Genomic DNA, 55,359 nt, shown 5'->3' on the forward strand with positions numbered 1-55,359 from the left:
CTGAGAATCGCTCTAACGTAATCAAGAACTTTAAAATCAAGAAAACAACGGTCTCAGTCGGTTACCGAACATACAAAAATCGGCTATCTCTGATAGCGTGCAGACAATGGAAATTTATTAATTACGTCGAATATCGAGGCAATTTTTTGATTTCTATACCCTGACACGATGTATGCAAGCGTGTTTGACGGGTCAGATTAACCCCGAATCTTGACGGCTTAGGAACTACGTTGGGAGCTGACGATACATCGCGGCGGAGGCCTATCGCTATGAAGCTGACCCACTTTATCCAGACGGAAATGGAGCAGCTGCTCGGAAGCTGGGAAGAAGCCGCGCCCAAAGCCGAACCGAAATTGAAAGGCAAAGGTCGCTGCACCCTCAAGGATCAAGCCCGTGAGGTGCTGGAGCGAGTAACACAAGACCTCGACACTTTCCCGCTCAAAGACGAGCCAGAACGAAACCCCCTGGGCAACGGCAAATCTCCAGCTTTAGGCTTCGATAGTGGTCATGGAGCACGCCGTTTTCAACAAAGTTTTTTTATACTTCAGATGATACGGGAACTTCGGGCCCGGGTTACCAGGGCCTGGGGTTGTGAACAGAGGGGGCTCACCGAAAAAGACATTGATGAATTGGTACGGTTCAACGAGGCCATCGACGGGCTGATTGGCCACCTGGTGCCCAGTTTCTCACCCCATAGAGGACAAGATACGCGGCTGATAGAAACCATGTTAAAAGCCAATATTGACCCCGCCGCCCTATTTGACACCAATGGCAAGCACCTGTTTATTGAAACGGGGATAGCGGATCTCGTGAATGCGCCACAACGGGATGTTATTGGTGAAACCCCACTTGAGCTGTTTCTGGACTTGGCCACCGAGTTGCTTGATGCCATTACTACAACCGTTGCCACCGGCGAGACTCAGCACAGGGAGTTTCATCATGGTGTGCCCTTCAATTTTAACTGCCAATTTGTCCCCGTTTTTAACGACCGCAACGAAGTGGAAGCGGTCGTCAAGACGTCACGGAAGATCACTGAGCGCAAACAGACGGAATTTCAGGTCTGGCGAAACGCCAATTTTGATTCGCTCACCGGCCTTCCCAATCGGCGACTCTTCCTCGACCGGCTTAAGCAGACCTTTCTTGAGGCTCAACGAGAGAGCAGCTCCTTTGCCTTGCTAGTGATTGATTTTGACCGCTTCAACCAAACCAAAAACCAGCTCGGACAGGAGACCGGCGACCGGCTCCTGGAGCAAGTGGCCGAACGTATCAGTGCCAAAGTCAGGGCCATGGACACCTTAGCCCGACTGGAGGGAGAAGAGTTCACCCTGATCTTGACGAAAACCGACAGTGGTGGGGCGAAGAAAGCTGCCAAGCGACTTCTGACCAGCTTGGAACAGGCGTTTGAAGTTGATTCTCAACGGGTACACCTTTCTGCCAGTATGGGCCTAACGCTTTTTCCCGATGACGGCAAGAATAACGACCAGATGATGCACAATGCCCATAGGGCTAAAGACACTGCTAAAGCGCATGGAGGCCACCAGGTTCGATTCTACGAGCCCTGGATGTCGTAGGACGAACCAGACATCTGCCGTTGAACAGGGAACTGGATCGTGACCTCAGGGAGGACCAACTAGAGCTTATTCAAGGTCTGTTCTCCAGACGCTTACCGAAGATATCCGCTGACAGACAACAAGAGACCCCACAATGACCAACATACCAAATCTTACCGATGCACTGCTTACCCTGGAAAAGCGGGTAGCCACCCTGACCCTGAACCGTCACGACCTGCGCAACGCACTGACAGGCTCCAGCCTTATCGAGGACATCGTGACCACTGCCGACTGGGTGAACCAGTGCGACGAGGTATCGGTACTGGTGATCACTGGTGCCGGCTCCGCCTTCAGCGCCGGCGGTAACATTCGTGACATGGCCAATCGCAGCGGAGATTTCGCAGGTGATGTGGCCGAATGCGCAGACCGCTATCGCAAGGGTATCCAGCGAATTCCCCTGGCCCTTCAGGACGTGGAAGTGCCGATCATCGCCGCCGTAAACGGCCCCGCCATCGGCGCAGGATTTGATCTGGCGAACATGGCCGATATCCGCATCGCCTCGGAAAACGCCAGATTCGGCGAAACCTTCCTTAACCTCGGCATCATTCCCGGAGACGGGGGCGCCTGGTTCATGCAACGCCTGATCGGCTACCAGCGTGCCTTTGAGCTGACACTCACCGGCCGCATCATTGACGCAAAGGAAGCCAAAGAGCTGGGCATTGTCCTGGAAGTGGTGCCGGCTGACGAGCTGCTCAACGCAGCAAATGCTATGGCGGACCGCATCGCCAGCCAGCCCCCGAAGGCCACACGATTAACCAAACGGCTGATGACAATGGCACCGCGTATGGAGCTGAAAGATTTTCTGGATGTGTGCGCGAATTTTCAGGGCATGTGCCACAACGAGCCGGAGCATCTGGAGGCGGTTAACCGGATGTTGGAGGCTATGGCGAAGAAGTGAGCGTGTCTAGAGCCGGCACCCGGAAATCACCCGATTCAACTCAAATCTGTTGAGTCATTAACGGGTACCGTTGTTTACAATTTAGAAATGTTATCAGGTATATCCGATTACCTTGTACCGGCAAAATAGAAAGCGATTTTGCCATTGCTTGCGGCAAATTCAATACTCCCCTCCCCCTCACTACTTGCGGGAGTGAAAGTACCGATGCCAAGGTAATCCCCATCTCTTTCCTCGCCTGTAGCTTCATCCAGGTTCGTGCAACCCGAAGCTTTGTAGGAGAGTTCATAAACATTGACTGCAGCAACTGGAATCGTGATCTGGCCCTCGATAATACACCCCCTGTCGACTCCGTTTATCCCACCGTCACCGTCTATGATTATTTGGGGGTCTGGACCGGCGGTGCTCTCGTATATGCCTTGAATTTGTGCAAAACTAAGGCTCAGATCACTGACGGGGTCTCGATTAATCGCGATTTCCTCTACACGGGTCCCGGTATCAAGAAATGCAGAATCATTATCATCTGAAGGCACAACACCAACGATAGTCGCCTTCTTGTCGGAAGTCTCCGGCGTGCGAAACCATTCGTCAAAGAGTTCGTACTCAACCACAGGGCCCTCTATGTCATAGAACCCTGAGTCAGAAATGCCGTCGGAAGTTAAAGTGCCTTGAACAATGTTGGCTTTAAAAGAAGTATTCCAGTCGGTATCCATGATAAACGTATAGTTGCCCGTAGGGCTTAATAACATGACGCCATCGACCGGAGGCGGGTTATCATTTACGTAAGTCACCATAGCTGAAAAAACTCCAGCTTTGAGTATTGCAGTATCTCCTACGAAGTAGTCTTGAACTTCTGTTCCAGAAAAGTCGTCACTACCACTTGAAGTATCCACAGGCGTGTCGCCGCCGGGGTTGCTCTCACTTACGACAGTGGTGCTACCAGAGCCACCACCTCCACAGGCGGCCAACGAAAGCGTGGCGATGACCAAGGAAAATCTTGTTAACGTGTTTTCGGGGAGCTTTAACATCCTGTTTCCTTATGATTGGACTATTGGCTTTGGCCAATACCCCGTTCCGTAAAAGTAATGCGGTTGCCTTTCACTTATTGCTATATCAAAGACTCAAAGAGGCTAGGCTCACTGGTTTCCGAGTTCTGTACGCTATCGAACATAGCCGGAAATGGATGGTCGTAATCCGGCCCTCCAATATCGGGATACGTCCAATTGCAGAACGCCAGAGTGCGCAAACGCACAGACCTTAATCAGATATGAGTACAGGGTATTGGGGAAATTCTGCCGGTCCATGGAAGGGAAACTTGAACGGCCGGAATGCCGCAGGGAGGCCATTACGATGACCGAGGGATGTAAAGAGGACAGAAACGCCATAATCGAGGCGCTACCGGAAGAGGAAGGCCGACGGTTTACAGCCCTGTGTCACAGAACCGAGCTCAGACAGGGAGACGTTCTGTGGGAGCCGAATCAGGACTTGCAAGCGGCCTATTTTCCGACGTCCGGGGTCATTTCACTGGCTATGACACTTGATAACCGCTCGCCGCTCGAGTTGGGCCTGGTCGGTCGCGACGGCATGCTCGGATCTACAGTGTCACTGGGCATCCTGACGGCGCCTATGCGCGCGGAGGTGCAGGTGGCCGGCACTGCCCTGATGATGGCGACGGCGCAATTGCAACAGGAACTGCGTTCGAACTCGCATCTGCTGGAGTCAGTGCATCACTACGAGTTCCGGCTGATGATGCAAACCCTCCAGACCGCTGCCTGCATGCATTTCCACGAGATCGAGCCCCGCCTGGCCCGGTGGCTGCTGATGACCCGGGACCTGAGCCTCACCGATACGGTCCATCTGACCCACTCCCAGCTTGCCCATGCGTTGGGAGTGCGCCGAAGCGGCATAACCCACGCGGTCGGCTCCCTGCATCGGCGAGGCCTGATCAGTCACTCCCGTGGTGAGATCCGCATTCTTGATCATGCCGGTCTTGAGAGAGCAGCCTGCCGCTGCCATGCCACCCTCACCAACAGGTACCGCGTGGTGTTCGGGACGGATATTGAGCAACGGACGTCGGCACCCTGGCACCCTGGCACCCCAATCGTCAGCCCGCAGACACCAGGTGAATAATATTTGACGGACTCGATACCCAGAACGCCTGGAAGCCCTCCGGCAAGGGTTCGATTTCATCGCGACGATCGCAGCCCTGCTCAGCAAGGTATTCCGATGCAAGCTCGATATTATCGGTGACTATCTCCAGCCATATCTCCGCCTGGCTGATCCGTGCTTCACAATCCAGCCACAACACCTTGTCCCCGAACTCGAACCGGGGCGTGGTGTCGCTGCCGATGGCGGTAAGCTCTCTTAGTTCTACAACATCGCGATAGAAACCAACGGTGCTTTCGTACTCATGTGCTGGTATTTTCATGGCAATATTCTTGCCGGGTCTGAATTCGGGTTTCATGGCGGGCACCTGCTCTTTTGAATGGATCAGGGGAAGCGCTTGAGGTTGTTCCATTCACTTATTTTAGACCATTCGGAGGTGGCCGGAGGGACAGAGTGGCGCAGGCTGAGGGACTGTTACGTCAAGATATGGTGCCCGGAGCCGGAATCGAACCGGCACGACCTAACGGTCGAGAGATTTTAAGTCTCTTGTGTCTACCTATTCCACCATCCGGGCATTCGGAGGGAGTTTTGACGGGCAGGATTGTATAAGGCCGCGTACGGTAACGCAATTCAGATTCTGCTTCGCCGTGAATCCTTGAGTCAGGCATCCACAGGTTTCACCGCCCTGCCCTTATAAATGTAACCGGCGATTTTCGGCGCTTTGGGAATGTAAAGGTTTTCCAGCTCCAGGATCTCGAAACCGGCGTGCCGGATCAGGTCGGCGATGTGCCGGTTCAGGTGGCAGCCACCGGCAAGCTTCTTCCAACCCGGAGTAATCCGGTGCTGCCATTTGCGGATGTTGTCATGGGGAGATTCTCCGTGCTCCAGGAACAGGAGTTCACCACCGGGTTTCAGCACTCGCCACATCTGCTGCAAAGCGGTGTGCCAGTCCGGAATGGTGCACAGGGTGAAAGTGAGCAGGACGGTATCCACGGAATGATCTTCCAGGGGGATTTTTTCTCCGGGCAGGTCCAGCCACTCCACTTTGATGGGAGATCGGGCGAGATTGGGCTTGGCCTTGCGGCGCATCCCGTCTGAAGGCTCAAGGCCGTACACCATGTCGACATGGTCGGGGTTATAGAACTCCATGTTGATGGCAGAGCCCATGCCCACCTCCAGTACCCGGCCTTTGGCGTGTGGAACTACCTGACTGCGCAGTTTCATCACCTGGCCCATGGAGCAGGCGCGGTCTATGATGTGTGGCAGTATCCGGTTCTCGTAAAAGCTCATTGGCTTCACCATACTTGTGCTATATCAAGAGGTGCGACAATCTGACCTATCGGTTTCGTCGCCATGTTTAGTAGCATGACAATGATCTGCCGGTAATAACAACATAACAATTTGAGCTAAGGCAGCGGCTGAACGGGTTCGCTGGGCCCGTTCGTTATGATGTAAACGTTACCGGAGGGTTCCCATGGAACTAGATCCTCTTATCCTATCGCGAATCCAGTTCGCGTTTGTGGTGTCATTTCACGCCATTTTCCCAGTGTTTACCATCGGGCTTGCGTCTTACATTGCTGTCCTTGAGGGCCTGGCCTTCAAGACAAAAAATCCTTCCTGGGTGAAGCTCTCTGCCTTCTGGACCAGGGTATTTGCGGTGGTCTTCGGCATGGGCGTGGTGTCGGGCATTGTGATGTCTTTCCAGTTCGGCACCAACTGGAGCAATTTTGCCCAGGCCACTGCCAATTTCCTGGGACCTATGCTGAGTTATGAGGTGGTAACGGCCTTCTTCCTGGAAGCGGCGTTCCTTGGTGTGTTGCTGTTCGGCCGTGACAAGGTACCCCCCGGCGTTCATCTGTTCGCGGCAGTCATGGTAGCAACGGGCACCTTTATTTCTTCGTTCTGGATTCTCTCCGCCAACAGCTGGATGCATACTCCGGCCGGCACCGAATTCCGGGATGGTGTGTTCTTTGTGACTTCCTGGAGCGAGGCGATTTTCAACCCCTCCTTCCCTTACCGCTTTACCCACATGGTGCTGGCGTCCTTCCTGACCGGAGGCTTTGTGGTGGCAGGCGTGAGTGCGTGGTACCTGCTTAAAGGCCGCGAAGTTGAAGCAAACCGCAAAGCGCTGTCCATGTGCCTTTGGCTGCTGTTGGTTATTGCTCCGACCCAGGCAGTTGTAGGCGACTTTCATGGCCTCAACACCATGGAGCACCAGCCCATGAAGGTGGCGGCCATGGAAGGTAACTGGGAAACCTCCCGCAATGTGCCGCTGCTGCTGTTTGCCATTCCGGATCAGGCAAACCAGACCAACCGGTTCGAGATTGGAATCCCCGGTATGGCCAGCTTCATTCTTACCCACGAATGGGATGGGGAAGTGCCCGGGTTGAATGAAGTGGCGGCAGAGGAGCAGCCGCCGGTGGCTATTGTGTTCTGGGCGTTCCGGGTGATGGTTGGCCTGGGCCTGTTGATGATTGTGTTTGCCTTTGCCGGCCTGGTACTTCGCGCTGGTGGACGTTACTGGCAAACACCATGGTTCCTGCAGGGTTTGAGGCTCATGAGCCTGACACCCTTTGTCGCGGTGCTGGCGGGCTGGTTTGTGACGGAGATTGGCCGTGCGCCCTGGCTGGTTCAGGGGCTGATGAACCACAGTGAGGCTGTTACTCCCTCACTGACGGGCGGTATGGCGCTGTTTTCACTGATTGGGTACTTCGTGGTCTATGCTCTGGTGTTCAGTGCCGGTGTCTATTATCTGATGCGGGTGTTGTATGTGGGAATGGAAGACAGCGATATCGATAAGGAGTACGAGTCCGACCGGCCAAAGCGCCCCTTCTCTGCCGCTCATGTGCCGTTCGAGATCGATGATAATGACACGCACAAGCCACTGAACCAGGGAGGTCACTGATTATGGGCATGCTTGATCTGGTTCTGATCTGGGCATTTATTATCGGGTTCGGCATCATCATGTATGTGGTGATGGATGGCTTTGATCTTGGCATGGGCATTCTCTTTCCTTTCGCACCGACGGAAGAGGACAGGGACACCATGATGAACAGCGTAGCGCCGGTCTGGGATGGTAACGAAACATGGTTGGTGCTGGGCGGTGCCGGGCTTTTGGCTGCATTTCCCCTGGTTTACACCACTATTTTGCCGGCACTGTACATCGGTGTGTTCCTTTTGTTGGCCGGCCTGATCTTCCGGGGCATCGCGTTCGAGTTCCGCTTCAAGGCCAGTACCTCCCGCTATCTCTGGAACTGGGCCTTTGCGGGTGGCTCAACCCTGGCGGCGTTTGCCCAGGGTGCGGTGGTTGGTGCCTATATTCAGGGGTTTGAAGTCACCGACGGGGTTTACACCGGTGGTGCGCTGGACTGGCTGAGCCCGTTCACTGTTTTGACCGGTTTCGGCCTGCTCGCCGGTTATGCCCTTCTGGGCTCCACCTGGCTGATCATGAAAACCGAAGGTCGGCTTCAGGAATGGGCCTACAGGATCACCGTCCCGTTGTTGCTCGGCGTGTTGGGCGTGTTCGTCATCATCAGTATCTGGACACCGTTCGTGGACGAGATGGTCAAAGACCGCTGGTTCTCCAATATCACCATTATCTGGATACTGCCGGCACTGACTCTGATCTGCGCCTTCCAGATTTTCCGGTCAGTGCGTAACCGCTTTGAGGGTATGCCCTTTGTGGCAACTTTGGGGCTGTTCATATTCACCTACCTGGGGTTGATTGTCAGTCGCTGGCCTTACGTGGTGCCGCCGGACATTACCCTTTGGGATGCGGCTTCCGCCTACGATTCCCAGCTGTTCCTGTTGATTGGTCTGGTGTTTGTCATTCCGGTTGTGCTTGTCTACACCGCTTGGACCTACTGGGTGTTCCGCGGCAAGGTTCGTGCCGGCGAGGGTTACCACTAAGTGGCAGAACAGGCCACGGCCCGAAGCTGGCTTGGCGGGCTTGCTGCCCATGGCCGCCCGCTGATACTGGCGACGGTATCAGCGGGCGTGGTAGTAGGGCTTGCTACCATTGCGCAGATGGCTTTCCTCGCAGGAATAGTCCACCAGGGCATCGTTGCGGAGGTGCCCGTTGAAGAGCTCTCCCTGCTATTCACTGGCGCTGTGGCCGCAATCCTGATCAGAGGCATTGCCCAGGGATTTCAGGCCCGGTTTGCGGCCCGATGCAGCCGTAAGGTGCGCAGTGAGGTGCGCCACCAGATCAATCGCAGCTGGCAAAAAGCCGGACCTGTTGCCATCGGCCAGATTTCTGCGGGCACCCTGGCCCGTGAGTGGCTCGACCATACCGATGCCCTGCATGGCTACTTCGCCCGGTTCCTGCCCCAGATGATTCTGGCTGTGATCGTGCCGTTACTGGTTCTGGTGGTGGTGTTCTCGCTGGACTGGCTCGCGGGGATATTCCTGCTGCTGTCCGCTCCCCTCATTCCCTTGTTCATGGCGCTGGTGGGCATGGGTGCCGAGAAGCTCAACCAGCAGCATTTCCAGACCATCGGCCGGCTGTCAGGTCAGTTCCTGGACAAGGTTCGGGGGCTGACAACCTTGCAATTGTTCGGTCAGACGGAGCCGGCAGCAGAAACCTTGCGCAAACGCTCCGACGATTATCGCCGCGTCACCATGAAAACCCTGAGAATTGCCTTTCTGTCCTCAGCGGTACTTGAGTTCTTTTCTTCGGTTGCCATCGCCGTCGTGGCCATTTATATCGGCTTTGGCCTGTTGGGCTATATCACCTACGGGCCAGCGGAAGACCTCACGCTGTTCTCGGGGTTGCTGGTTTTGTTACTGGCACCGGAATTCTTCCAGCCGTTGCGCCTGTTATCCCAGCACTATCACGACCGTGCAGCGGCCATGGGCGCGGGTGCGGAGATTGTAGAAAGGCTTTATGGGATTGATGAACCCCGGGCCCCGGCGCAAAGCACCCATCATCCACAATCGCCAGATGCGATTACCGCGCGGGACCTGACTCTCGCCTACGATACCGGGCGTCCGGTACTGGATCAGGTGTCGCTGGAGATCCAAAAAGGCGATGTGATCGCCCTCACCGGTCCTTCCGGGGGCGGCAAGTCTTCTTTGCTCTATCTGTTGGCGGGCTATATGCAACCGGACCAGGGCAACATAACCGTCTTCGGGGCCGCACCCGGGGAGCAGTCTTTCGGATGGCTCGGGCAGTCTCCGTTTCTGGTGCACGGTACCTGGGCGGACAACCTTCGGCTGACAACTCCGGACGCCACCGACATTGCCATAGAGACCGCATTACGCCAGGTCGGCCTCGGGGGCCTGCTCAACAGTCGGGAACGGGGCATCTACAGCCGAATCACCGAGGATGGCCAGGGCCTCTCCGGTGGCCAGGCTCGCAGGCTGAGCCTGGCGCGCGTATTTGTTGCCAATTATGACCTGATTCTGCTCGACGAGCCCACAGCAGGCCTGGACAGCGACAGTGAGATCTACATTCTTGAAGCGCTCCACAAACTGGCACTGGCGGGTAAAACGCTGATCTTTGCTACCCACCATCAGGCCCTGCTCACCCTGGCGAACCGCACCTTGCTGGTAACCGGGGGAGGTGTGCACGATGCGTGAACTGTGGCCCTGGCTGACCCTGATCTTCCGGCGTCCGGGCCGACTGGTGACAGGCGGCTTGCTGATATTGGTTACCCTGCTGTCAGGTATGGGGCTGCTGGCGTTGTCAGGGTGGTTTATTACCGCCACCGCCCTCACTGGCCTGTTGCTGGCTGCCGGAATACAGTCGTCGCTCAACCTGTATGTTCCCGGTGGCGGCATACGCTTCTTTGCAGTGGCTCGCACGGTTGCCCGTTATGCCGAGCGGGTTTACAACCACGATACGGTGCTGCGCCTGTTGACGGATATCCGGGTGGCCCTGTTTGAGCGGCTTTGTCTCTCCGCACGACACCGCAGGAACACCTTACAGGGTCCTCAGTGGCTGTCACGGCTGACCAATGACGTCGATGCCCTGGATACTCTGTACCTTCGACTGATAGCGCCTGCGGCCCTTGCGGCGCTGGTAACCGTCATACTGGTAGTCGTTGCCGGTGTGTTCTATAGCCGGGATATCGCCATAGCCCTGGTGATCACACTGTTGCCGGCGTTTCTGGTGGCGACGGTTGTGGTTTACCTGCGCACCCGCCATCTGGTTTACCGGCAAACAGACGCTCGCGAACGAGTGCGGACTGACGTGATCGAGCACATCGAAGGCTTTGCCGAACTGACGGCGGCAGGCCGCACCGGCAAACACGCCGCCCTTTGCCTGCGCCAGGCTGACCAGATTGCCCGCAGTGACTCTCGGGCTGATACTCGCACCGGCTGGAACCTGGGGCTGGCGCAGGTAATGGTGAACCTGGCTGTTGTTCTGGCTCTGTGGATGGGGCTTGATCTGTTCCAGCAAGACACTGTTACCGGGCCGCTGGTGGTGTTGCTGCCAATCGCCCTTCTGGGGCTGCTGGAGATCTATTCTGTACTTCCGGATGCGTTTGCCAGGCTGGGCGGAACGCTTGCCTCTGCGGCCAGGCTGAACCGTGACTGTTCGGCAGAATCGTCCAACGCAACCGAGCCCGGGCAATTACCGGTAGACGATCGCCATGCGCTGGAACTGGAACAGGTGACCATCCGGTTTGGAGATCACTCTCCGGTACTCAGCCGTTTCGATCTCTCGGTACTGGCCGGTGAATGCGTCAACATTATTGGCAGTTCCGGTGCCGGAAAATCATCGCTGGCCGAGGTCATGGCCGGCCTCGAGAAACCTGCCTCGGGCCGCGCTCGCCGCCGGCCACCAGCGTATCTCACGCAACAGACTGTGCTGTTCGAGGACACACTGAAAGCGAATCTGCTGATTGGCAGGCCGGATGCCTCTGATGCGGAACTCTGGCGTATTCTGAACCTGGTGGAAATGGCAGATCGCTTCACTCACGAACCGGCACAACTCAACACCTGGCTGGGATCGATGGGCAGCCAGCTTTCAGGGGGGGAAGCCCGGCGAATTGTTCTGGCACGGGTGCTTCTGAACGAGGCACCACTGGTGATTCTGGACGAGCCGTTTACTGGCGTAGATGCGCCCACGAGGGACAGGATTGCAGCCGGGATGCAGCAGTGGTTGTCAGGGAAAACGGTTATTGCGCTGGGGCACGCGCCGGAGGCCTTACCCGCCTCCGACCGCACCATACGGCTCAGCTGATGCCGGCTCAGCTGGTTTCCAGTACCTCGAACGTCAGGCCTGCTTTGGTTGTCAGGCGCTCGAAGAGTTTGCCATCCAGCAGTGATGACGGGGTCCAGAATCCACCCTGTTTGTCGACCTCAACATCAAAGGCAAGGCTCATTCCGGCTTCACCCAGCATCTTGCTGGTGGAGCCATAACCCGGATCCCGGTCGCCGGTCACCTTGGTTTTGATGGTCTTGCCGTCGGCGGTTTTACCCACGAAACGCAAGTCGTAAAAGCCGTTTTTCTGGGCCTCAGGGCTTGGCCCCTCGCCTGGCTTGGGCACAAACTTTTCCACCACCCAGCGAGAGGGCTTGAACGCCGAAGCAGTCAAGAACCCTCCCAGGGCCCCGGTGATGCCATAGGCTGCAAGACGGCCCTTCAAGCCACGCCCTGTCATCATTGCCTCGTCGTAGGTGAACTCTTTTCCGTAACGCGCATTCTGAAGGGCATTGGAACGATGAACAATCCGGGTGTTGATAGCCCCCATCACGAATGGCGCCAGCCAGACACCAAAATCCTTGTCAAACTCAGCTCCTTTAAGGCTGGGCTGACGGGTTTTGGAACGATGTTCCGGCGGGCAAATGGAGAAGGGGTTAGCCAGCTCCTTACGCAACTTGGGGTCTGCAGCGGCCTCTTTGGCCACATTCATCAAGCTGGCCACTGTGCCACCGGAGAATTCGCCCTTGGCGACCTTCACCCGCATGCGAACGTCTTGGCAGGGCGTTCCGAAGGTTGCTTCCGCCTGTTCCTGCAGAAACCAGACACCCATATCCGAGGGAATGGAGTCGAAGCCGCAGCAATGAACAATGCGGGCGCCAGAGGCTTTTGCTGTTTCTTCGTAGGCTTCGAGCATCTTGCGAATCCACTGAACCTCACCGGTCAGATCGCAATAATCCGTTCCGGTTTCAGCGCAGATTTTCACCAGCGGCTCCCCATAAAGGGCGTATGGACCTACCGTCGAGATGACAACGCGGGTCTGATCACACATGGCTTTAAGCGCGCTTTCATCACTGGCGTCCGCTACGATCATTGGCAGGTCCGCTGCACCCTTGCCAAGGCTCTGCTTTAGCGTACTGAGCTTACTCTCTGAACGGCCACCGATAGCCCAGCGGACATCCTTGCCAATGCCATAGGTTTCAAACAGGTAGCCAGTAAGAATTTGCCCCACGAAACTGGTGGCCCCGAATACCACGATGTCGTAAGTGGTGTCAGTCTTTGTGCTCATTGGTTGTCCTTAATCCGTCAATATCCGTTATGAATTGGCAGCGCCGGACCGGGCTGCCTTCGCGCCCATCAGCACGAGGAACAGCGCAACGCCGAGACCCCAGAAGCCGTTGAGCATCAAACCTCCAACCCAGGTCTGGGCCGAGACGGCGAGCCCCTTGAGGGGGAAGACAACCAGCATCGCGACGGCGGTTGGTCCGATGGCGCCTACTATTACATTACCCAACCAGAACTTAAAGCCATTCAGGCGCCCGAGAAGCGCCCAGAGTACCAGGCCCCAAAGCCCGCCGAAAAATGCGAGCGAGAACACAGCAGGTACACCCAGGGGCGGCACCGGGTTCATATTGAACGGTGCTGCTGGCACTATGCCTGCGAAGTAGAACAGGGCAAAAAGGCCCTGGTGGAAAATCAGTGTTGCGAGAAAACCACTGACGAACGCTTTTAACCAGATCATGTCATTATCCTTACGGTTGTTGCCCTGGAAATTACGACAAAAACGTCGCACCGGCCAATCGATTTAACTGGTCGATACGGCACACTCTGTCAAAATTGATTTACCCGAACCCCGGAGGTTACCCCATTGAACACCCTGCTTCTGGTACTGAGCCTCATACTCGCCATTGTCAGCGGCTGGCTGTTCTGGCGAGTGCACCGCCAGCAAAAAGTTATCGCGGAGGCACTGGCTGAGAGCTATGGCCCTGATAATACACGGGAACCGGAAATGTTACTTACGCTCCGGGTGCGGGATCCGATTGCCCTGGCGAAACGCGAATCCAAATCGGCCCGCATGCTGGCCGATCGGCTTCCTGTTATGGTGAAACGACTGGTTTACCAGGAAGTGATGAAGGAACTGGAGATGGAATTGGCAGAACGGGAAATCGACGTGGAAATGAAGCTGGAATACCGATAATAGCTGATAGGAGCCGCTATGGACGCAACCACCCTGCTAAGCCTGCTTGCTACTGCCGTCACTGCCGGGCTCGTCATTTTTGCCATGAGGCAGCACGCCCGTAACACTCGTGACCTCAGAATCCTCAGGGCAAAGCAGATTTCGGCTCACAACCACTTGCAGAAAAGCCGCATGGACCTGATGGAAACCCGCAATCGCGCCCGGCTTCTGGAAGAAACCGTCAAGAACGGCACCAGTGCCGTGGAGAAAGTACACAGGACGATAACCACCACCACCTTCAGCCTCATCGACCGCTTCTCAACCAGTGAGGAACTACGGGAAAACGCTCGGCGGGCACGGAGGAGCCACGACCAGACCAGTGACAGGATCTATCGCACGGTTCATACCACCAACAAGGCTCTGCATATCCTGGCAGATTCGCTGTTTATCGGTAAAAAAGAAAAGAAACTGACAACGCGTAGAAGCCCGAAAGGCGAATAAACCGAGGCAAACAAAAAAGGCACCCGTAGGTGCCTTTTTTACGAAGAATCCGAAAGTTACATAACTTTCTTCAGTTCTTCCTCAAGCTGTGGAACCGCTTCGAACAGGTCTGCAACCAGGCCATAATCGGCTACCTGGAAGATCGGCGCTTCCTCGTCCTTGTTGATCGCAACGATCACCTTGGAGTCAGACATGCCCGCCAGGTGCTGGATGGCACCGGAAATACCAACGGCGATGTACAGCTGGGGTGCAACGATCTTGCCGGTCTGACCGACCTGCATGTCGTTGGGCACAAAGCCGGCGTCTACCGCAGCACGTGAAGCGCCAACAGCAGCACCCATCAGATCGGCAATCTGCTCCAGCATCTTGAAGTTCTCGCCGTTCTGCATGCCACGACCACCGGAAACCACGATACCGGCGCTTGCCAGATCCGGACGGTCGGACTTGGCCAGCTCTTCGTTGACGAACTGGGACAGGCCTGCGTCTTTGACAACATCCAGGGTTTCAACTGTGGCAGAACCACCTTCACCGGCAACCGGATCAAAGGCCGTCGGGCGAACCGTGATCACCTTGATGCTGTCAGTGGATTTGACGGTCGCAATGGCGTTACCGGCGTAGATCGGGCGAACGAAGGTGTCTTCTGACTCCACACGCATGATGTCGGACACCTGGGCAACGTCCAGCAGCGCTGCGACGCGCGGCATGAAATCCTTGCCAACGGTACCAGCGGCGGCCAGGATATGACTGTAACCTTTGCCTACCTCGGCAACCAGCTCACCCAGGTTCTCACCCAGGAAGTGGCCATACACGGCGTTGTCGGCAACCAGTACCTTGCTAACGCCTTCGGCTTTCGCCGCTGCTTCGCCTACCGCTCCGCAGTTCTCGCCGGCAACCAGTACGTCGATGTCGCCACCGATGGCTTTGGCAGCAGCCAGAACGTTCAGGGTTGCCTGCTTCAGCTCGCTGTTGTCATGTTCAGCAATTACAAGGATGCTCATTTAGATCACCTTCGCTTCGTTCTTCAGTTTGTCGACCAGCTCAGCTACATCAGCAACCTTCACGCCTGCCTGGCGAGAGGCCGGGGCCTCTACCTTCAGGGTAGAAAGACGCGGAGCAAGCTCAACACCCAGGTCAGCCGGGCTCATGTTGTCCAGCGGCTTCTTCTTGGCCTTCATGATGTTTGGCAGAGAAGCGTAACGCGGCTCGTTCAGGCGAAGGTCCGTGGTAACAACCGCAGGCAGGTTCAGGGCAACGGTCATCAGGCCGCCGTCGACTTCACGGGTTACGTTAACCTTGTCGCCTTCAACAACTACTTCAGAGGCAAACGTACCCTGCCCCATACCAGTTAGCGCGGCCAGCATCTGGCCAGTCTGGTTGTTGTCGGAATCGATGGACTGTTTGCCGAGAATGACCAGCTTGGGCTCTTCCTTCTCAACAACGCTCTTGAGCAGCTTGGCCGCTTCGAGAGACTGAACCTCTTCGTCTGTTTCGATGTGGATACCACGGTCAGCACCCAGAGCCAGAGCGGTACGGATTTGCTCCTGGCAGGCCTTCGGGCCGATGGATACCACCACGATTTCGCTGGCAACACCCTTCTCTTTCAGGCGAACCGCTTCTTCAACAGCGATTTCGCAGAATGGGTTCATTGCCATTTTGACGTTGGCGAGATCAACGCCGGTGTTGTCCGGCTTGACGCGCACCTTCACGTTGTAGTCGATAACTCGTTTTACGGCGACCAGAACCTTCATAGATTCCTCGTTCTTCATACGATGAGTTTACATTTGAGAACAGCACATGCTTGCGGGGCCTGCTGTCTGTAAGGGCGTCATAATACTGCAGGCAAAGGGCATCGGGGTCAATAGCCCCACTGGACGTTAAACAGCCGCGCTCGCGGCCAATGCACACCAGTTGACTCCACCTGAGCGTGAGACGATACTAAAAAATGACTCAAAAAACACATTTTAGCCCAGCGCCATTTAACAATGCCAAAGGTAAACCCAAATTTCAAACAAACGTTTGTTTGATTATTCAATTGCGGTATCCTTTCAGTTAACAGAACAGGGGCTTTCGCTTTGAGGGAGTCGTCTACACAACGTTTTACCGGTATGATGACGCCCCTGAGAAATTGCCTGTTGGCATTACCAATAAAGATGAGGAGACCAACGTGGAACGCGAATCGATGGAATTTGATGTTCTTATCGTCGGCGGTGGCCCAGCTGGCCTCTCGGCAGCCTGTCGCGTCATGCAGATGGCCCAGGAAGCCGAACAGGAACTGACCGTCTGTGTCGTTGAGAAAGGTTCCGAGATCGGGGCTCATATTCTGGCAGGCACGGTGTTTGAACCCACTGCCCTCAACGAACTGTTCCCTGACTGGAAAGAGAAAGGCGCACCGCTGAACACGCCGGTCACGCGAGATGACATTTTCCTGCTCAAGAACCAGGAAAACGCCAGCAAGATCCCCAATGCCTTTGTGCCCAAGAACATGCACAACCACGGCAACTACATCATCAGCCTGGGTAACCTGTGCCGCTGGCTTGCCGAACAGGCTGAAGGCCTGGGTGTCGAGGTCTATCCTGGTTTTGCCGCCTCTGAGACTATCGTTGAAGATGGTCAGGTCAAGGGCATCATCACTGGCGATATGGGCGTAGCCCGTGACGGCTCCGAGAAAGACGGCTACATGCCGGGTATGGAACTGCGCGCCAAGTACACCCTCTTTACCGAAGGTTGCCGCGGTCACCTGGGCAAGCGCCTGATCAATGACTTCAAGCTGGACGAAGGCAAGGACCCGCAACACTACGGCATCGGCATCAAGGAACTGTGGGACATCGACCCGGCCAAGCACGAGCCCGGCCTGGTTATCCACACCACCGGCTGGCCACTGAATGAATCCGGCTCCACCGGCGGTTCCTTCCTCTATCACCTGGAGAATGGCCAGGTCTACGTGGGCCTGATAACCGATCTGTCGTACAGCAACCCGCACCTGAGCCCGTTCGATGAGTTCCAGCGACTGAAACTGCATCCGGAAATCAAGAAACACCTGGAAGGTGGCAAGCGGGTCGCTTACGGTGCCCGCGCCATCACCAAGGGCGGCTTCAATTCCCTGCCGAAGATGAGCTTCCCGGGCGGCCTGCTGCTGGGCTGCGACGCCGGCACACTGAACAGCTCCAAGATCAAGGGCTCTCACACTGCCATGAAGTCCGGCATCCTGGGTGCAGAAGCTGTGTTCGAGGCACTGAAGGATGGCAAGAGCGGTGAGGAAATCACCAGCTTTGAGGAGCGCTTCAAGGACAGCTGGCTGTATAAAGAGTTGTACGACGAGCGCAACTTTAGCCCGGGTATGCACAAGTTCGGTAATTTCGTGGGTGGCGCCATCGCCTATTTCGAGCAGAACATCCTGCGTCGCAGCCTGCCGATTACGTTCCACGACACCACGCCGGACTACGCAACCCTGAAGCCGGCTGACCAGGCGAAGAAGGTCAACTATCCCCGGCCGGATAACAAGCTGACCTTCGACAAGCTGTCCTCGGTGTTCATTTCCAACACCAACCACGAGGAAGATCAGCCGATTCACCTGAAGCTGTCGGACCCTGAGATCCCGATCAAGGAGAATCTGCCGAAGTACAACGAACCCGCGCAGCGTTATTGCCCGGCAGGTGTGTATGAGGTGGTTGATGCAGAGGATGGCAGTGGCAAGAAATTCCAGATCAACGCCCAGAACTGCGTGCACTGCAAGACCTGCGACATCAAGGACCCGGCCCAGAATATTACCTGGGTGACACCGGAAGGTGGCGGTGGTCCGAATTACCCGAATATGTGATTCGGAGTGTTGGAAAAACGGCCCTTTTCGGGCCGTTTTTTTGTTCAGCCATAAAAAAACGGCCCGCAAGGGGCCGCTTTCAGACAACCGGAAAAGCCTTAGTGAGCGTGACCGTGCTCTTGCTCTTCGTCGGTTGCTTCGCGCGCTTCAACCACTTCCACGTCAAAGTGCAGGGTCTGACCTGCCAACGGGTGGTTTGCGTCGATAGTGACAGTTTCGTCGCCTACTTCCACAACACGAACTACCTGGGGGCCGCCCGGAGTCTGTGCCTGGAACTGCATGCCCGGCTCGATGGTGTCCACACCTTCAAACGCAGAACGCGGAACCGGCTGAACCAGTTCTTCGTTGACTTCGCCGTAGCCTTCTCCGGGCTCGACAGATACTTTCACCTGATCGCCAGCGTTCTTTTCATTCAGCGCATTTTCCAATCCGCCGATAATGTTCTGAGCACCTTCCACATAGGACAGAGGCTCGCGACCTTCTACACGGGAGGAATCCAGTTCTTCTCCCTGGTCGTTGGTGAGCGTGTAGTGGATGGTGACAACACGAGGTTGGGCCATGTGATCTCCTTGCGTGTCGCAATGACTGTTTGATTTAAATTTGGGTAATCGAAAGTAATCTTGAACAGCCAGACTGCACAGAGGGACTTACGACCACCGGGCCTCGTTAGAGAGCCAGGCTCGGTAACAAGTTCGAAAGCACAGTTTAACAAGTGTCGTACTGCGTTTTCTACCGTCAGTTATTTGGGACGGTGCCCCATAATTCAACCGTTGGCGGCAATTTTATAGAAATTTCCGCTACTCCAGACACCTATGGCGGTTTCGCCATCAATGGCTTCTTCGGTCACCAGGTCCGCCATGTCGTAATAAGCGGTGGTGACAAGCCGCGCTTCAATGCCATGGCGCAGTTTAACCACTGGCCGCGGCTCGTCGGTACCTTCGTAGGTTCCGACGTGAAGCGGATGCGCCTCTCCAATCTCTATGGTTTCGCCGGTATTGGTGGTCACAGATAGCACCTGCTCCCTGCCCTGGCCGCTGGCATGAAGAGAGTGCGCAAGAAGCGGAGCGTCTTCGACGGTAATCCGCCACTTTTCCACCGGCGTGACCAGGTAATAGTGCCCATCGTCTTCGCGCCGCAGAATGGTGGAAAATAACCGTACGATCGCCTCACGGCCAATGGGCTTGCCCTGGTAGAGCCACTGGCCGTCACGAGCGATGACAATATCAATAGCTCCGGACAGCTCCGGATTCCACTTGTCGAGAGGCGGCAGTCCCTTACTCGAGGCTTGCGCATTCTCGACCTGTTCGGCAATTGTTTCGGGCTTCTGGGTCATAAGGACGATTCCTCAGTAAATCCGGTCATGGCAGAAACTGGGCCCTGAGGTCCGCGCACCCTGGCCCGGCCACAGGCATCTCGAGTACGACAGCCTGGGCGGTCATGAACGGTATACCTTTGCGGTGACCATCCACCAACAGCGTTGAGAGGCTGCCGACAAAGGGCATATGAGAGACAATCATCAGCTGCGCCGGTGCCGCTTCAATAAGTTCATCCAGACAGCGCCCCGGGTCATCGTCCGGAGTAATATAGTCTTTTTCGGTCACCGCGCAATTGAGGATCTCCGAGGCGATTGCTGCCGTCTGGCGGGCTCGCACGAGCGGGCTGCACCAGATAAATTCTGGCCGCCAGGGTGACTCCGCGATCTGCGCTGCAACATCCGCCACGCCGTGCCGGCCGAATTCCGTCAGCTCCCGCTCCCTGTCGAGGGTGTGCCAACCGGCTTCACCATGACGCATGATAATCAAGTGCACTGCTTACCTCCGGATATGCCGAAGCGCTGTTGACTGACTATTGACTGAGCGTGCGTGGCAGAATGAATTCCACGTCGGAGTTCTGGACCGACATCATCAGACTGTTGATGACCGCACTGATGGATGCGCCATCATAGAGTATTTCATACAGGCCTCGTACCAGAGGCATATAGATACCGATGGCTTCGGACTTTTCCTTGACCAGTTTGAGGGTGTAAATGCCCTCGGCCACCTGGCCCAGCTCGGCCACGGCATCGTCGAGTGCCTTGCCCTTACCCACGGCATAGCCCACACGATAGTTACGGCTCTTCGGAGAGGTGCAGGTTACGATCAGGTCCCCGACGCCGGCCAGCCCCATAAAGGTCATCGGGTTTGCCCCGAGACTGACGGCAAAGCGGCTCATCTCCGCCAGCCCGCGGGTAATGAGCATGGCCTTGGCGTTTTCACCCAGATCCCGCGCCGAGGCGAGACCGGCCACGATGGCGTAGATATTCTTCAACGCCCCGGCCAGTTCCACGCCGTAGACATCAACGTTGGCGTACACCCTCAGATATTCACAGCCCAGCAGTTCCTGAACGGTGCGGCGAACCTCGGGATCCTTGGCAGCAATAACGGTGGCGGTGAGATCCTGGCTGACAATCTCTCCGGCCAGGTTCGGGCCACTGAGAACACCGATCCGACAACGCGGGATCTCTTCGTGCAGAATCTCACTCATCAGTTTGAAACCGTGTTCCTCAATACCCTTGGTCAGGCTGACGACAATCTGGTCGTCATGGAACTCGGCACTGTTATCCCGGATGACGGCCCGGAACGCCTTGCTGGGAATGGCGACGAATACAATTTCTGCCTTGCCTATTGCCTCCGGAAGACTGGTGGTCGGCTGGATATCGCCAGTCAGTTTGACGTCAGGCATGTAACGGCTATTGATACCGGTATCGCGGATCTCATCGGCCTGGTCTGCATCACGCATCCAGAAGTGCACCGTATGGCCGTTTTCTCCAAGAACCTTGGCCATGGCGGTACCGAAACTTCCGCCGCCAAGGACTGCCACATCGTGACCTGTTGGAGCGGACTCCGGTGGCCGTGGGGCTTTATTATCAGGCATAGTTGTTCCGTTGTTGCTTGCTTATCGTTGGCCCGGTTACGGCCGGCAGGAATGGACAACACTGTAACGATCGCCGGCTTTAACCAGGCTCTTCGCATTCCAGGGCACGCACCAGGTTCTTGAATTCTTCCCGGTTGCGGCTGTTCAGGCCCATCAGCACCCGGTGCGCGTCCAGAACCTTGTCCCGGACGTCCTGCTCGCTGGCACGCAATACGGGTATTTCTTCCAGCTCCTCAATTCGGGAAGCGGGCTCTCGGACAATAATAAATATCTTGTCGAAACCCATGGAAGTAATGATTCGGGTTATATCCGGGTTAGTGGAAATCATCGTTGGCAGGAAATTACTGCGTTTCTGGGCCGCCATGGCGATCTTGGCCAGCAGCCCAAGGGTGGTGCTGTCGATAATCTCGGTTTCCGTGAGATCGACAACCACCGTTTTGAACTCGGGGTCCTGGGTGATGGACTCAACCAGATGGTCCAGCGTCGAACATAGGTTCAGCCGGATTTCACCAATAAACTTCAGGACATAAATGCCCTGTTTTACAGCTTGCAGGATCTTGTAACCAGCCATTGAATCCACTGCCACTATTTCGACGTTGGGCTATCTCTATCCAGCTCCGGAACCATGTCCGTTACCGATACGATAGCAATATCGTCAGGTAACTCTGTGATCTCGTCGAGATTCAGAGCTTCGCTAAGCGAAGCAATAGTGTGACTACCTCCCGAGACGAGTTCAAGTAATGTCTTTTCCTTTTCATCAAGGCTTTTGGCCTTGATCACTTCCAGTATACCGTCTGAAAACAGAATCAGGTGAAACGGCTGTTCCAGCGGCACCTCGTAGACTTCCCACTCCGGGGCCTCAAACAGCCCTACCGGCAGGCCGCTACCCTCGAGAAACTCGGTGCGGCCGCCTTCCACCGACAGGATGGGCATGGGAAAATGTGCCCCCACCGAATACCGCAGGCGCCGGTCGGTGGTGGAAATAATTCCCACAAACACAGTCACGTGCTTGCCCAGCCCGGTATCCAGCAATTCTGAATTGATTCGCTCAAGGAACCGCTCAGGGTAGAGTATGTCGTCGCTGGAACCGCGCCGCAGGTTGCGCTGAAGCCGGTTTGTCAGGTTCTTCAGTAGCACGGTTACGAACGCTGAGCTGGCACCATGGCCGGACACGTCAGCAATGTAAACCAGCACCTTGTCTTCGGATATACGAAAATAGTCGAGAAAGTCGCCACTGAGAAACAATGACGGCTTGATCAGATGTTCGATAGAAAGGCCCGACAAGACTTGCTCGTTGTCGGGCAACATACGCAGCTGAACCTTGCGCCCTGCCCGCTGGTCGGCCCGCAACTCGGCAATACCGTCCCGCAGGTCGCGGTTGGCTTCTTCCAGTTCCTGCCGATAAAGTTGGTTGAGTCGGTTTACCCGCACCCGATCAAACAGTTTACCGAGTACGTCGTCCAGGGCACCACGATCATCCGAACAGGGTTTAAGCACGATATCCGCTGCGCCTGCCCGCAGGGCGTTGACTATCTCGGGCGCATCTTCGGTGGAGTAACAGGCAACAATCGGCGTAAAGGTTTCAGCATCCTCCAGCCGGTTAGCCAGCTCCCCAATGGCCTCCGGTGACATATCGGCAAAAATAATGTCCGGAATATTGTCATTGAACAGGGCGCGAGCCGAGTTCAGATCGGCATAGCCGGTTACATAGAAACCTCTGGCCTCAAGGTACCGACCCAGTTCCGAACGGGCATGCTCATCCGAATCAATTATAAGAATGCGCTCAGTGCGCGCTGTCATGGTTATTGCCCTAAACTACCATTGGTAAACGGGAAATCGGCTTTCTGATATCTATTCTGGCATGCCCCTGTGATATAACAAGACATGTTTGATGTTTTTGGGAGGTTGTAATCTATGAGAAGTGCCGTAAATGATCTGCTCGGGGCCTATGACAAGCTGATCATGGACCCGGTTCATGGCGGCATTCCGCTATACCGGCATGAAATAAAGGTTATCGACCACCCCCTGTTTCAGCGTCTGCGCAATATCTGTCAGAACGACATACTGAGCCTGGTTTTCCCTGGCGCAACACACTCCCGCTTCCTGCACAGCATCGGTGTCATGCACGTGGGCACCCGTATGTTCCGCTCCATGATCGATGCCTATCTGCGGGAACGGCAGCTGAGCGACCAGACAGACCTCAGTCTGAGCCAGCTGGACGCCATCGACTACCTGGCCAAAACCATCCGCCTGGGCTGCCTGTTGCACGATAGTGGCCATTCAAGCTTTTCCCATCAGTTCACCCAGGCCCGGCGGATTCATGACCTGATGTCGCGCCCGGACCGTTTTGATGACCTCTGGGAAGGTGTTGATTACTCGCTATACCACTCTGAACGGCCGGTGGAGCTTGAACACGAACATTACTCCGTGCGCGTCGCTCATGATGTGCTCAGCTCCATCGATCTCGACTCAGCGGGGCTGGACGCCAGAGACGTGATCGGAATCATGGAAACCACGGATGTCAGCCCCAGTGACGCCTTCTGCAGGCACGCGCGTACCTTCTGGAACTTTATTGCCGGCGAGGATGCCGAATCCGGTGTGCTCAGCGAGGCGGATACGCCGCGACTGGTGATGGACTTGCTGTCGTCCATCGTGTCGGGCGAGATCGACGCAGACCGGGCGGATTACATGCTCCGGGACGGTTTCCACTCTTCGGTGACCATTGGCGGTTTCAATCTGGATCACCTGCTCAGCAACCTGCGCTTTGGCTGGGATGTGCGCGAACCCTGGCTCGGCCTTGCCATCACCCAGAAAGGCCTGGGCGCCCTGGAAGACTTTGTCTACAGCCGCCACCAGATGTACCGAAAGGTTTACGCCCACAAAACCGCGCTTGGCTTCGACTGGCTGCTGCGGGAAGCCATTAACGAGGTGCTGGAAGACCCGGAGATTTTTGACTGGGTGGACACCTGCCTAAGTAACATGCGGTATTTTGCGGAGCTGACTGACAGTTTCTTCTGGGAGGCGTTTCGTAAGGTGGCGCGGAAGAAGCCTTCGAGCTATTCACGATGCATTGTGGATCGCATTAAGCTGAACCACCTTGATACCCGCGAAGACCTATCGCCCCAGGGTATCAGCGATCACAGCAACTGGCTGTCTCGCGAACTGAACCTGCATCAGGAACAGGTGGTGACCTGTTCCATGCGCGCCCGGTTCTCCAATATCCAGGACAATTTCAATGGTATCAAAGTGCTGGTAAGGGACCCGATCAATCGAACCCGCTCCCTGAAAAAGATTACCGATGTCAGCGCGTTCTTCAGCAAGTTCAGTGACGGCACCATCAGCCACTTTTATGTGCGGCCAGATGTACTCGACGATCGCTGAGCACCGGCACCAGCCCACTCAGAGGGAAAGTATTTCCTCTGCCAGCCCCTGGGCGCTCTCGAACGCCCCTTCCACACGGCCACCACTGAGCCAGTCGCCGGCCAGGCCAATGCAGTGATCATCGAACCACCGAAAACCGGGCTGGTCCGGAGATGACGATTTTGCATAGAGCCAGCGATGGGACACCACCTCATCAGGTTGAAGGTTGCAGCCGGTAACCCGCTGAAATGCCGCAACCATGTCTTCAGCCACCTCTTCCGGGGCCGAATCCTGATGAAAGCGGGACCATTCCGGGTTGGCGTGCAGAACCCACCACTGGCCCTTATCTTCCCGGCCCGGCTTGCTGGAATTATTGGCGACCCAGCAAAGCACCTCATCCTGGCAGCGCATCCCCTCGTAGGGCTGCTCCAGCGGCTCCGGAAAATGCACTGCAGTTGCCCAGCACGGCTGAATGTGGCGGACCGGTTCATCCAGACCGCCAGCAAGCGCCTGCAAGCCGCTGTTACTGAACAGCTCCTGTGCCTGCGCCGGCGGCGCAGTTACGATAACCCCGTCAAAGGGGCCGTGAGACTCACCGTCAGTGTCCCGGAGAGTCCATTCCCGGCCACTACGATCCAGGCGTTCAACACGAGTTTCGGCTCGCACATCCACTGTTGAGGCCAGGCCCCGCGTAATAGCGGTCATTCGGGGAATCCCGACGTATCGGGTCTCATCCGGAAAGGACTCCCATCCGCCATCAGGATTCTGATAGCCGAACCGCCCCGGCCAGGTCCCGAATCGGTCCTCACCGGCGTAGTGGGCCAGAAACCCCGTGAACGCCGGGTTTCGCGCTGTAAAGTACTGGGCACCGATATCGGCAGAACCTCCGGGAACACGCTTTGAGGCCATCCGCCCGCCCGGGCCGCGGCTTTTTTCAAAGACCATGACGTCAACATTTTTTTCCCTGAGCAAAAGTGCGGCAGTCAGGCCGGCCAGCCCTGAACCAACTATGGCTATCCGGCGTATAACAGGCATCTGATCGGTTTGGTTAAACATCGTTTATCGTGCATCCAGATCCGGTTGAAGAAACGTAACAGAGTAAACCACGAACTAAAGGGCAATCAGGGTATGACCCGAGTGCATAACTGGCTGACAAACATTCTGAGATGGTTCGACTCCACTGCGGGTTCGGATCACCTCGACACAAGCTCTCGCGCTTTCAATTTTCTCAGGGTAGTGCCCTTTATAGCACTTCATCTTGCCTGTTTGCTGGTCATTTTTACCGGCACCAGTACCTTTGCCGTGGTCTTTGCAGCTGCATTCTTTGCTGTGCGTATGTTTGCCATTACCGGCTTCTACCATCGCTACTTCGCCCATAAAACGTTCAAGACCAGCCGCATGGCGCAATTCCTGTTCGGGGCCCTCGGTGCCAGTGCAGCCCAACGCGGACCATTGTGGTGGGCCGCCCACCACAGGCACCATCATCAGCACTCCGATGGTGAAATGGATCTGCACTCCCCCCACCAGGGCGGATTCTGGTGGTCCCATGTTGGTTGGTTTACCTGCGACGCGGGTTTTGCCATGAATGAGCGCCGGGTAAAGGACTGGATGAAGTTTCCGGAGTTGCGGTTCCTGAATCGGTTTGACTCGCTGGTGCCCGCAGCGGCCGCTATTGCCATCTATGCGCTGGGCGAAGGTCTGGCAGCCCGGGCCCCGGAGCTGGGCACAAATGGGTTGCAACTGCTGGTGTGGGGATTCTTCATTTCCACGGTAGTGCTCTTCCATGCCACCGTGTCCATCAATTCCCTGTCCCATGTGTGGGGCAAACGTCGCTTTGACACCGGCGACGACAGCAGAAACAACGTCTGGCTGGCCCTGATTACCATGGGCGAAGGCTGGCACAACAATCACCATCGCTGGCCGCAATCCGTGCGCCAGGGATTCCGGTGGTATGAGGTGGATATGACCTGGTACGGACTTTGGCTATTAGCGCGCCTGGGCATCATCTGGGACCTGAACCCGATTCCAGAGCACATTCAGGAAGAAACCCGCCAACTGGATGCCATGAGGAGGAAAAGATCATGAGTACCGCCTCAATCATTGATATGGGTAACAGGAATTCGTCGGTGCACGAAACCCTTGGTCGCTTCAGGCAACTCTTTAACAATCTCTGCGCTGGCAATATGGCCGAGCTGGGCAGCGTGTACAGCGACAATGTTCGCTTTACGGATCCCTTTACCACGGTTCGGGGCATTGATGAGCTCACAGAATATTTCACCGGCGCCTACGCCAACGTCATCTCTTGCGGCTTCGATTTCGGCGACCCTGTGATCAACGGTGAAGACGTGTGCATCCCCTGGGTGATGCATTTGCAGCACAAGCGCATTCTTAAAGGTAAGGCTGTGAAAGTAGACGGCATCAGCCAACTGGTGATCCGCGAGGGGCGTGTCCTCTCTCATCGTGACTACTTTGACGCGGGCCAACTGCTCTACGAGAACCTCCCGATCATGGGCGGCATTATTCGCTGGATAAGGAATCAGGCAGGATGAGTCAACGGCTTGATTCACCATCCAGTATCTGGATCACCGGGGCCAGTTCCGGTATCGGAGAGGCGGTTACCAGGGAACTTGTCCAACAGGGCCATAGATTGATCATCACCGGTCGCAGGCAGGAAGCACTTGACCAACTGTGCGCCCTGGCACCGGAAAGGATGAAGTCCGCTATGGCTGACACCACGGACCGGGAAGCGCTTCAGTCAATCAGCGCTGACCTGGAATCGTTCGGCAGCCTGGACATGGCCATTCTGAATGCTGGCACCTGTGAGTACCTGGAAATTGCGGAATACGACAGCAGCATCATCGACCACAACGTGACCACCAATGTGGTTGGTACCGCCCGCTGCCTGGATATCGCCCTGCCCGCACTTCGGCGCACGGTGCAGCAGGGGCGTCCGGCCACCCTGGTGATTGTCAGTTCCTCGGCCTGGTGGTTTCCGTTCGGGCGGGCGGAAGGTTACGGCGCCTCCAAGGCGGCACTGACGTATTTTGCCCACGCCTTGCGGGCGGACCTGGCCTCCGAAGGCATCGATGTTGTGGTGGTTTCCCCGGGCTTTGTCAAAACGCCCCTGACCGATCGCAATGATTTTCCCATGCCCTTCCTGGTATCTGCGGAAGATGCAGCAACACGGATTGTAAACGGGCTGCGCAAGGGAAAAACGGAGATCGCATTTCCCAAACGTTTTACATGGACATTGAAGCTCCTCGGAGCCCTGCCCCAGGGCCTGATTGACCGAATGGCAGCCAGCATGAGCCGGCAAAGCAGGAAAGAACAGGAATCCAATGAATGAGTAACGAACGTCAACGTATTGCCGTTATTGGCGCTGGTGTATCGGGGTTGACCACAGCCTGGCTGCTATCGGAAAAGTACCATGTAGAACTGTTTGAGGCCGGAGACTACGCCGGCGGTCATACCAACACAGAATCGGTGACGGCCGGCGGACGAGAGTGGCCGGTCAACACTGGGTTTATAGTCTTCAATGACTGGACCTACCCCAATTTTATCAGGCTGATGGACCGGCTGGGGGTTGAATCCGAAGTCAGCGACATGAGCTTCAGTGTTGACTGTCACTCGTCTGGCCTGCAGTACAACGGCACCAGCCTGAATACGCTGTTTGCGCAACGCAGCAACCTGCTGAATCTGCCATTCCTCCGTATGATCCGGGAGATTCTGAGATTCAACAGGGAGTCCCGCGCAGACCTGGCAGAAGGCAACATCGGGGACGAAGAAAGCCTTGGGGAATACCTCAACCGTAACGGCTACTCCCGGTATTTCCGCAAGTACTACATCGTTCCCATGGGCGCCGCTATCTGGTCAGCGCCGGAAATTGTGCTGGAACAGTTCCCGATCCGCTTCTTCCTGCAGTTTTTCAACAATCACGGCATGCTGTCAGTAGACGACCGGCCCACATGGCGGGTTATTTCCGGCGGTTCTGCCCGCTATGTCGAAGCCATGATGGGCCGGCTTGAAAACCACACCCACCTGAACAGCCCGGTGACCGCTGTGTTACGTCAGCAGGACAAGGTGCTGCTGACCGTGAACGATGAGCAACAGGAATTTGACCAGGTGGTGTTTGCCTGTCACAGCGACCAGGCACTGAAAATGATCAAGGACCCCACCGCCAAAGAACTGGAAATCCTGGGGGCCATTACCTACCAGAGCAATGACGTGGTGCTTCATACTGACAGCACGGTACTTCCCTCGAACCGGCGCGCCTGGGCAGCCTGGAACTACTTTATCCCCCAACACAGTACCGAGCCGGTTTCCGTTACTTACAACATGAATGTGCTGCAGAACTTTCACCATGCCCCGGAAACCTTCTGCGTCACTCTCAACCGCAGCGCTGATATTGCTCCGGATCGCATTATCAAACGGTTCGACTACGCCCATCCGGTGTTTACCCTGCAAGCCGTTGCCGCCCAGAAACGTTATGATGAAATCGGCGGCCACAATCGCAGCCATTTCTGCGGCGCTTATTGGTTCAACGGCTTTCATGAAGACGGCGTGTGCAGCGCATTGCGAGTCACCAGCGCCCTGGGAGTGGAGTTGTAACCGTGAATGCTGCCGTGCAAGACACGTTGATAGGCGATCGCCTTCACAGCCAGTGGCTGGAGGGCACCATCCGCCATCGACGCATGGCGCCTGTGCGCCATGAGTTCAGTTACAGCACCGGCATGCTGGCACTGGATTTGCGGGAGTGGCACTCAGTGACTGACATAAGCCGTCTGTTTTCGCTGGAAAAGTTCAACTGGCTTTCGCTTCGGCGGCAGGACTACTTTCAGCCCGAGAAAGACAACCTGTTGCAGTCCGTGACGAATCAGGTGCAGAGCGCGACAGGCTGGAAACCGGATGGCCCGGTAGAGTTGATTACCCACCCCCGCTATTTCGGTTATGTGTTTAACCCGGTCAGCTTCTACTTCTGCTACAACGCCGGTGACAGGCCTGACAATGGCGCAGTACCAAGGGTAATTCTGGCCCAGATTACCAACACCCCCTGGAAAGACCGACACGTGTACTGCCTGGAAAGCACCGGGGCGGAGCCTACCAGTGCCGGCTGGCGCACGGAGCGTTTCGGGTTCGGCAAACGTTTCCATGTATCCCCGTTCAATCCCATGGACCAGCATTACCAATGGACCTTCAGTTTCCGGGGTCCTGAAGTGCGCATTCATATGAATGTATTTCAGGACGACCGTAAACATTTTGATGCCACTCTGGTGGTCCGACGCACCCCCCTGGATCGTAAACAACTTCACAGAAGCCTCAGGCAGTTTCCCGTCGAAGCGCTGAAGGTGGTGGGTGGAATCTACTGGCACGCACTGAAGCTGAAACTCAAGGGCGTGCCCTTTTTCACCCACCCGGACAAGCTTCCGGAAAGCGACCCTGCCCACAGGCTCGGAAGCACCGATTCAGGCCTTGATGTTACCAGGGCCGCCGACCGAACTAAGACAACCGGAAAGGTAAGCTCATGGAGAACCTGAACACCTCACTTGAATCCACAGGCGCCGAAAGGCATGCCCCCCTGACCAGCCGTGTGGCACGGCACCTGGTCTGCCAGCAATTGTCACTGCTGGAAGACGGCGCCCTGACCATTCGTGAGGCCGGCCAGCAGACCCTGAGTTTTGGCGATGGCGACATCCGCTTTGCGCCAGCAGAACTGGTTATCCATGACAGCAGTACCTGGAAGGACCTGCTTACCGGCGGGAGTATTGGTGCAGCAGAATCCTATGTGGCTGGAGACTGGTCAACACCGGACCTGGTGGCGCTGTTGCGTTTCTTCACCCGCAACGTGGACCGCATGAACGAATTTGAAGACAGATTCAGCTGGATCACCAAGCCGGCGCTAAAAGGCTTGCACTGGCTGAACCGGAACACCAAAGAGGGTTCCCGCAATAACATCAGTGCCCACTACGACCTGGGTAACGACCTGTTTGAAACCTTTCTCGACCCCACCATGATGTACTCGTCGGCTATCTACCCGCGCCCTGAGGCAACCCTGGAGGAGGCAGCCGTACACAAACTCGATACCATCTGCCGCAAGCTTGACCTTCACCCCGGCGATCGTGTGATGGAAATCGGAACTGGCTGGGGCGGCTTTGCGGTACATGCTGCCAGGCACTTCGGCTGCCATGTGACCACCACCACAATTTCATCCGAACAGCTTGAGCTGACGCGAGAAAAGGTGAAGGCCGAGGGCCTCGAGGACAGAATCACCCTGCTGTTTGATGACTACCGGGACCTGGAAGGCCAGTTTGACAAGCTGGTGTCCATCGAGATGATTGAAGCGGTCGGCCCACAGTTCCTGGACAGCTATTTTTCCCAGATCAGCCGGTTACTGAAACCCGAGGGATTGGCACTGGTCCAGGCCATCACTATGCCCGAGCAGCGCTATCGCCGGGCACTGAAAAATGTTGATTTTATTCAGCGGTTCATCTTCCCGGGGAGTTTTATCCCCTCATTCGGCGCCATTCTGGGCTCTGTTCGTAGCGGGTCCGACCTGGTGATGACCCATGCCGAGGATATCGGGTTTCACTACGCCCGCACCCTGCACGACTGGTGCGAGCGATTCATGACAAACCGCGAAAAGCTTGAGGGCCAGGGATACGATGAAGCCTTTCGCAGGCTCTGGCATTTTTACTTTGCCTACTGCGAGGCCGGATTCAGCGAACGGGCCATTGGCGTGTCGCAAATAGTGTTCGCCAAGCCGGGCAACAAACGCGCGAATATCCTCAGCGTATGATTCAGTCAGATACCGTCCGCAACACCATCAATTTCGTTCTGTTCCAGGTGGGTTGGTTCATTTGTGTTCTCTACCCGGGCCTTTCGGCGGCCGGCTTCGTGGTGTTGCTGGTAGCTTTTCATCTTGCCTTTATCAGCAGGCACCGCCTCGCCGAATTGCAGTTTATCGGCGCCGGCGCCGTCCTTGGCGGCCTGCTTGATGGCATCTGGTTCCAGACCGGTATCCTCGATGACGGTACCGGCAGTGTTGAACTCACGCCGGTATGGCTGGTGGGTATCTGGGCCATATTCATGACCACCCTCTCCCACTCCCTGTCCTGGATCAGCAGCAGGGCCTGGCTGCCGTTTGTGTGTGCTCCGGTTGCAGGTCCATTCGCCTACTGGTCCGCAAGCAAACTGGGTGCGGTAGAACTTCCCGATCTGACCCTGTCACTGCTGGCACTGGCTGCCGGCTGGCTGGTGGTGTTTCCGGCCCTGCTTTACCTGCGTAAGGTCCTCTACCCGGAGCTGGCCCGATGAAACGAATGGTAGTGTTTTTCGCTTTCTCCCTGCCGGTGCTCACCACCATGGCGGCGGAAGTACGCTTCACCGGTGAAGCCACGGCGAAAAGCGATGACAAGGTAATCTATGAAGAGCGCCATCTTGTGGAAGGCGAGTGTTCAGACGGCCTGTTCTACCCCGCTACTCAAACCGTTACTTACGTTCGCGCCGGCGGCAATGAATTCGCCAGCAAGACACTTTCCTACGATGAGTCGCAATTGCGCCCCACCGTTGACTTCCGGCAGCCGGAATTCAACGAAGCCATGGACATCACCAATCCGAACGATGATGAACTGACGATCGAATGGCGCACGCCAGACGGGAACACGGAAAGCTTCTCGGTAGAGGTTACCGACACCCTGGTGGCGGATGCGGGCTTTGACCATCTGGTCCGACAGAACTGGGCGGCTGTTACGTCCGGCGACAGTGTGGAATTTGATTTCCTGGCGCCTACCCGCGGCAAGGCCTACGGCTTTGTTCTCGAGCCCGCAGGCGACAACCGGATTGATGCCGCGTACACAGTGCGGATAAAGCCTTCCGGTGTCATTCTCGGTTTCCTGGTGGACCCGATTCTGCTGGGCTACAACGAAGAAGGCATGCTGACGGACTACATAGGCCTGACCAATATCCGCAAGGACAGGGACACCAATTACACCGCCCATATCCGTTATACCGTGGAAACCACCCCGGATTGTGAACTGACCCGCTGAATCCGTCCTCACAGCCAACGCAGACACCCCGGCCTGTTATGATAGACTTTCTGTTTTCCGCCACAGCTACAACAGAGAGCCTTCACAGATGATGTTTGTCTCCTTCAACGTCAACAGTATTCGCACCCGACTGCACCAGCTTGAGGCCGTCATCAGGGATCTCAACCCGGATTTCATCGGCCTGCAGGAAACCAAGGTGACTGACGAAGATTTCCCGGTGGAGGCTATCCGTAACTTGGGCTACCACGTTCACTTTCATGGTCAGAAAACACATTACGGCGTTGCCCTGCTTTCGCGTCAGGAGCCAGACAGTGTTCAGAAAGGCTACCCGTGGGATGGCGAGGATTCCCAGCGGCGGCTGATTACCGGCCACTTCACCGTAGACGGCCATAAGCTGACCGTGATTAACGGCTACTTCCCCCAGGGTGAAAGCCGGGATCACCCGGTGAAGTTCCCGGCCAAAGAGAAGTTCTACGCCGACCTGATGCGCTACCTCGACGAACTCAAGGCGACCGGCAACGAGATTGTGCTCATGGGTGACATGAATATTTCCCCCACCGACCTGGATATTGGCATCGGTGCCGACAACGCCAGGCGCTGGCTACGTACAGGGAAATGCAGCTTCCTTCCGGAAGAGCGGGAATGGCTGGGACAGGTGGAAAGCCTTGGCTTTACCGATGTATTCCGCCATCTGCATCCGGAGGAATCAGACACCTTCAGCTGGTTCGATTATCGCAGCAAAGGGTTTGAACGGGACCCGCGCCGGGGGCTGAGGATTGATCTGGTCATGGCCAGTGACAACCTGCTACCAAAGGCAAAGGAAGCCGGGGTAAGCTACGACATTCGTGCCATGGAGCGGCCCTCGGACCATTGTCCGGTGTGGGCCAGCTTCGACATCTGACCCCCTTCCAGGCCGCGCCATGAAAAAAATCAAAACCCGCGACCGAATTCTGGAGGCCAGCCTGATGCTGTTCAACAGCACCGGCGAACCCAACGTCACGACCCTGCTGATTTCTGACGAACTGGATATCTCCCCCGGTAACCTCTATTACCATTTCAAGAGCAAGGGGGACATCGTCGGGGAGTTATTTGCCAGTTACGAGCACGAGATGCTCGACCTGTTGGCGGTGCCTGCGGACGCCGATATCAGCCTGGACCAACAGAGTTTTTTCCTGCACCTGCTGTTTGAAACCGTCGCCCGCTACCGTTTCCTGTACCAGGACCTGGTGAACGTGTTGTCGCGTTACGAACAGCTGCAGACGCGTTTCCGCCGCATACTCAAGAAGAAAACCAGCGGTTTCAGGACGATCTGTGAGAGCTTTCGGCGCCAGGGCATCATGGAGATCACCGACGGAGAACTGGAGGCCCTCTGCGACCAGTTGACCCTGACAGCCTGTTACTGGAGCAGCTTTGACAGCCTGTCGCACCTGGAAGACCGGGAGTCCATGGATCCCGGCCGAGGCGTTTACCAGATGATGTACTTGCTGTTGCCCTACCTGAGGTCTGAGGAAAAAGAGCAGATCTATCTGATGAGCCGGGATTATCTATGAGCGTGAATCCCGGAGCTCCAGCACCAACGATGGCGGATCATTCCTCCTCGGAACGGTCCTCGGTTTGTTCACGTAACCGGACAAGTTCGGCTTCGAGCGCCTGTATCCGGCGCTCCAGAGCGTCTATGTCCTCGCGGCGGTGAATACCCAGGCGGCGCAACGCCCCGGACACCCGCTCGTCAAACAGGTGCTCGAGTCTGTCCCAGGTACCTGTGGCCCTGTCCCGCACATCACCCACGCGATCCTCCACCGACCGAACGTGTTTCTCGACAACACCGCGGGTCTTGCTTTCCAGCTGTTCGCCTTCCTGGACCAGGCGCTCGAAAAACTTGCCGGCATCCTCTTCTGCCTTGGTGTAGGCTCCCAGCCCGGCAAGCCAGATCTGCCTTGCAGACCCCTTGATCTTACCCGCCAGCTGTTCGTCGTTTTCCGGCTTGTTTTCGTTTTCGTCAGACATGCAAAACCTCGGAGGATATAAACGCTCTGTTACCATTGATTGTATTACAGCAGGCCCCGAATTTCAGTCAGCAACCGCAAATCTTCCCCAACGGCCTTTTGCCACTTGCCCTGATACCCGCACCACCAACGGCTTTAGTATAAGCACACTTTCTATATGAAAAAATGTGATCAAACGAATCGTTCGGAGGCTTGAAGTGTTCAAAATATGGTCAATACTTCACTGTACCGGTATCCCTGCTGATGCCGGTTTGTCTGGAAGTCTTTCATGGATACTACTCGCACGCCTCTGCCCGGCCTCCAGTGCCGGGCTTTTTTATGCCTCAAATTCGTTATATAGTTATTACCTTAAGATATATCTATAGTTCTATTGCTTCTAGAGGATGCACTGCATGATTGAAATCGCGTGGGGACATTTCACCCCATGGTCCGCATTGGCCGGCGGAATCATTATTGGCTTGTCGGCAACTGCGTTCATATTGCTGAATGGGCGAATTGCCGGTATCAGCGGAATTCTTGGTGGTCTGCTGACGCCGCAGAAGCGTGATGTGCTCTGGCGCGTGGCCTTCCTGGCCGGCATGTTAGCCGCACCCCTGTTGTGGATGATGATAGCGGAGTTGCCAGCCATCGAGATCAAAGCGAGTTACCCGGCCCTTATCGTGGCGGGTCTGCTGGTGGGCATCGGCACACGCTATGGCTCCGGCTGTACCAGCGGGCATGGCGTTTGTGGCCTGTCCCGGTTATCCGTACGTTCGCTGACTGCAACCCTGACCTTTATGGCAGCCGGCTTTATTACCGTTTATATCATCCGCCACCTGATTCAAGGAGCCTGATTCATGAAATTCAATCTTGCTTCATTCGGTGCCGGCCTCCTGTTTGGCCTGGGCCTGCTTGTCAGTGGCATGGCCAATCCCGAAAAGGTTCTCGGTTTCCTCGATATTGCCGGGCAATGGGATCCTTCCCTGGCCTTTGTGATGGCTGGCGCCATTCTTGTAGGCCTGTTCGCCTTTACCGTCGCGAAGAAGCGGACAATGTCCTTCCTCGGCTTCGATATGCGCTTGCCCGCCTCAGACCGTCTCGACAAACGGCTGGTGGTCGGCAGTGTTCTGTTCGGCGCAGGCTGGGGGCTAGCCGGCTTCTGTCCCGGACCTGGACTGGTAGCGCTGGGAGCCGGTAAAACCGGTGCCCTGGTATTCGTGGTGGCAATGATCGCTGGTATGGGGTTGTTCGAGGTGGTTGAGAAAAACCGGGCTGCGAAATGAAATCACCCGTTGCCCGCCCCTCACATCCCTCTGACACAGGCGGGTTCACTATGGCATTATGCATTGGCTTTTCATGACTGGTTAGAGGATCTTGAATGGACATCAGACGCATTGATGACACGATTTCCGTGGCCCCTCAGTTGTCGGTAGACGACATTGCCGAGGCTGCAAAGCTGGGTTTCAGAACCCTCGTGGCCAACCGGCCAGACGGAGAGGAAGCTGGGCAACCCGCTATGGCTGACATCGAAGCCGCTGCTCGTGAAAATGGTATGGAATGGGTTTATCTGCCGGTGGAATCCGGCAATATCCTGAATAATGACGTTGACCGGTTTGATGCAATGATCCGGGAGGTCGAGAAACCCGTATTGGCTTTCTGTCGCTCGGGAACACGTTGCACGGTTCTCTGGGCACTGAGCTCCGCTCGCTCCAAACCGGCACAGGACATTGTCAGCAAAGCCCGCAATGCCGGCTATGATATCGGCGGCCTGGCACCAAGAATGGCCGAGCAGGCACAGAAGAAGTCCTGAGTCACCTTTTGCCCGGACACAAACGCTACCAGGATGCAGCACCATGCAGTACAAGGGTACCGCCAACTTTCGCCATGACCATCCGGAAAAGACCGGGGTACTGGTCACCAATCTGGGAACCCCGGATGCCCCGACCTCATCAGCCCTGCGCCGCTACCTAGGCGAATTTCTATGGGACCCCCGGGTGGTGGAAGTGCCCCGACCGATCTGGTGGCTGATCCTGCATGGCATTATTCTGCGGATCCGGCCCAGCCGCTCCGCCAAGGCCTATGCCAGCGTCTGGCAACCTGAGGGTTCGCCGTTGCTGACCCACACCGCCAAACAGGCGGAAGGCATTCGCAAAGAGCTGCAGGCAAAGTACGGCAACAACATCGTGGTTGGTTTTGCCATGCGCTATGGTAACCCGAGTGTTTCAAAGGTTCTGGATGAAATGCAGGCGCAGGGGGTGCGGCAGTTACTGGTATTGCCGCTGTATCCCCAGTATTCCGCTTCGACCTCCGCATCCACGTTTGACGCCATTGCCCATGACTTCACGCGCCGGCGCTGGATACCGGACCTCCGGTTTGTTTCCCACTACCCGGACTATCCGCCCTACATCGAAGCCATGGCCAACCATATTCAGGCACACTGGAATGAGCATGGGCGAAATGAAAAGCTGATTCTTTCCTACCACGGCGTACCTCTGAAGTACCTGGAAAAGGGCGATCCCTATCATTGCGAATGCCACAAGACGTCACGGCTGCTGGCAGAAAGGCTCGGTTTGTCGAAGGGTGACTACATGACGACCTTCCAGTCCCGTTTCGGACGTGAGGAATGGTTGCAGCCCTACACCGACGAGACCCTGAAATCCCTGCCCGGGAAAGGCGTAAAGTCGATCGATGTCTTCTGCCCCGGTTTCTCCTCGGATTGCCTGGAAACCGTTGAGGAAATTGATGAAGAGAATCGGGAATACTTCCTGGAAGCGGGCGGCGAAGGTTTCAGTTATATCCCGGCGCTGAATGCAACACCGGGGCACATCAGTGCTCTGACGCAACTGATTGAAGACAACCTGCAGGGCTGGACAGTGCCCACCAATAAGCCGGATGAACTGGCCACCCGGCTAAGGCTTGCAGAAGAACAAAAGCAGGTTCAGTACCCGGGCCGAGACCTGTGATCTGATCCGGACTTGTCTCAGGGAGTCCTGTTCTTGGCAGGGCTCTCTAAAAGGTCCGGCACTGATTCGCAGAACGCACACTCCTGCGTATCCACTGCAGCTCCCCCTGCCTCCACATAACGGACTTAATGGCTTGCCCCACCACGATTGGCCGACACCGAGAATTTACGGTCGTGGCGAACGTCCTGAGTCGTCTCCTGATCGGTCTTTGAGTTCTGCATAGCTGGATCCCCTTCACATCTGTCAGTCAATTATGGAGTCGAATCACGCGGAATCAACTCAGACTGCAAGCGGGATTAAAGGCAGTGAAAGTGACGGGAAACCAAAGAGAATGAAGAGAAAGTGGCGGTGGGCCAGGGATTCGAACCCCGGGAAGGCTACTAACCTTCGGCGGTTTTCAAGACCGCTGCATTCAGCCACTCTGCCAGCCCACCGTTTTCTCCACAGCCGTCATTGCGACAGCGGGGAGCATGATACCGGAATCTCCTGTTCTGTCAACGCCCTGCAAAATCCCTGGCAGGATTGAGCCGTTCAGAGAAGTCTAACCTGGAGTTAATGGTATTTAAGGGAATCTTTACCCACCATTAAAGTCAGAAACGATTGAAAGTTGGGAATTCGGCATTATGATGGAGTAAGAATTCGGATGCAGAGCCATGATGGGCTCCTGCGCCACACTAGCTGTTTAAACACAGCTGATAAAAACCGGAGAAGATTCAGAATGGAAAACAGACAGTATAACGTTCAGAAGCGTCAGGGCATCACGCTAAACCGTGGCTCTGGCACAGCCGCCATCAGTCCTGAGGCGACGAAGGTTCTGCGTAACACCTATAGCCTGCTCGCCATGACACTACTGTTCAGTGCCGTGATGGCTGGCGTTTCCATGTCTATCGGCCTGGGACGAGGCGTAAGCCTCATCTGCATGCTGGGCGCACTTGCCCTGGTGTGGCTGGTTCTGCCAAGAACCGCCAACAGCTCCGCCGGTATTGGTGTGGTCTTCGCGTTCACGGGTCTTCTCGGTCTTTCGATCGGTCCAACCCTGAACTACTATCTGGCCATGTCTAACGGCGGCCAGATTGTAATGCAGGCCCTGGGCGGAACCGCAGTTGTGTTCTTGGCCCTGTCAGGTTACGTGCTGACCACCAAGAAAGACTTCAGCTTCATGCGAGGCCTGCTGGTTGCCGGTCTCGTTGTAGTGCTGGTAGCGCTGGTGGGTTCGCTGGTTGCCGGTATGTTCGGCGTTGACATCGGCGCCTTCAGCCTTGCCATCAGTGCGGCTATCGTGTTCCTGATGTCTGGTTTCATCCTGTATGACACAAGCCGGATTGTGAACGGCGGTGAGACCAACTACATCATGGCGACAACAGGCCTCTTCCTGAATATCTACAACCTGTTCCTGAGCCTGCTTCACCTCATTGGCGCATTTTCCAACGAATGAGCAACAGCCTGCCAGAGCAGACAAAAACCCCGGCACCTGCCGGGGTTTTTACGTTGGTGATTACCGGGGCACCCTACTCGTCTCAGGCACCGCAAACTGCTCTACAGTTTGCCCACGCCGTGCTGGCTGCCAACAAGCGCATCGACCGGGTGTTCCTCTACGGTGATGGCGTTCACCTGGCATCCAGCCTTAGCTCGCCCCCGTCCGATGAACTGAATCTGTCTGAAGCCTGGGCCGCTTTTCTTGCCGAAAACAATATTCCCGGCGTTGCCTGTATTGCCTCGGCTCTCCGGCGAGGTCTTGTCAACGAATCAGAGCGGCAACGTTACGAGCTGACCGCTTCCAACCTGCGGGCACCCTTTGAGATAGCAGGCCTGGGTGAGTGGGTAGACAGTACAGCTTCTGAATCCCGGGTTTTATACTTTCACAAGGGAGGCTGACGATGAGTACACTGATCATTATCGACCAGCCGCCCTACGGCTCCTGGGAAGGCCGGGAAGCGCTGGACATGGCCTTCTCCCTAGCCGCGTTTGATCAACCCGTGTCGCTGTTGTTCTGCGGTGCAGGAGTGAACTGGCTGCGCAAAGGACAGGACGCCGCGAAGGTTCATCAGAAATCCATAGAGCGGAATCTGTCTGCAGCGCCAATCTTCGGCGTGGAAGCTCTGCTGGCAGACAGTCATGCCTGCGATCAGTATGGTCTGGTTGAAACGGAGCTGCTCGACCAGGCCACCATTACCGACTTCGGCCCGGAGCTGACCGCCCGCTTTGATCACGTCGCGTTTGCAGGCTAGGAGCTGAAACAATGATCTCATTTAAAACCCTGCATATCCTCAATAAGCCGCCGGATCACAGCCGCTTCAGGCTGTGCCTCTCTGCTATCGGGCCTGAGGATGGCTTGCTGCTGACCGAAAACGGCGTCCTGGCTGTTACCCGGCGGCTGGGTCTGAACCCAGAGCGATGTTTTGCGCTGTCGCCGGACCTGGAAGCGCGGGGACTTTCATCGCAGTTCAGCAAGGAGCAGACTGTGTCATTCGATGGCATGGTAGGCCTGACCGCATCTGCAGAAAACGTCATTAGCTGGTGAACCATGACTGATATCACGATGCCGGAACGAAACAATGAAGGTTTTCTGGAGATCGCCGAGCAATGGAACCCGAAGGTTGCCGAGGTTATTGCGGACGAGGATGGCATCAACCTTAGCGATAATCACTGGGAAATCATCCGGTTTCTGCGAGATTTTTACAAACAGCATGAAATGTCGCCGCCCTCTAACCGTCTGTTCGTAAAATCGGTAAAAGAGGCGTTTGGTGAAGAAAAGGGTAACAGTATCTATCTGATGCAGCTGTTTCCCGGCACCCCGGCAAAAACCGCCTGCCGCATTGCCGGTCTGCCGCGGCCGACCAACTGCCTGTAGGTCATCCGGGAGGCTTTCTGCCCTGACCTGGCACATCGCCAAGGAAGCTGCTCAGGCCGTTTTCGAACAGGTTCGAACCGAAGCGCAGAAACTGTCGTGTTGATTCCTTGGCCGTGCTTTCCGGAAGTTCCCGCAGGGTTTCCTCCACCCCCTGCCGCACGCCTCTTTTTACGGCAGGTTCTATCTCCCGTGAAGCCTTAATGATTTCCTCGACCTTGCGGTCAAGATGGGGTTTCACCACGGCAAACCAGAACACAGCAACCACTGATAATACCGCAGCTGCTGTTACCCCTGCCTGAATAACGAGTGTCCATCCAAAATTCATACACTGCCCTCCGGGTCAGTCAGTTGTGCCAGACCTTTATTTCGGTCTGTCACGAAAATAGTTTGGTTAACGCCAGAAACTGCAGCCCACAGGCCAGGGCGCCCAGCAGCCCACCCACCAGCATGAGCTGGAACTCCTCTTCACGGAACGCCGGCCTGAGTATGTCCTGGAACTCCGCAGGGCCCAGGGATTTCATCTGGCTGGCCAGGACGCTGGCCACGACCGGAGCCCTTTCCCGATTGAATGCCGGGTCGCTGAACACATCATGGGTTGCAAGCACAGCCTTCTGGTTCATGGCTTTCTTCAGTTCAGTGTAACCCGTCATACCCACAGTGACCTGGGCGGTCAGCTTCATGACCACGGAGTTGTCCAGAAGTGGTCGCAAGTGCTTCTGAATAATTGCCCGGGTGCGGTCGCCATGGCTGCCGTTGATCATGGCATCAGCGACCTTCTCTACCGTAATCAGCTCCTCGGCGACCAGTTTGGCCCAGACATCGCTGATTTCCGGCTGACGCCTGAGAAACAGCCCCTGAACTTTCCAGAAGAACAAGCGCCGGGGCTCCAGGGGGCGGAATATCAGGTTAATGGCAATCCAGTTAGTGAGAAACCCCACGACAAACCCTCCCACCGGCAGCAGCCAGGGCTCAGGGTATCGGGCCCAGATGGGCGCCAGAATTGCCCCGAGAATACCCCCGATGATCGCACCGCGGTTAATCACCGACCGGAGCTCCACCGAGCCGGCCTGCTGGAATATCCGGTTCATCAGGTCCGGGTGGGACTCGAGTTCACGGCTCAGCAGCGCCTTGAGATCAACCAGGTCGTTGAGATCGTCACCAAAGTCCTCCACCAGTGACTCGATCCGGCCCGGCAACTGTTCGCGCCCCCATTGGTAGATGCGGTTGCGGACGAACAATGGCAGGTTGTCCCAAAGCACCGGCTGGATGTCGTACATGACCTCATCGATGTACTCATCCATCCGTGGGCCGACCTGGGAAATGACCTGCTCCACGATTCTCTGGGGTTCCAGTTGCTGGTAGACCGCGTTCAGGTCACCAAACTGTTGCAGGGTGCGGTCGATGCAGATATGGGCCATTTTCTCGGCCTTGCGGGGAATAACACCCTGCCATCCAAAGACTCCGACACCCACAAACTGCACGGGATAGAATGACATCTGAATAGCCAGCCAGTTGGTAAACCAGCCAACCATAGCGGCCACAAGTGGCACAGACAGAAGTGCTACATCAACCAAGACAAACCCCAGCGTATGAATGGCGGGCACAGTGCAGCGGGCGCGCCGTTAATTGTCAGGCAGGCAATCTTACCCGCCGTTTGGTTCTGATTATGTGACTGATATTAAAGTAAGTGAAATAAACCGACATTGGCCGTACCGCCAGAACAGAATCGGTGGCACGGCACGCCCGCAGCTGACAAATATCAGCTCCAATACGAAAGAAGCCGGCGATAGCCGGCTTCTGATTACACTTAAAAGATACACTGTAGCTTATTGATAATAAGCGTTTTCTTTGACCGTATGGTCAGTGACGTCACGCACGGCAGAGATTTCAGGTACGCGCTCTTTCAAGGTCGATTCAACACCCTGCTTGAGGGTCAGACTGACGGCGCTACAGCCCTGACAACCGCCGCCAAACCGGAGTACAGCCACGGACCCGTCGACAATCTCGACCAATGACACATCGCCACCGTGCGCGGCCAGGTTCGGATTGATCTCGGAGGCCAGCACATACTGGATCCTGTCAGGGAGCGGTGCATCGTCATCCACCTTGGGCACCTTGGCATTGGGTGCCTTGATGGTCAGTTGGCCACCCATTTGGTCCTTGGAGTAGTCCACGTAGGCTTCCTCAAGGAACGGAACCGAGTTGTGATCCAGAAACAGGGTAAATTTGCCAAGATCAACCTGCTCGTCAGTCGGCACAATTTCATTGGGCGGGCAGTACGCCAGACAGGTCTCGGCATTCTTGGTTCCGGGCTGCGTCACAAAAATACGGACGCCCATGCCCTCAACATCCTGTTTTTCGATAAGTTGTGCAAGGTAATCCCGTGCGGGATCTGTCACCGTAACCAATGCCATAATTGCAACCCGTTGGTAAGTTTAACTGTATTTTAAGTGAGTTCGCTCCAACATGAAAGACCAAGTAAAATAGTCGGACTTTATTTCGCTCATTGACGAACATCATGAATGCGTGGGACGACATCCGCCAATTTTGCTATGATCCCGCGCCATTAAGACAAATACGACTTCCGGAAGTAATGTTTATGACCGATCGCAACCCTCGCCTCGACCGCCTGGAAAAGCTTGGTAACGCCCTGAAAGAACGAATCGTCATTCTTGATGGCGGTATGGGCACCATGATCCAGAACCTGAAACTGGACGAGGAAGCGTTCCGCGGAGAGCGATTTGCCGATTACGACCGGGAAGTTCAGGGTAACAATGACCTGCTGAACCTGACCCAGCCTGCCCTTCTCCGCAATATTCACGCGGACTATCTGGATGCCGGCGCTGACATTATAGAAACCAACACCTTTAACTCAACCCGATTGTCCCAGGCAGACTACGGGCTTGAATCCCTGGCCAAAGAGCTGAACGTGGCGGCGGCAAAACTGGCACGCCAGGTTGCCGATGAGTTTACCGCCCGCAATCCGGACAAGCCACGTTTTGTCGCGGGCGCAGTCGGGCCTACGTCCCGTACTGCCTCTATCTCTCCGGATGTCAACAACCCCGGCTATCGCAACGTGGACTTCCAGACCCTGGTAGACAACTACTACGAAGCGGTTGAAGGCCTGGTTGAGGGCGGCTGTGACCTGATCCTGATCGAAACCATCTTCGACACCCTCAATGCCAAGGCAGCCATTTACGGCACTCAGCAATATTTCATCGACAGCGGTATTGAGCTGCCGATCATGATTTCCGGCACCATTACCGATGCGTCTGGCCGTACCCTGTCCGGCCAGACGACCGAAGCTTTCTGGAATTCCGTGGCACATGCCAAGCCCATCTCCGTAGGCCTTAACTGTGCGCTTGGTGCCGATGCCCTGCGCCCTTACGTGGAAGAGCTGTCCAATAAGGCTGACACCTACGTCAGCGCTCATCCCAATGCCGGCCTGCCCAACGAGTTCGGGGAATACGACCAGACCCCGGAAGAGATGGCAGAAATCATTGAGGGCTTCGCCCGGGACGGCTTCCTGAACATTATCGGTGGTTGCTGCGGCTCCCGCCCGGATCATATCGAGGCCATCGCCAACGCGGTTTCCAAGTATCCGCCCCGCAAGATTCCCGAAATCAAAAAGGCCTTGCGCCTTTCCGGTCTTGAGCCTTTTACCGGCGACGAAAACACCCTGTTTATCAACGTGGGTGAGCGCACCAATGTAACCGGGTCCAAGCGCTTCCTCCGATTGATAAAGGAAGAGCAGTACGAAGAAGCCCTGAGCGTTGCCCGTGATCAGGTGGAAAACGGCGCCCAGATCATCGATATCAACATGGATGAAGGGATGCTGGATTCAAAGGAAGTCATGGTGACTTTCCTGAAACTGGTCGCCTCCGAGCCTGACATTTCCCGGGTCCCGTTGATGATCGACTCCTCCAAGTGGGAAGTCATCGAAGCAGGCCTGCGCTGCATTCAGGGCAAGGCAGTGGTGAACTCCATCAGTCTCAAGGAGGGCGAGGAAGAATTCCTGAAGCGTGCCCGGGACTGCATGCGGTATGGCGCCGCCGTGGTGGTAATGGCGTTCGACGAGGACGGCCAGGCCGATACCTATGAACGCAAGACCGAGATCTGCAAGCGCTCCTATGACCTGCTCATGGGCATCGGTTTCAACCCGGGCGATATCATTTTTGACCCCAACGTGTTTGCCATTGCTACCGGCATTGAAGAGCACAACAACTACGCCGTGGACTTCATTAATGCCAGCCGCTGGATTCGCGACAACCTGCCCCACGCCTCCATTTCCGGCGGTGTGAGCAACGTGTCCTTCTCATTCCGCGGCAACGATGCGGTGCGCGAGGCAATCCATTCAGTGTTCCTCTATCACGCCATCAAGGCCGGTATGAACATGGGCATCGTCAATCCCGGCCAGTTGGTCATTCATGACGAAATCGACCCGGAACTCAAAGAGTTGGTAGAGGATGTGGTACTCAACCGCCGCGACGATTCTACCGACCGACTTCTCGAGATTGCCGAGCGCTATCGCAGCAAGGGCGGAAAAACCCAGGAGGAAGACCTGGCCTGGCGTGAGTGGCCGGTTGAGAAACGGGTTGAGCACGCCCTGGTCAAAGGCATTACCAGCTACATTCTCGACGACACGGAAGCCTGCCGTCAGCGCGCAAAACACCCCATTGAGGTCATCGAAGGTCCGTTGATGGATGGCATGAACGTGGTCGGCGACCTGTTCGGCGACGGCAAGATGTTTCTGCCCCAGGTGGTCAAGAGTGCCAGGGTGATGAAGCAGGCGGTCGCGCACCTGATCCCCTACATTGAAGCAGAGAAGACCGAAGAACAAAAAGCCAAGGGAAAGATCCTGATGGCAACGGTCAAGGGTGATGTGCACGATATCGGCAAGAACATCGTGGGCGTGGTGTTGCAGTGCAACAACTACGAGGTCATCGACATGGGTGTCATGGTGCCCTGCGACAAGATCCTGGAGACCGCAAAAAAAGAGAACGTGGATATCATCGGCCTGAGCGGCCTGATCACCCCGTCGCTGGACGAAATGGTGCACGTAGCAAAGGAAATGCAACGGCTGGATTTTCACATTCCGCTGATGATTGGCGGTGCCACCACGTCCAAGGCCCACACGGCGGTGAAGATTGAGCAACAGTACAGGAATGACATTGCGCTGTACGTGTCTGATGCCTCCCGCTGCGTCAACGTGGCGTCCCAGTTGCTGAGCAAAACCGCTAAACCCTCGCTGGTAGACGCCGCAAGAACCGAATATCACGAGATTCGTGAACGCCGCAAGAACCGTGGTGAGCGCACCAAGCTGGTCTCGCTGAAGGAAGCCCGCGACCGCGCACCGGACCTCGCCTTTGAGGGCTATGAGCCGCCGAAGCCAGCCTTCACCGGCATCCGGGCGTTCGAAACCTACGACCTTGAGAAGTTGGTCGACTACATCGACTGGACACCTTTCTTCATTTCCTGGGATATGTCCGGCAAGTACCCTGCCATTTTTGACGATCCCAAGCGGGGTGAGGCCGCCAGGACCCTTTTTGACGACGCCCAGCAGATACTGCGGCAAATGATCGACGAGAAGCGGGTTTCAGCGAAAGCTGTCATCGGTTTCTGGCCGGCCAACCGTCGGGGCGACGATATTGTGCTCTACACCGACGAAAGCCGCGAGACGGAGCTGACCACCCTGCACCACCTGCGTCAGCAGGACGACAAAGCGCCGGGCAAACCGATGATGGCGCTGTCCGACTTCGTGGCGCCCGAAGGCGACGGCCCCTGCGATTACGTAGGCGGCTTTGCGGTGACCACCGGTATCGGTGCGGAGGAGTTTTCTCTGGAGTTCAAGGATCGCCACGACGACTACAACGCCATTATGGTGAAGGCACTGGCCGACCGCCTGGCCGAAGCCTTTGCGGAACACTTGCACGAGCGTGTCAGGAAGGAATTCTGGGGCTACGCTGACGACGAAACGCTCAAGAATGAGGACCTGATTCGCGAGCGCTACCAGGGCATTCGCCCGGCCCCCGGCTACCCGGCCTGCCCGGACCACACTGAGAAGGCAACACTGTTTGAACTGTTGAAAGCTACCGAGAATGCTGGCCTGGAACTGACCGAAAGCTTCGCCATGTTCCCAACAGCAGCGGTCTCAGGGTGGTACTTTTCACATCCCGAATCCAAGTACTTCGCGGTGGGCAAGATTGGCGCAGACCAGGTTGAGGACTATGCTGAGCGCAAGGGCATATCCAAAGCCGAAGCAGAACGTTGGCTGGCACCCAGCCTCGCCTACGACCCTGCAGAATAACGACTGCCGGAAGAGCCAAACCTGATCAGATGGAAGGACGTATGGCCGAGCAACAGGATAAGAACAGACAACCTGCCCGCAAAAAGGGGCCGGGTGTTTTAAAAGTCATGCAGAGCATTCTCGCCGGCGCTCTCGGAGTACAATCCGACAAGCGCCGGGAGGAAGATTTCGGAAGCCACAGTCCCTGGCCTTATATTATCGCCGGCATCCTGTTTACCGTGGGCTTTGTCGTCACCCTGATTGTGGTGGTAAAGGTGGTGCTTTCCGGCCAGTAGGTTCTATTGGCCGGATACCCAGATCACAGCGAAGGCAACCACAAGGACTATCAGCAATACGGCCGCTACGGCGTCCGCCTGGCTATCTGATCGCATTGTCTTCTTCATAGTCTTTCCCCTTTGTTTTGTTATGTATTTTTCAAGCACGCCTTTTTAAATCTAGGCTGAAAATTGACATCCGTCCAGCAATATCTCCCTTTCTATATCACTCAAATCGATAAACATATTTTGAAATAATCATTTTAAGAATAATGGCACGGTGATATTCTCCCCGGCAAGAACAGGCACGAAAGCCGTATTTCCAGCGTTTCAGCAGGACGTTCCACTATGTATGTTTATGACGAACACGATCGGCAGATAGCGGCCGAGCGCGTTGCACAATTCCGTGATCAGACCGAAAGGGCACTGGCTGGCGAGCTGCGTGAAGACGAGTTTCTTCCGCTGCGCCTGCAGAACGGACTGTACGTGCAGCGTCTTGCACCGATGCTGCGTATCGCCGTTCCCTACGGAATGCTACGCTCAGCACAGCTTCGCAGGCTGGCTCGCATAACGCGAGACTATGACAAAGGTTATGCCCACTTTACAACCCGCCAGAACGTTCAGCTCAACTGGCCGGCTATTGAAGATGTGCCTGACATTCTGGCGGAACTGGCGGAAGTGGAAATGCACGCCAACCAGACCAGTGGTAACTGCATACGTAACACCACCACCGACCAGTTTTCCGGTGTGCAGGCAGACGAAATAACCGATCCGCGCCCTTACTGCGAGATCATCCGGCAGTGGTCAACGTTCCACCCGGAGTTTGCCTTTCTGCCCCGCAAATTCAAAGTCGCGGTGAACGCCTCCGAGCATACCGACCGCGCTGCCATCCAGGTGCACGATATCGGCCTGCAGATGGTTCGCAACGATCAGGGCGAGCTGGGCTTCCGGGTCCACGTCGGTGGTGGTCTCGGCCGCACCCCGATGGTGGGGCCGGTGATCCGTGAGTTCCTGCCGGAGCTTGATTTGCTGACCTATCTGGAGGCCGTACTGCGTGTCTACAACCGCTACGGCCGCCGCGACAACAAGTTCAAGGCCCGCATCAAGATCCTGGTCAAGGCCCTGACCCCGGAAGGTTTCGCCGCGAAGGTGGAAGAGGAATGGTCTCATATCAAGGACTCGCCTACCCGCCTGACCGAAGAGGCCATCAGCCAGTTCAAGGGCTACTTCACGGAGCCCGACTACCAACAGGTTCCCGATGTAACCGATACCCTGGCGACCCAGCGCTTCGAGAACCGCGAGTTCGATCAGTGGATTACCCACAACGTGGATAGCCACAAACATCCAGGCTATGCCATCGTAACGCTGACCATGAAGAAGACCGGCACACCACCGGGTGATGTCAGTGATCGTCAGCTTGAGCAGATTGCGGATCTGGCCGAGAAGTACAGCTTTGGCGAGGTGCGGGTTACCCACCAGCAGAATGTGGTTCTGGCGGATGTCAGAAAGGATGAATTGTTCGAGCTTTGGCAGGCCATCACCCCGATGGGTTTTGCAACCGCCAACCTCAACACGCTGACCGATGTGATTTGTTGCCCGGGCGGCGATTACTGCGCCCTGGCCAACGCCAAGTCTATTCCTGTCGCCGAAGCCATCCAGCGCCAGTTCGACGACCTGGACTTCCTCTATGACATTGGCAACATCGACCTCAACATCTCAGGCTGCATGAATGCCTGTGGCCATCACCATGTGGGCAACATTGGTGTACTTGGTGTCGACAAGAAGGGGCAGGAGTTCTACCAGATCAGTCTGGGTGGCTCGTCCCATCACGATGCGGCCATCGGCAAAATTCTGGGGCCATCGTTCGCCCGGGATGACATGCCTGAAGTAATTCAGAAGATTATTAATGTGTACGTCGATCACCGGACCGAGGAAGAGCCTTTCCTGGACACCTATCGCCGTATCGGCATCGAGCCATTCAAGGAGCGGGTTTATGCCTGATTTGATTACCAGCGACGGCAGTATCCGTAAGGACAATTGGGCGGTCGTCCCCCGACCTGCTGACGGGGATTCTCTGGATATTCCGGATCAGCCCTCACTGATCCCGGCAGACCTTTGGTTGGCCGGCAAGGAGCACTTCGAGAACCGCGAGGATATCGGGGTCTGGCTGGACAGCCATGAAGAGCCGGAGATTCTGGCTGGTGTGGTGAATGAACTTCCGGTTATCGCGGTGAATTTTCCGAAGTTCAGCGACGGTCGCGGTTACAGTATTGCCCGGCTGTTGCGGGAGCGGTTGAACTACCGCAACGAGCTTCGTGCCGTAGGGGATGTGCTGCTGGACCAGCTTCAGTTTATGAAGCGCTGTGGCTTTGATACCTATGTGCTGCGAGCCGACAAGGACATCAACAAGGCAGCGCGCTGCCTGAACTTCTTCACCCAGGGTTATCAGGCCGCTACAGACACAGACGTACCCCTGTTCCGCCGCCGGGCTTCCTGAATCTTTGCCCCAAAAACGTAGGTCGGATAGAGCGCAGCGAAATCCGACGTGGAGAGATTAGCGCGGAAATTTGTCGGATTACGCTTTTGGCTAATCCGACCTACGTTTGACTCCCGGGCGGGTCATCTCTCATGAAACGTGGGTCGGATTTACCCGTGAAGGGCATAAAAGGCAAAGCCGTAATCCGACAAACCGAAAGACCCCTCCTCACATGGAATGATCCAGAACTATTTTCCCGGAGGACTCCCCTTTCAGGAAGGCTCTCAAGGCGCTATCCAACTCACCACGCCCAATATCACGCGCCGATGCTTCCGTCTTCTTACACGCCCAGTCACCAGAGAACTTGTCCCATACGGCCTGCTTTTGTGCCAACGGAATTTCCACAGAATCCACGCCCAGCAGGTTGTTACCCCGCAGGATAAACGGCAGCACAGTGGTTTCCAGCTGTGGGCCCGCTACCAGGCCGCAACAGGAAACTGAACCGCCCGGGTGAATCTGCTTCAGGAGCTCTGCCAGTGGACCGCCGCCGACGGTGTCCACCGCGTTGGCAAAGGCCGGTTTGAGCAGTGGCTTCTTTTCGGCTGCCAGAGCATCACGACCCAGCACTTCGCTGGCGCCCAGATTCTTGAGTGCGTCGGCATGGTCCTGCTTGCCGCTTATCCCCACTACCTCAAAGCCCAGATTGGCAAGCAGTTCGACGGCCACGCTGCCCACTGCGCCGCTGGCGCCGCTTACCGCGACTTTGCCCTGCTCGGGGGCGGCACCCATGGTCAGCAGTTTCTGCACGCACAGGCCTGCCGTGAGGCCGGCGGTGCCGTAAATCATGGCGGTGCGCGCGTCCCAGTCGCGGGGCATGGAAACACACCAGCCTGCCGGCACGCGGATGTATTCGCCGAAGCCGCCGTCGGTGTTCATGCCCAGGTCGTAGCCTGTGACCAGTACTTTATCGCCGGGGGAAAATGGGCCTGCAGAGGCTTCCACAACTTCCCCTGCAGCGTCGATGCCCGGTGTATGGGGAAAGTTGCGGGTGACGCCTTTGTTGCCGGAGGCGGACAGTGCGTCTTTGTAGTTGAGGGAAGAATGGCTGACCCGGATCAGGACGTCATTCTCGGGTAGGTCCGATACGTGCAGCGTCTGTTCAGAACCGATGTATTCACCATCCTGCTCCTGAACGCGCCATGCCTTGAACTCGGTGTCGTTGGTCATGATTCTTTCCCCTTGTTGTTGGCTCTACTGGATTTTCTGGTTTCGGAACGCGCCCAGTACTCGCCATACAGTGTGTTCAAGTGCTGCGCTGGTGGCCAGACCAAGCTTTTCCGGTAGTGTGCGCTTGCGTTGGTAACTTACCGAGATTACGTCCGCACGGTCGCAGGCTTCAATGAGAAATTCGTCGGAGGTTTTGATTTCGTCGATCAGGTTCACCTCAAGTGCCCGGCGTCCAAACCAGATGTCACCGTTGGCGACTGCTGTCATATCCAGGCCGGGCCGGCGCTCGCCGACATATTCCTTGAACAGAACGTGAGTGTCTTCAAGGTCCTCCAGGAATTTCGCCCTGCCCTTTTCGGTGTTTTCACCAAAGATGGTCAGGGTCCGCTTGTGCTCACCGGCAGTGAGAATCTCGACATCCACATCGTTCTTCTTCAGAAAGCGATGGAAGTTGGGCAACTGGGCGACCACCCCAATGGAGCCCAGAATGGCGAAAGGTGAAGCCACAATGCGATCCGCCACGCAGGCCATCATGTAACCGCCACTGGCTGCCACTTTGTCAACACAAGCGGTCAGCTTGATGCCTTTGGCGCGTATGCGATCAAGCTGGGCGGCAGCCAGGCCATAGGAGTGAACCAGTCCTCCACCACTTTCAAGGCGGATGACCACTTCATCTGTTTCCGGTTCCGCCACGCTGAGCACCGCTGTGATGGACCGGCGCAGGGAGTCGGTGTCGCTGGCCTTGATGTCACCGTCAAAATCCAGCACGTACACCCTGGGTTTTGCGTCCTCTTCGGCATCCCCAGCCTTGCGCTTCGCCTTGGCCGCCTTTTCTTCGGCCTTTTCCGCTTTCTTGCGTGCCTTTTCGAAGACTTTTCGTTCGGACTCACTGCGTAGCCTGGCCTGAAGAGACTCCCTCAGCTTGCGGTACTTCTCGTTGAGTTTGCGAACCCTCAGCTCACCATCCCCACCATGATCGTCCTTATCTTTCTGGGCGGCGGACATAATCACCGAAATAATGACCATCACCGCCACCACCAGGGTGACCGTTTTCGCGATGAACAAACCGAACTCTGTCAGAAATTCCAAGTTGCTTCTCCAGGATTATTCTTGAGCGCTCGATTGTAACCGAGGTGCCCTGAGGTACAACCCATCACGGTGATAAAGAAAATTAAAACAAGCGTTCGATCGAGCTTGACACTGCTATTATCTCACCCTAAAGTCGAATGCTACGTCGGCTCGGCCCGCCGTCAATACGCCAAGACAAACACCAAAAAGGGTAAAATAATGTCTGTAGCTCCAATCTTTGAAAAGCTCGAACAGAATTTCAACGCAGACGCCGCTGAAGGCCTGGACCTGGTCTTCCAATTCGATATCGAAGACGACAATAACTATCACGTGATTATCAAGGATGGCACCTGCAAGTCCGTCGAAGGCACCCACGACGACCCTTCTGTTACGCTGATCATGAACTCCGAGACTCTCAAAGGCATCGTGTCCGGCGAAACCGATGGCATGCAGGCGTTCATGGCTGGCCAGCTGCGCGCTGAAGGCGACATGATGCTGGCAACCAAACTGGGTGAACTGTTCAACATGGGTTGATACCCGTTTGAGAACCGCCCATAAAAAAACCCTGCCAACGTGCAGGGTTTTTCAGTTTCAGTTATCCGACTTCGTCTCTCATCGCCTCATAGACCCACATCATCCAGCGACGATTCTGCCAGCCGTAAAAGATCGGCGTTACGCTCTTCGCGCTTGCCAATACTTTCAATGTAATACTCGAGGGACGTGAGGGCATCCGCCAGTGCTTCCAGAACCTGGGCCGGGGGCGCCTCTCTGGCGTCCAGCAGGCGCGCCTGGATGGACCCGGCCACGCGTTCAAGTACAGATGCCGCACCCGCATCATCGAGCATGTGCAATCCGCCCCAGATGCTGTGCAGAGTGGTCGGCAGGTTGGCCAGGTGGAGCTTGTCGTAGTCGGACTCGATAAAGGCCGTAATGGCCCGTTTTGCAAGAGTCAGCGCGCTTCTGGCCTCATCGGCCACCACATACGTGGCTTCTTTCAGATACAGGGACTCTTCCCGGTTTCTTTGCCCACCTGCCAGTGCGTCGGTTTCCGAGGTAATGCCCCGGGTCACAATCTGCATCACGGCATCTTCGATGCCAAGCACGGAGTCTGCCAGTTTGTAGAGCTCATCGTCCGCCGGCAACCGCTTTTCTTCTTCCCAGGTTCGCAGCTTGGCTGCTTCTGCACGGGCCATGGCACCGAGTTGGTTCAGATCCAGCATTACCAGCGTATTCGCCATGCGCTCCAGGGCTTCGGCAATGGAGGAAAGTTCAGCCAGATCCGGCTCAATGCCGCGCTCAACAATATCCAGTTTGTCCTTGAGCTGATTCAGCTCGTCCTGCAGGGCTGTGGACAGAGATTTGAGCACATCCGAGCCGGGGCCATACAGCCGGCGGGCATGAGCATCAAGCATGGAATCCGGGAATTCCGCCGGTGCAAGGCGGAACGCCGAGAGAACGGATGTTACCTCCGGGTTCGCGGAGCCGCTGCGGTATAACAGATAAATCAGGTCTTTTATCAGGGAATCCGGGGCGTCCTTTGCGGTAGCCACCTTGCCCACGTAAACCACCTCACGGGAATACTTTTCAATTCTCATTAACATGCGCTTGCGGGCTTTGCTGAACCCCATGGCGCGGTCGAGCATGGTATCCGCAACAATGGCTACCAGGCACCACATCTGCCCCATGGGTTGCCCCTGACATAAACGGGCGAAGCCCCGGGCGGCGCGACCAAACAGTTTTTTGCTGACCACCTCGTTTTTCTCGCGGAGAACACCCAGCAACGCAACCTGAAAGGTAAGGCGCATCCGGCGGGCAAGAATTTCATAGTCAGCCTCGTTGCCTTCAAACGATGGCACGGAAATCCCGGCACAGAAATCAGGCCGCTCTTTCACATCCACGTCGAAGAAACACGATTCCGGATAGGGCTTTTCCTTCCTGGCCTCCCGCAGGTCATTGATGACCGGCAAAAGAAGCTCGGGGTGATCGGCACGCTGCTGGTGATAGTACTCAACATAACGGCGCAAAATAAAAAGCGCACTGTTGAGCGTGGTAAGGAGTATGTTCTTGTCGTCATTGGCGCCAACGGGAACGTCGTTCGCCATGCTGACGGCTTCCTGGCACAGCAAGGTGCCTGCACGCAGCTCAACAAGAATGAAAATGCCACGGAGCTGGTTCAGAAAATCCACACAGTTCTGCAGGTCCTCACCGCTCTCCCGATTTTCTTGAAAGCGTTCCAGGCTGGACTCTGCCTGTCTTATGGTCTGCTCAATCTCACTCTTGACCAGATCAAATGACTGTGATTTCGTCGCCAGAGACGATTGAACCATAAACGCTTCCTGTAAATTATGCGGAAACTACCGCGTCCTGTTCTTGGAATGTGACCCTTTCGGTTTTTTCCGGAGCCTTTTTATGAGCCGGATTTGCCCTTCCCAGCTAAAACAAAAGTTCGCGAAAACTCGCGAACTTATCATTACTTATAACACAAAACTCAAGTAGCTCAAGAAAGCGGGAATGTAACAAAAAGTACAGTCCGGCACAGTTCTCACTGCGGGGCTGTTATCCGATTCTGGCTTGATTCACTCTTTCTCTGTCAGCCTGTCCCAGACAGTTCCACCCGCCCGCTTTGCAAGCAACGCCATAAATTCTTCATGGGCTGACGCTTCTTCATCGCTGGCACGGACCACGTCAAGGGGTTTTCGGTCCGCTGCCAGGCGACGGATACCACCCCCGCCCCCGGCCTCATCGCCAGCCGCATCCAGCGACAGTGCTGTCTGACCACCTGTCAGCAGAAGATAGACTTCGGCGAGAATCTCAGCATCGAGCAAGGCGCCGTGAAGATCCCGGCTACTGTTGTCGACGCCATACCGTTTGCACAGCGCGTCCAGGTTATTCTTCTGGCCGGGGTGTTTCTTTCTCGCAATGGCCAGGGAATCCACCACGCCACAGTGATCAGCCGTCTTGCGGACCGGTTTCAGGCGGGCGAATTCCGAATCCATGAAACCAATATCAAACGCCGCGTTATGGATGACAAGTTCGGCGCCCTTGATGAAGTCAAAGAACTCGTCGGCAATGTCGGAGAATTTTGGTTTGTCGGTAAGAAATTCGTTGGTTATGCCGTGAACGGTTATAGCCTCGGCTTCAACTTCCCTTTCCGGATTAATATACACGTGGTAGTGGCGCCCGGTGGTCTGGCGTTCCATCAGCTCCACACACCCTATTTCGATGATCCGGTGCCCTTCCGACGGGTCAATACCGGTGGTTTCCGTATCCAGTACAATCTGTCTCATCATTCGCCCTGCTTGTTATGCGTTCGCCAGCTCTTCGACACCGCGATTGGCAAGTTCGTCCGCCAACTCATTCCCCGGATTTCCGGAGTGGCCTTTGACCCAGTGCCAGTTCACCGTGTGCCTCGCCACCTCGCTGTCCAGTTCCCGCCAGAGATCTTCGTTTTTGACCGGTTTTTTCGCCGACGTTTTCCAGCCGTTCCGTTTCCAGCCATGCATCCATTCCGTGATGCCCTTCCGAACATACTGGGAATCCGTGTACAGCTCTACTTCACAGGGGCGCTTCAGCGCCTCCAGGCCCCGTATAGCTGCCATCAATTCCATTCTGTTGTTGGTGGTATTGGCTTCACCACCATGCAACTTCTTGCTGGCGT

At 56.0% G+C, this 55,359-nt stretch carries 58 protein-coding genes and 2 tRNA genes (1 of these 60 cut by a window edge); 35 read left to right on the plus strand and 25 right to left on the minus strand.

Translation table 11 applies throughout. The annotated features are described in order from the left end of the window. Positions 1–269 precede the first annotated feature (269 nt). Together FDP08_RS02590 and FDP08_RS02595 are read left to right on the plus strand one after the other, a co-directional pair. Positions 270–1,571: a sensor domain-containing diguanylate cyclase gene (locus tag FDP08_RS02590; RefSeq protein WP_137434474.1), complete on the plus strand. Its 1,302-nt coding sequence runs from the start codon at positions 270–272 to the stop codon at positions 1,569–1,571. A 133-nt stretch (positions 1,572–1,704) separates the two neighbouring features. Beyond that, positions 1,705–2,508, plus strand: a complete 804-nt coding sequence (locus tag FDP08_RS02595; RefSeq protein WP_137434475.1) for an enoyl-CoA hydratase-related protein — start codon at positions 1,705–1,707, stop codon at positions 2,506–2,508. Positions 2,509–2,615: 107 nt separating this feature from the next. Here FDP08_RS02595 and FDP08_RS02600 read toward each other — a convergent pair whose 3' ends face one another. Beyond that, on the minus strand, positions 2,616–3,533 hold the full coding sequence (locus FDP08_RS02600) for a hypothetical protein (RefSeq protein ID WP_137434476.1): 918 nt from the start codon (positions 3,531–3,533) through the stop codon (positions 2,616–2,618). 274 nt (positions 3,534–3,807) lie between these two features. On the opposite strand from FDP08_RS02600, the gene FDP08_RS02605 reads away from it, so the two are divergent. Beyond that, on the plus strand, positions 3,808–4,635 hold the full coding sequence (locus FDP08_RS02605) for a Crp/Fnr family transcriptional regulator (protein ID WP_170978960.1): 828 nt from the start codon (positions 3,808–3,810) through the stop codon (positions 4,633–4,635). Here the strand turns inward: FDP08_RS02605 and FDP08_RS02610 are convergent. The 3 genes from FDP08_RS02610 to FDP08_RS02620 all read right to left on the minus strand — a co-directional run bounded on the left by FDP08_RS02610 (position 4,610) and on the right by FDP08_RS02620 (position 5,901). Continuing rightward, a complete protein-coding gene (locus FDP08_RS02610; protein WP_137434478.1) occupies positions 4,610–4,969 on the minus strand; it encodes a hypothetical protein in 360 nt (119 codons plus the stop codon). The genes FDP08_RS02605 and FDP08_RS02610 overlap by 26 nt on opposite strands. A gap of 129 nt (positions 4,970–5,098) precedes the next feature. After that, positions 5,099–5,185 (minus strand) — tRNA-Leu (locus FDP08_RS02615). A gap of 86 nt (positions 5,186–5,271) precedes the next feature. Continuing rightward, a complete protein-coding gene (locus FDP08_RS02620; protein ID WP_137434479.1) occupies positions 5,272–5,901 on the minus strand; it encodes a class I SAM-dependent methyltransferase in 630 nt (209 codons plus the stop codon). Between the two features lie 184 nt (positions 5,902–6,085). On the opposite strand from FDP08_RS02620, the gene FDP08_RS02625 reads away from it, so the two are divergent. Genes FDP08_RS02625 through cydC form a run of 4 tightly spaced genes read left to right on the plus strand, consistent with a single transcriptional unit; the run spans position 6,086 to position 11,800 of the window. Then, positions 6,086–7,516, plus strand: coding sequence for a cytochrome ubiquinol oxidase subunit I (locus FDP08_RS02625; protein WP_137434480.1), 1,431 nt, complete (start codon positions 6,086–6,088; stop codon positions 7,514–7,516). 2 nt (positions 7,517–7,518) lie between these two features. After that, on the plus strand, positions 7,519–8,520 hold the full coding sequence (gene cydB, locus FDP08_RS02630) for a cytochrome d ubiquinol oxidase subunit II (protein ID WP_137434481.1): 1,002 nt from the start codon (positions 7,519–7,521) through the stop codon (positions 8,518–8,520). Then, the gene (cydD, locus tag FDP08_RS02635) at positions 8,521–10,191 is read left to right on the plus strand and encodes a thiol reductant ABC exporter subunit CydD (protein ID WP_137434482.1); all 1,671 of its coding nucleotides are present in this window, start codon (positions 8,521–8,523) and stop codon (positions 10,189–10,191) included. Beyond that, positions 10,184–11,800: a thiol reductant ABC exporter subunit CydC gene (gene cydC / locus FDP08_RS02640; protein WP_137434483.1), complete on the plus strand. Its 1,617-nt coding sequence runs from the start codon at positions 10,184–10,186 to the stop codon at positions 11,798–11,800. The genes cydD and cydC overlap by 8 nt, the downstream gene beginning before the upstream one ends. A 7-nt stretch (positions 11,801–11,807) precedes the next feature. Here the strand turns inward: cydC and FDP08_RS02645 are convergent, their stop codons facing one another. Both FDP08_RS02645 and FDP08_RS02650 read right to left on the minus strand, forming a co-directional pair. After that, positions 11,808–13,049 carry a saccharopine dehydrogenase family protein gene (locus FDP08_RS02645; RefSeq protein ID WP_137434484.1) on the minus strand — a complete coding sequence of 414 codons (1,242 nt, stop codon included), beginning with the start codon at positions 13,047–13,049 and terminating at the stop codon, positions 11,808–11,810. A gap of 27 nt (positions 13,050–13,076) precedes the next feature. Beyond that, entirely contained in the window at positions 13,077–13,502 is a 426-nt protein-coding gene (locus FDP08_RS02650; RefSeq protein WP_137434485.1) for a hypothetical protein, read from the minus strand. A gap of 126 nt (positions 13,503–13,628) precedes the next feature. Here FDP08_RS02650 and FDP08_RS02655 point away from each other — a divergent pair, with 126 nt between their 5' ends. Together FDP08_RS02655 and FDP08_RS02660 are read left to right on the plus strand one after the other, a co-directional pair. After that, on the plus strand, positions 13,629–13,958 hold the full coding sequence (locus FDP08_RS02655) for a hypothetical protein (RefSeq protein WP_137434486.1): 330 nt from the start codon (positions 13,629–13,631) through the stop codon (positions 13,956–13,958). A gap of 18 nt (positions 13,959–13,976) precedes the next feature. Then, complete coding sequence (locus FDP08_RS02660; protein ID WP_137434487.1) at positions 13,977–14,438, plus strand: hypothetical protein; 462 nt, start codon at positions 13,977–13,979, stop codon at positions 14,436–14,438. 56 nt (positions 14,439–14,494) lie between these two features. Here the strand turns inward: FDP08_RS02660 and FDP08_RS02665 are convergent, their stop codons facing one another. Both FDP08_RS02665 and FDP08_RS02670 read right to left on the minus strand, forming a co-directional pair. Next, a complete protein-coding gene (locus FDP08_RS02665) occupies positions 14,495–15,436 on the minus strand; it encodes an electron transfer flavoprotein subunit alpha/FixB family protein (RefSeq protein ID WP_137434488.1) in 942 nt (313 codons plus the stop codon). Beyond that, on the minus strand, positions 15,437–16,186 hold the full coding sequence (locus FDP08_RS02670; RefSeq protein WP_137434489.1) for an electron transfer flavoprotein subunit beta/FixA family protein: 750 nt from the start codon (positions 16,184–16,186) through the stop codon (positions 15,437–15,439). It abuts the gene before it with no gap. Positions 16,187–16,602: 416 nt separating this feature from the next. Between FDP08_RS02670 and FDP08_RS02675 the strand changes: the two genes are divergently transcribed. After that, positions 16,603–18,255, plus strand: a complete 1,653-nt coding sequence (locus FDP08_RS02675; RefSeq protein WP_137434490.1) for an electron transfer flavoprotein-ubiquinone oxidoreductase — start codon at positions 16,603–16,605, stop codon at positions 18,253–18,255. Positions 18,256–18,353: 98 nt separating this feature from the next. Here FDP08_RS02675 and FDP08_RS02680 read toward each other — a convergent pair whose 3' ends face one another. The 6 genes from FDP08_RS02680 to FDP08_RS02705 form a co-directional block, all read right to left on the minus strand. Further along, the gene (locus FDP08_RS02680) at positions 18,354–18,815 is read right to left on the minus strand and encodes an FKBP-type peptidyl-prolyl cis-trans isomerase (RefSeq protein ID WP_137434491.1); all 462 of its coding nucleotides are present in this window, start codon (positions 18,813–18,815) and stop codon (positions 18,354–18,356) included. A gap of 203 nt (positions 18,816–19,018) precedes the next feature. Then, positions 19,019–19,588 (minus strand): DUF1285 domain-containing protein, encoded by a 570-nt coding sequence (locus tag FDP08_RS02685; protein WP_137434492.1) that lies wholly within the window; start codon positions 19,586–19,588, stop codon positions 19,019–19,021. 25 nt (positions 19,589–19,613) lie between these two features. Continuing rightward, positions 19,614–20,063: a SixA phosphatase family protein gene (locus FDP08_RS02690; RefSeq protein ID WP_137434493.1), complete on the minus strand. Its 450-nt coding sequence runs from the start codon at positions 20,061–20,063 to the stop codon at positions 19,614–19,616. Positions 20,064–20,100: 37 nt separating this feature from the next. Next, positions 20,101–21,168 carry an NAD(P)H-dependent glycerol-3-phosphate dehydrogenase gene (locus FDP08_RS02695; protein WP_137434494.1) on the minus strand — a complete coding sequence of 356 codons (1,068 nt, stop codon included), beginning with the start codon at positions 21,166–21,168 and terminating at the stop codon, positions 20,101–20,103. A gap of 79 nt (positions 21,169–21,247) precedes the next feature. Further along, positions 21,248–21,739 (minus strand): STAS domain-containing protein, encoded by a 492-nt coding sequence (locus FDP08_RS02700; protein WP_137434495.1) that lies wholly within the window; start codon positions 21,737–21,739, stop codon positions 21,248–21,250. Positions 21,740–21,753: 14 nt separating this feature from the next. Continuing rightward, positions 21,754–22,968: a PP2C family protein-serine/threonine phosphatase gene (locus FDP08_RS02705; RefSeq protein WP_137434496.1), complete on the minus strand. Its 1,215-nt coding sequence runs from the start codon at positions 22,966–22,968 to the stop codon at positions 21,754–21,756. A gap of 114 nt (positions 22,969–23,082) precedes the next feature. Between FDP08_RS02705 and FDP08_RS02710 the strand changes: the two genes are divergently transcribed. Continuing rightward, complete coding sequence (locus FDP08_RS02710) at positions 23,083–24,549, plus strand: HD domain-containing protein (protein WP_137434497.1); 1,467 nt, start codon at positions 23,083–23,085, stop codon at positions 24,547–24,549. 18 nt (positions 24,550–24,567) lie between these two features. Here the strand turns inward: FDP08_RS02710 and FDP08_RS02715 are convergent, their stop codons facing one another. Beyond that, a complete protein-coding gene (locus FDP08_RS02715; RefSeq protein ID WP_137434498.1) occupies positions 24,568–25,584 on the minus strand; it encodes an NAD(P)/FAD-dependent oxidoreductase in 1,017 nt (338 codons plus the stop codon). A 72-nt stretch (positions 25,585–25,656) separates the two neighbouring features. Between FDP08_RS02715 and FDP08_RS02720 the strand changes: the two genes are divergently transcribed. The 10 genes from FDP08_RS02720 to FDP08_RS02765 all read left to right on the plus strand — a co-directional run bounded on the left by FDP08_RS02720 (position 25,657) and on the right by FDP08_RS02765 (position 34,120). Then, the gene (locus FDP08_RS02720) at positions 25,657–26,613 is read left to right on the plus strand and encodes an acyl-CoA desaturase (RefSeq protein WP_137434499.1); all 957 of its coding nucleotides are present in this window, start codon (positions 25,657–25,659) and stop codon (positions 26,611–26,613) included. Continuing rightward, a complete protein-coding gene (locus FDP08_RS02725; protein ID WP_137434500.1) occupies positions 26,610–27,077 on the plus strand; it encodes a nuclear transport factor 2 family protein in 468 nt (155 codons plus the stop codon). The genes FDP08_RS02720 and FDP08_RS02725 overlap by 4 nt, the downstream gene beginning before the upstream one ends. Further along, entirely contained in the window at positions 27,074–27,874 is an 801-nt protein-coding gene (locus FDP08_RS02730; protein WP_137434501.1) for an SDR family NAD(P)-dependent oxidoreductase, read from the plus strand. Before FDP08_RS02725 ends, FDP08_RS02730 begins: the two co-directional genes overlap by 4 nt. Beyond that, a complete protein-coding gene (locus FDP08_RS02735; RefSeq protein ID WP_137434502.1) occupies positions 27,871–29,136 on the plus strand; it encodes an NAD(P)/FAD-dependent oxidoreductase in 1,266 nt (421 codons plus the stop codon). Before FDP08_RS02730 ends, FDP08_RS02735 begins: the two co-directional genes overlap by 4 nt. A gap of 14 nt (positions 29,137–29,150) precedes the next feature. Then, positions 29,151–30,062 (plus strand): DUF1365 domain-containing protein, encoded by a 912-nt coding sequence (locus FDP08_RS02740; RefSeq protein ID WP_228263216.1) that lies wholly within the window; start codon positions 29,151–29,153, stop codon positions 30,060–30,062. After that, on the plus strand, positions 30,050–31,321 hold the full coding sequence (locus FDP08_RS02745) for an SAM-dependent methyltransferase (RefSeq protein ID WP_137434504.1): 1,272 nt from the start codon (positions 30,050–30,052) through the stop codon (positions 31,319–31,321). Before FDP08_RS02740 ends, FDP08_RS02745 begins: the two co-directional genes overlap by 13 nt. Continuing rightward, the gene (locus tag FDP08_RS02750) at positions 31,318–31,839 is read left to right on the plus strand and encodes a DUF2878 domain-containing protein (RefSeq protein ID WP_137434505.1); all 522 of its coding nucleotides are present in this window, start codon (positions 31,318–31,320) and stop codon (positions 31,837–31,839) included. The genes FDP08_RS02745 and FDP08_RS02750 overlap by 4 nt, the downstream gene beginning before the upstream one ends. After that, complete coding sequence (locus FDP08_RS02755) at positions 31,836–32,570, plus strand: hypothetical protein (RefSeq protein ID WP_137434506.1); 735 nt, start codon at positions 31,836–31,838, stop codon at positions 32,568–32,570. The genes FDP08_RS02750 and FDP08_RS02755 overlap by 4 nt, the downstream gene beginning before the upstream one ends. An 88-nt stretch (positions 32,571–32,658) precedes the next feature. Next, a complete protein-coding gene (gene xthA, locus FDP08_RS02760; protein WP_137434507.1) occupies positions 32,659–33,471 on the plus strand; it encodes an exodeoxyribonuclease III in 813 nt (270 codons plus the stop codon). 19 nt (positions 33,472–33,490) lie between these two features. Continuing rightward, on the plus strand, positions 33,491–34,120 hold the full coding sequence (locus FDP08_RS02765; RefSeq protein ID WP_137434508.1) for a TetR/AcrR family transcriptional regulator: 630 nt from the start codon (positions 33,491–33,493) through the stop codon (positions 34,118–34,120). Between the two features lie 37 nt (positions 34,121–34,157). Here the strand turns inward: FDP08_RS02765 and FDP08_RS02770 are convergent, their stop codons facing one another. After that, positions 34,158–34,577: a phasin family protein gene (locus FDP08_RS02770; RefSeq protein WP_137434509.1), complete on the minus strand. Its 420-nt coding sequence runs from the start codon at positions 34,575–34,577 to the stop codon at positions 34,158–34,160. Between the two features lie 391 nt (positions 34,578–34,968). On the opposite strand from FDP08_RS02770, the gene FDP08_RS02775 reads away from it, so the two are divergent. From FDP08_RS02775 to hemH, 4 genes are all read left to right on the plus strand, one after another. Next, positions 34,969–35,409, plus strand: coding sequence for a YeeE/YedE family protein (locus FDP08_RS02775; protein ID WP_137434510.1), 441 nt, complete (start codon positions 34,969–34,971; stop codon positions 35,407–35,409). 3 nt (positions 35,410–35,412) lie between these two features. Further along, complete coding sequence (locus tag FDP08_RS02780; RefSeq protein ID WP_137434511.1) at positions 35,413–35,838, plus strand: YeeE/YedE family protein; 426 nt, start codon at positions 35,413–35,415, stop codon at positions 35,836–35,838. Positions 35,839–35,933: 95 nt separating this feature from the next. Further along, positions 35,934–36,365, plus strand: a complete 432-nt coding sequence (locus FDP08_RS02785) for a protein tyrosine phosphatase family protein (protein WP_137434512.1) — start codon at positions 35,934–35,936, stop codon at positions 36,363–36,365. Between the two features lie 43 nt (positions 36,366–36,408). Continuing rightward, entirely contained in the window at positions 36,409–37,518 is a 1,110-nt protein-coding gene (hemH, locus tag FDP08_RS02790; protein WP_137434513.1) for a ferrochelatase, read from the plus strand. Between the two features lie 343 nt (positions 37,519–37,861). Here hemH and FDP08_RS02800 read toward each other — a convergent pair. Next, positions 37,862–37,952 (minus strand) — tRNA-Ser (locus FDP08_RS02800). Between the two features lie 284 nt (positions 37,953–38,236). On the opposite strand from FDP08_RS02800, the gene FDP08_RS02805 reads away from it, so the two are divergent. Genes FDP08_RS02805 through FDP08_RS02825 form a run of 5 tightly spaced genes read left to right on the plus strand, consistent with a single transcriptional unit; the run spans position 38,237 to position 40,369 of the window. Continuing rightward, complete coding sequence (locus tag FDP08_RS02805; protein WP_137434514.1) at positions 38,237–38,953, plus strand: Bax inhibitor-1/YccA family protein; 717 nt, start codon at positions 38,237–38,239, stop codon at positions 38,951–38,953. Beyond that, positions 38,950–39,393: a sulfurtransferase complex subunit TusD gene (gene tusD, locus FDP08_RS02810; RefSeq protein WP_137434515.1), complete on the plus strand. Its 444-nt coding sequence runs from the start codon at positions 38,950–38,952 to the stop codon at positions 39,391–39,393. The genes FDP08_RS02805 and tusD overlap by 4 nt, the downstream gene beginning before the upstream one ends. 2 nt (positions 39,394–39,395) lie before the next feature. Next, positions 39,396–39,746 (plus strand): DsrE family protein, encoded by a 351-nt coding sequence (locus FDP08_RS02815; RefSeq protein ID WP_137434516.1) that lies wholly within the window; start codon positions 39,396–39,398, stop codon positions 39,744–39,746. A gap of 11 nt (positions 39,747–39,757) precedes the next feature. Then, entirely contained in the window at positions 39,758–40,039 is a 282-nt protein-coding gene (tusB, locus tag FDP08_RS02820) for a sulfurtransferase complex subunit TusB (RefSeq protein ID WP_137434517.1), read from the plus strand. Positions 40,040–40,042: 3 nt separating this feature from the next. Beyond that, complete coding sequence (locus FDP08_RS02825) at positions 40,043–40,369, plus strand: TusE/DsrC/DsvC family sulfur relay protein (protein ID WP_137434518.1); 327 nt, start codon at positions 40,043–40,045, stop codon at positions 40,367–40,369. Position 40,370: 1 nt separating this feature from the next. On the opposite strand, the gene FDP08_RS02830 is transcribed toward FDP08_RS02825, so the two are convergent. The 3 genes from FDP08_RS02830 to nfuA form a co-directional block, all read right to left on the minus strand. Then, positions 40,371–40,694 carry a hypothetical protein gene (locus FDP08_RS02830; RefSeq protein ID WP_137434519.1) on the minus strand — a complete coding sequence of 108 codons (324 nt, stop codon included), beginning with the start codon at positions 40,692–40,694 and terminating at the stop codon, positions 40,371–40,373. A gap of 49 nt (positions 40,695–40,743) precedes the next feature. Next, positions 40,744–41,943 carry a DUF445 domain-containing protein gene (locus tag FDP08_RS02835; protein ID WP_206077265.1) on the minus strand — a complete coding sequence of 400 codons (1,200 nt, stop codon included), beginning with the start codon at positions 41,941–41,943 and terminating at the stop codon, positions 40,744–40,746. A gap of 252 nt (positions 41,944–42,195) precedes the next feature. After that, positions 42,196–42,783: a Fe-S biogenesis protein NfuA gene (nfuA, locus tag FDP08_RS02840; RefSeq protein ID WP_137434520.1), complete on the minus strand. Its 588-nt coding sequence runs from the start codon at positions 42,781–42,783 to the stop codon at positions 42,196–42,198. A gap of 185 nt (positions 42,784–42,968) precedes the next feature. On the opposite strand from nfuA, the gene metH reads away from it, so the two are divergent. The 4 genes from metH to FDP08_RS02860 all read left to right on the plus strand — a co-directional run bounded on the left by metH (position 42,969) and on the right by FDP08_RS02860 (position 49,427). After that, the gene (gene metH, locus FDP08_RS02845; protein WP_137434521.1) at positions 42,969–46,676 is read left to right on the plus strand and encodes a methionine synthase; all 3,708 of its coding nucleotides are present in this window, start codon (positions 42,969–42,971) and stop codon (positions 46,674–46,676) included. Positions 46,677–46,717: 41 nt separating this feature from the next. After that, the gene (locus tag FDP08_RS02850) at positions 46,718–46,951 is read left to right on the plus strand and encodes a DUF2970 domain-containing protein (RefSeq protein ID WP_137434522.1); all 234 of its coding nucleotides are present in this window, start codon (positions 46,718–46,720) and stop codon (positions 46,949–46,951) included. 327 nt (positions 46,952–47,278) lie between these two features. Then, positions 47,279–48,931 (plus strand): nitrite/sulfite reductase, encoded by a 1,653-nt coding sequence (locus tag FDP08_RS02855; protein WP_137434523.1) that lies wholly within the window; start codon positions 47,279–47,281, stop codon positions 48,929–48,931. Then, a complete protein-coding gene (locus tag FDP08_RS02860) occupies positions 48,924–49,427 on the plus strand; it encodes a DUF934 domain-containing protein (RefSeq protein ID WP_137434524.1) in 504 nt (167 codons plus the stop codon). The genes FDP08_RS02855 and FDP08_RS02860 overlap by 8 nt, the downstream gene beginning before the upstream one ends. A 207-nt stretch (positions 49,428–49,634) precedes the next feature. On the opposite strand, the gene FDP08_RS02865 is transcribed toward FDP08_RS02860, so the two are convergent. Next, the gene (locus tag FDP08_RS02865) at positions 49,635–50,633 is read right to left on the minus strand and encodes a YhdH/YhfP family quinone oxidoreductase (protein WP_137434525.1); all 999 of its coding nucleotides are present in this window, start codon (positions 50,631–50,633) and stop codon (positions 49,635–49,637) included. Between the two features lie 24 nt (positions 50,634–50,657). Then, positions 50,658–51,722 (minus strand): protease SohB, encoded by a 1,065-nt coding sequence (gene sohB / locus FDP08_RS02870; RefSeq protein ID WP_137434526.1) that lies wholly within the window; start codon positions 51,720–51,722, stop codon positions 50,658–50,660. Between the two features lie 198 nt (positions 51,723–51,920). Between sohB and FDP08_RS02875 the strand changes: the two genes are divergently transcribed. Further along, positions 51,921–52,235: an SCP2 sterol-binding domain-containing protein gene (locus tag FDP08_RS02875; RefSeq protein WP_137434527.1), complete on the plus strand. Its 315-nt coding sequence runs from the start codon at positions 51,921–51,923 to the stop codon at positions 52,233–52,235. A gap of 86 nt (positions 52,236–52,321) precedes the next feature. On the opposite strand, the gene FDP08_RS02880 is transcribed toward FDP08_RS02875, so the two are convergent. The 3 genes from FDP08_RS02880 to rnhA all read right to left on the minus strand — a co-directional run. Continuing rightward, complete coding sequence (locus tag FDP08_RS02880; protein WP_137434528.1) at positions 52,322–54,028, minus strand: FimL-related protein; 1,707 nt, start codon at positions 54,026–54,028, stop codon at positions 52,322–52,324. A gap of 249 nt (positions 54,029–54,277) precedes the next feature. Continuing rightward, entirely contained in the window at positions 54,278–54,988 is a 711-nt protein-coding gene (dnaQ, locus tag FDP08_RS02885; RefSeq protein WP_137437198.1) for a DNA polymerase III subunit epsilon, read from the minus strand. Between the two features lie 15 nt (positions 54,989–55,003). Then, positions 55,004–55,359, minus strand: partial view of a ribonuclease HI gene (rnhA, locus tag FDP08_RS02890; RefSeq protein WP_137434529.1) — the 3' portion only. 88 nt of this gene lie beyond the right edge of the window; 356 of the gene's 444 nt are visible here — the last part of the coding sequence; its start codon lies beyond the right edge, outside the window; it ends in the stop codon at positions 55,004–55,006.

The sequence above is a fragment of the Marinobacter panjinensis genome, from assembly GCF_005298175.1.
In the GTDB taxonomy this organism is placed as follows: Bacteria; Pseudomonadota; Gammaproteobacteria; order Pseudomonadales; family Oleiphilaceae; genus Marinobacter; species Marinobacter panjinensis.

Excerpts from the sequence above, each read along its gene's own strand:
- FDP08_RS02590 (WP_137434474.1), top strand. The coding sequence starts at position 270 with ATGAAGCTGACCCACTTTATCCAGACGGAAATGGAGCAGCTGCTCGGA.
- FDP08_RS02595 (WP_137434475.1), top strand. The coding sequence starts at position 1,705 with ATGACCAACATACCAAATCTTACCGATGCACTGCTTACCCTGGAAAAG.
- FDP08_RS02600 (WP_137434476.1), bottom strand. The coding sequence starts at position 3,533 with ATGTTAAAGCTCCCCGAAAACACGTTAACAAGATTTTCCTTGGTCATC.
- FDP08_RS02605 (WP_170978960.1), top strand. The coding sequence starts at position 3,808 with ATGGAAGGGAAACTTGAACGGCCGGAATGCCGCAGGGAGGCCATTACG.
- FDP08_RS02610 (WP_137434478.1), bottom strand. The coding sequence starts at position 4,969 with ATGAAACCCGAATTCAGACCCGGCAAGAATATTGCCATGAAAATACCA.
- FDP08_RS02620 (WP_137434479.1), bottom strand. The coding sequence starts at position 5,901 with ATGAGCTTTTACGAGAACCGGATACTGCCACACATCATAGACCGCGCC.
- FDP08_RS02625 (WP_137434480.1), top strand. The coding sequence starts at position 6,086 with ATGGAACTAGATCCTCTTATCCTATCGCGAATCCAGTTCGCGTTTGTG.
- cydB (WP_137434481.1), top strand. The coding sequence starts at position 7,519 with ATGGGCATGCTTGATCTGGTTCTGATCTGGGCATTTATTATCGGGTTC.
- cydC (WP_137434483.1), top strand. The coding sequence starts at position 10,184 with ATGCGTGAACTGTGGCCCTGGCTGACCCTGATCTTCCGGCGTCCGGGC.
- FDP08_RS02645 (WP_137434484.1), bottom strand. The coding sequence starts at position 13,049 with ATGAGCACAAAGACTGACACCACTTACGACATCGTGGTATTCGGGGCC.
- FDP08_RS02650 (WP_137434485.1), bottom strand. The coding sequence starts at position 13,502 with ATGATCTGGTTAAAAGCGTTCGTCAGTGGTTTTCTCGCAACACTGATT.
- FDP08_RS02660 (WP_137434487.1), top strand. The coding sequence starts at position 13,977 with ATGGACGCAACCACCCTGCTAAGCCTGCTTGCTACTGCCGTCACTGCC.
- FDP08_RS02665 (WP_137434488.1), bottom strand. The coding sequence starts at position 15,436 with ATGAGCATCCTTGTAATTGCTGAACATGACAACAGCGAGCTGAAGCAG.
- FDP08_RS02670 (WP_137434489.1), bottom strand. The coding sequence starts at position 16,186 with ATGAAGGTTCTGGTCGCCGTAAAACGAGTTATCGACTACAACGTGAAG.
- FDP08_RS02680 (WP_137434491.1), bottom strand. The coding sequence starts at position 18,815 with ATGGCCCAACCTCGTGTTGTCACCATCCACTACACGCTCACCAACGAC.
- FDP08_RS02685 (WP_137434492.1), bottom strand. The coding sequence starts at position 19,588 with ATGACCCAGAAGCCCGAAACAATTGCCGAACAGGTCGAGAATGCGCAA.
- FDP08_RS02695 (WP_137434494.1), bottom strand. The coding sequence starts at position 21,168 with ATGCCTGATAATAAAGCCCCACGGCCACCGGAGTCCGCTCCAACAGGT.
- FDP08_RS02700 (WP_137434495.1), bottom strand. The coding sequence starts at position 21,739 with ATGGCTGGTTACAAGATCCTGCAAGCTGTAAAACAGGGCATTTATGTC.
- FDP08_RS02705 (WP_137434496.1), bottom strand. The coding sequence starts at position 22,968 with ATGACAGCGCGCACTGAGCGCATTCTTATAATTGATTCGGATGAGCAT.
- FDP08_RS02710 (WP_137434497.1), top strand. The coding sequence starts at position 23,083 with ATGAGAAGTGCCGTAAATGATCTGCTCGGGGCCTATGACAAGCTGATC.
- FDP08_RS02715 (WP_137434498.1), bottom strand. The coding sequence starts at position 25,584 with ATGTTTAACCAAACCGATCAGATGCCTGTTATACGCCGGATAGCCATA.
- FDP08_RS02720 (WP_137434499.1), top strand. The coding sequence starts at position 25,657 with ATGACCCGAGTGCATAACTGGCTGACAAACATTCTGAGATGGTTCGAC.
- FDP08_RS02725 (WP_137434500.1), top strand. The coding sequence starts at position 26,610 with ATGAGTACCGCCTCAATCATTGATATGGGTAACAGGAATTCGTCGGTG.
- FDP08_RS02730 (WP_137434501.1), top strand. The coding sequence starts at position 27,074 with ATGAGTCAACGGCTTGATTCACCATCCAGTATCTGGATCACCGGGGCC.
- FDP08_RS02735 (WP_137434502.1), top strand. The coding sequence starts at position 27,871 with ATGAGTAACGAACGTCAACGTATTGCCGTTATTGGCGCTGGTGTATCG.
- FDP08_RS02745 (WP_137434504.1), top strand. The coding sequence starts at position 30,050 with ATGGAGAACCTGAACACCTCACTTGAATCCACAGGCGCCGAAAGGCAT.
- FDP08_RS02750 (WP_137434505.1), top strand. The coding sequence starts at position 31,318 with ATGATTCAGTCAGATACCGTCCGCAACACCATCAATTTCGTTCTGTTC.
- FDP08_RS02755 (WP_137434506.1), top strand. The coding sequence starts at position 31,836 with ATGAAACGAATGGTAGTGTTTTTCGCTTTCTCCCTGCCGGTGCTCACC.
- xthA (WP_137434507.1), top strand. The coding sequence starts at position 32,659 with ATGATGTTTGTCTCCTTCAACGTCAACAGTATTCGCACCCGACTGCAC.
- FDP08_RS02765 (WP_137434508.1), top strand. The coding sequence starts at position 33,491 with ATGAAAAAAATCAAAACCCGCGACCGAATTCTGGAGGCCAGCCTGATG.
- FDP08_RS02770 (WP_137434509.1), bottom strand. The coding sequence starts at position 34,577 with ATGTCTGACGAAAACGAAAACAAGCCGGAAAACGACGAACAGCTGGCG.
- FDP08_RS02775 (WP_137434510.1), top strand. The coding sequence starts at position 34,969 with ATGATTGAAATCGCGTGGGGACATTTCACCCCATGGTCCGCATTGGCC.
- FDP08_RS02780 (WP_137434511.1), top strand. The coding sequence starts at position 35,413 with ATGAAATTCAATCTTGCTTCATTCGGTGCCGGCCTCCTGTTTGGCCTG.
- FDP08_RS02785 (WP_137434512.1), top strand. The coding sequence starts at position 35,934 with ATGGACATCAGACGCATTGATGACACGATTTCCGTGGCCCCTCAGTTG.
- hemH (WP_137434513.1), top strand. The coding sequence starts at position 36,409 with ATGCAGTACAAGGGTACCGCCAACTTTCGCCATGACCATCCGGAAAAG.
- FDP08_RS02805 (WP_137434514.1), top strand. The coding sequence starts at position 38,237 with ATGGAAAACAGACAGTATAACGTTCAGAAGCGTCAGGGCATCACGCTA.
- tusD (WP_137434515.1), top strand. The coding sequence starts at position 38,950 with ATGAGCAACAGCCTGCCAGAGCAGACAAAAACCCCGGCACCTGCCGGG.
- FDP08_RS02815 (WP_137434516.1), top strand. The coding sequence starts at position 39,396 with ATGAGTACACTGATCATTATCGACCAGCCGCCCTACGGCTCCTGGGAA.
- tusB (WP_137434517.1), top strand. The coding sequence starts at position 39,758 with ATGATCTCATTTAAAACCCTGCATATCCTCAATAAGCCGCCGGATCAC.
- FDP08_RS02825 (WP_137434518.1), top strand. The coding sequence starts at position 40,043 with ATGACTGATATCACGATGCCGGAACGAAACAATGAAGGTTTTCTGGAG.
- FDP08_RS02830 (WP_137434519.1), bottom strand. The coding sequence starts at position 40,694 with ATGAATTTTGGATGGACACTCGTTATTCAGGCAGGGGTAACAGCAGCT.
- nfuA (WP_137434520.1), bottom strand. The coding sequence starts at position 42,783 with ATGGCATTGGTTACGGTGACAGATCCCGCACGGGATTACCTTGCACAA.
- metH (WP_137434521.1), top strand. The coding sequence starts at position 42,969 with ATGACCGATCGCAACCCTCGCCTCGACCGCCTGGAAAAGCTTGGTAAC.
- FDP08_RS02850 (WP_137434522.1), top strand. The coding sequence starts at position 46,718 with ATGGCCGAGCAACAGGATAAGAACAGACAACCTGCCCGCAAAAAGGGG.
- FDP08_RS02855 (WP_137434523.1), top strand. The coding sequence starts at position 47,279 with ATGTATGTTTATGACGAACACGATCGGCAGATAGCGGCCGAGCGCGTT.
- FDP08_RS02860 (WP_137434524.1), top strand. The coding sequence starts at position 48,924 with ATGCCTGATTTGATTACCAGCGACGGCAGTATCCGTAAGGACAATTGG.
- FDP08_RS02865 (WP_137434525.1), bottom strand. The coding sequence starts at position 50,633 with ATGACCAACGACACCGAGTTCAAGGCATGGCGCGTTCAGGAGCAGGAT.
- FDP08_RS02875 (WP_137434527.1), top strand. The coding sequence starts at position 51,921 with ATGTCTGTAGCTCCAATCTTTGAAAAGCTCGAACAGAATTTCAACGCA.
- FDP08_RS02880 (WP_137434528.1), bottom strand. The coding sequence starts at position 54,028 with ATGGTTCAATCGTCTCTGGCGACGAAATCACAGTCATTTGATCTGGTC.
- dnaQ (WP_137437198.1), bottom strand. The coding sequence starts at position 54,988 with ATGAGACAGATTGTACTGGATACGGAAACCACCGGTATTGACCCGTCG.